Raw genomic sequence first — 56,624 nt, 5'->3', positions numbered from 1 at the left:
GAACCTTTAATACCAACCTACCACCAATAAACATGAGTTGCGGGGCAAGCCCACAATGACGAACCTTTAATACCAACCTACCACCAATAAACATGGATTGCGGGGCAAGCCCACAATTACAGGCTAAAACAACTAAGCCCGCAATGACGAACCTATAATATCAACCCATCACCAATAAAACATGGATTGCCAGGATAGATCATTATCATACAAAGTGTGCATTTAATTGCATTTATGAATCATTCCTAATAATAGGTAATACTTTAGTTACTCAAACTTTAATACTGTAAAATAAAGCCGAATGCTTTTAACACCCTATCAAAATCAATTCTTTATAACTATAAAAAGAACCAAAAACCAATCCTAATCCATTATCTCTCCATATTTTGTTGTTCTAATCCCGCCCCTCGCCACTCATGGGTAATTCTGAGTAGGCATGAAAAGGATTTAGCGCGTCGTATTTGCCTGCACCAGCTTATGGTTCTAGGTAACGCTGTTGTTATAAAACATTCAATTTTAGGCTTTTTCATGCTCGAACTCGAATCCTACTTTAAGCAATTTAGAACACACACAATTGGTACTGATCTTATTTCACCAAACGGTCACCAAGTTGTATACGCTGATTGGACAGCCAGTGGAAAGCTGTATCAACCAATAGAGTCTTTTATCACAACACAGCTTGGTCCTTACGTTGCTAATACCCATACTCATACTAGCCTTACTGGTTCAACTATGACTCTGGCATATGAAGAGGCCAGAGCCACTATCAAAAAGCATGTTAACGCCAGCGAGCAAGATATGCTTATCGCGAGGGGCTCTGGGGTCACAAGCCTCATTAATAAGCTGCAAAGAATGATGGGGTTAAGAAATCATTCTGCTAAAAAGCAAACGAGCACCTCTGAAAACGATAAACCCTTGGTCCTTGTTACCCACATGGAGCACCATTCAAACCATACTTCATGGAACGAATGCGACGTCACTGTAGAAATTATTCCGCCCAATGAACAGGGAACACCCTGCTTAAATCAACTTGCCTTATTGCTTGATAAGTACCAAGACCGAACACTAAAAATTGGCTCTTTTACCGCATGTAGCAATGTGACCGGCATATTTACGCCTTATCGAGAAATGGCCAAGTTACTCCACCGAGCCGGTGGCTACTGCTTCGTCGATTTTGCAGCATCTGCCCCTTATGTCGACATTGATATGCACCCCAAAGATGACAAACTAGCATACCTAGATGCTGTATTTATCTCTGCACATAAATTTCTGGGTGGGCCAGGAGCCTGTGGGATCATGGTCTTTAACCAATCGCTTTGTGTTCACGACATACCCGACAACCCTGGTGGGGGGACTGTAGACTGGACCACTCCATGGGGTGAGCAACGTTATGTAAAAAATATTGAATCTCGTGAAGATGGCGGTACTCCCCCCTTTTTGCAAACGATAAAAGCGGCACTTGCAATAAAGCTAAAAGAACAGATGAGCACCGAAAAAATCCATATTCGCGAACTCAGCATAGCGAATTATATTTACAGTGCGTTAGTTGAGCATAACAATGTGGTCGTACTCGAGCCAAAATCACGGTCACGACTCAGCATGATATCCTTTTATATTCCTGATTTGCATCACAACTTAGTGGTCAAATTACTATGCGACCGATTTGGTATTCAGGCAAGAGGAGGCTGTGCTTGCGCAGGCACTTACGGCCATTATTTACTCGGCATAGATAAAGCGCAGAGCAAAGTGATAACTGATAAAATTGATGCTGGCGAAGCGGCAAGCAAACCAGGCTGGGTTCGCATATCATTACACCCGATAAACACAGACCGTGAAATAAAGTTCGTTGTTAAGGCCATAAAGGACATCGCCAAGCACGGCAAAACATGGCAGTACGATTATATTTGCGATACAGAGACAGGCGAGTTTGCAAGTTACAGAGGCGATGTAGCACCAGTTTCATTGAGTTCGTTTTCAGCATTGATGAAACCAAAACCAACGTTTTGGAAAGCGATTTTTCAAAGGCTATAGCACACGCCTTTGAAATAATATTTACATTAAAAACAGGGAGATGTTTAGGCCAAACAGATTTCTAGAATTAGGCTATTAAGTCTTTCGAGTCATACTGGTTAACGGGTTTCAAATCACTAGCAAAGAAAATAACCGAAATAGACTTAATTAAACACAAAGCCGCCAATACGCCGACTAACACTGACCAAGGGTTAAAGTCATAACTCAAAGCACAGTGAAAACACTTTCTGGTTGGTAGAGACATATTAAATGTCGCGACACTTAGTAGCCAACCACATAAAAAATAGCAAATCGCCTTTATCATCATTTAATTTCTTCTCTTAAGTTCGTTTTCAGCATTGATGAAACCAAAACCCACGTTTTGGAAAACTATTTTTCAAAGGCTATAGCACTGGCCTTTGAAATAATATTTACATCAAAAACAGGGAGATGTTTAGACCAATCAAATCTCTAAAATTGGGTTATTAGGTCTTTCGAGTCATACTGGTTAATGGGTTTCAAATCGTAAACAAAGAAAATAACCGAAATCGACTTAACTAAACACAAAAAAGCCAGCAAACCCAGCAACACTGACAAAGGACTAAAAACATAGCTCCTAGAACAAGTAAAACAGCAGCAGGAGGGGTAAGACATAATGAAAGTCACAACACTCAATAGCCCACCACATAAAAAATAGCACATCGCCTTTATCATCATTTAATCTCTTTTCTTAAGTCATCCAGCTTTAAACGAAAAACCTAGGCTCTGACTGCTCGACAAAGTCCCAAGAGTCAGCCCCGTCGAAATACCGCACTGACACCTCATTGAGTAGCGCTTTATCAAACATACGTAAATTAACTGCCATACGGGTAGTATTATACTTTTCAGTGGGGGTATAGTGCGTTACACAACCACAATCTGAACAGTGATGGAACGCTAGGTATTGATCTCCATGTTGGTAAGACTTTACCTGTGAATTTGTAACAGTTAATTCTACTTCTGACAGCTCAAAGTACCCCCAAATAGCGCCATACCGATGACAGAGTGAACAATTACAGCTGGTTACCAGGTCAACCGCTTTTTTTAGCGTAATCGCGATATTTCCACAATGACAACTGCCACTAAGATCCATACGAAGCCCCTTTCCTGCATACTACTTTATTATTTTTTTCAGTTGTATTGTATTGATAAGAATAACCAAAAAGCAAGACGACTCTGGGTGCAGGCAGGGCATTCAATGAATTCATGCATTATCTCATAAACTCTTGATATTGAATGTGCAGCTGGCTCGCCAGTTGTTCGATTTCAGTTAATGATTCCACTCTATTATCAAACTCAATCAAAGAGAGCCCACCATTAAAGGCCCCCCAGATAGCGCCCGCCATTGCAGCAATGGTATCGGCGTCGCCTCCGAGTTCACAGATAACTTGTAGCATCTGAGAGTATGACTGCCTTCGATATGCCATTGCAAAATATAATGCAGTAACACAAGACTCACTCGCCAACATACCGTTGCCAAACTCAGCTTTTATAATGCGCGGGTTTTGCACTTTGGCACTGGCAATAAACTGCAAACAAAGGCTGAGTTGGCGCTTGTATTCAGGGTGTAATGCACTTGTACAAAGCACTTGCAAAATACCGATATTTTCCACATCGATTAAAGCCAAACGTGTTGCTTGCGCAATTATTTGTGCACCTTCGATGGCCAATGGGTGTGCATGTGTGATCTCCGCGCTATCGTGGATATAATCAGTTAGTGAGCCTTCACACCCTAGACTACACAGAGTGGCAATGGGCGCTCGCATCGCCGCACCATTACCCATTGACCCTGCTTTGTATTTTTTGCGATTGAGGTTTTGCCATGCTTGCCCTGCACGGACACCTTTAAGTAGTACTGCGGCACTGGATCCATACCCCCTGCTCCATTGATAGCTGCTGGCAAAAGTATGTGCTAGATGAGTCTGGTCGACATGACCACACTCCAAAAATGAATTGGCGATATCAATCGACATTTGCGTGTCGTCTGTATATCGTCTTTCGCCCTTTTTTGTTCTTCCTATAAAGCGCCAAAATAACCGCTCGACAGGTCCTCCCTCATAAGACGCTGCAAAAGCATCACCAATAGCAAGGCCTTTGAAGCACCCAACAAACTTATTTTTTTCAATCATGCCATGCCCCATCAATTACCTAAAGAGCGAACTTAATCATATGTTTAATACTAGAAACTAATACATAATATTAGCTTAATATGACATGAAGACATCCAAATATAACAATATAGTTAGTCTTTTAACTTATCGTTTTTCAAACAATAAAAGCCCCTACAAAAGGATACATCTACTCAAAGTAGAACATATAGCTACCATCACTAGATGGTAAATAAAATCATCATTTTATGTAAATTTAATATTAATTAAAGAGTCTAACTGATAGCATTGCAATTGTTTAAAAAACAAACTTAACAAACACAAGGAATGAAGATGAAAAAAACCTCTAATAAAACCACTATATTACTCGCGTCGCTTGCCGGTATGATTAGTTTAACGTCTGTCGCAGCGGACAAACCATTATATAGAGCCTATAAACACGGCAATCACTTTTATACTACTGATCTGGTTGAAATGTTAAATGCCACTGCATCTGGCGGGTTTAAATACGAAGGTATTACCGTTCATTTAGTAGAATACGGCGACAGTGATGCCAAGGACGCATTTTATCGCCTTTATAATGAAAATGCAGGGCCTGGCGGCAACCACTTTTATACCTCCGATTTATTGGAAGCATTGAATATTAAATCATTGGGCTATGTGTATGAGAGAACGGAAGGCTACACAACCAAGTCAAAAGCTAAAACGATTTATCGCGGTTACCACAGTGAACTTGATAACCATTTCTATACCGCTGATGTAGTCGAAATGCTAAATGCAACAGCTTCTGGCGGTTACACCTACCAAAAAGAAGAAGGTTACGGTAAGTAACCCGCATTGGCATCAGCTTACTAAAGCTGGTGCCTAACAGGATCAGATAATGACAAGATTTAAACCTCGTTATTTTTCAATTTTATTGCTCTGTGTTCTACTCTCTGTCGCTACTTTTGCCCAGTTTCAAATCACCATGCTTTCGAAGCGTATTGCCATGTTAGAAACACAGCTCGCTCTGGCAAAACAACCTAAATCACGGCCAAGCCTAAATTTTGAAGACACGCTTATTGATATACAAAATCGCCTACAATCTATCGAGCAGCGCACTAATAACGATAGCATTGCAGCGACTCGACAAACCAACTTGCCTGTAACCCGAAAGAACACGCAGCCCGAAACTCCTGAAGAATACGAGCAAAAGACGCTTTTAGAAGGCAGAGCCCAATGGGAAGAGAAATATTTACCGACACTTTATGAGGACTCCGATAAAAAGGCCCAATTAATGGTGGAGCACTTAACACGCCAGCACACAATACCAGATGACACAAAACGGCAAATCCACGCGATATTAAAAGATAACTTTATTAACATAGCCTATGCCATATCTGATGTTGACGGGTTCCCATCGTTTGCTGAGTTTTCACAACAAATAGACACTTTGAATAAAAGTAAGTTAGCAAAACTCGAATTACTACTAAACCCGGAGCAACTCGCGGTTCTCAACCGAACCGATTGGCATAGCCAATTCAAACAGCATGCACTGCATTAAGTTTAGGGAAATCGCTTAGTTCAGCATACTTTACAAACAAAGCGGTTAGTTAATCAGCAAAAGCGCTCTGGGTTCACACAAAAGCCATAAAAACTATTGCTAAGCCAATATATTAGGGCTACAATGCCGGAAAATAACAGCTTTACTTAGCGTTAACAGTAAAGTTTTTATGTACTGAATGAAAGATTTCAGGGGCTGATTAGGATTCGACAGGATTCATGAAGCCTGAGGTGCATGTCGAGGGGCGGTTGGCCTCGTAAAAAAGCCGCATTTAAAGTAATCGCAAACGACGATAACTACGCTCTAGCGGCATAATAAGCCCGCTAGCACTCCTCCAAGAAATGCTTGTGGTTCTGGATTTGGAGTGTCACCCTACATAAGATCGCTACGGAAACCCTGGCCGGGGTTGAAGGGCTAAATATAAGCGGCCTCGCCTTTACTTATCGTGTTCGTCCGAGATTTAAAGGTTAACCAATAGACGATACTAAACATGTAGGACCGAGGGTCGACGCTTTCTGGACGGGGGTTCAAATCCCCCCAGCTCCACCACATTAAGTGTTATAAAACAGCCAGTTAGAGAGCTTCTTTAACTGGCTTTTTTGTGTCTGCAATATAGTGTCCATATATTTTAAACTACACTACTCGCGCAAATAGATGTGGTTTTTCGGGAGAGCTTTCGCTTTTTTAGTATCGATTTTTCTCGGTCGAATCGATTGATAAGGGCTTCAAATTTTTGATTCTTCTATAGTTCGAAGTCAAAGCTTGCGACTTTAGAGCTTGACCGCTCCATTCAACTTCTTAGGGCTGTTTCCCCCATTGAACAGCATGCCTCCGAAAATGAATATTTTTATTCAAAGCGAACAGCCTCAAGTATAATTCCGAGTTAAATGTACACCCCTTGTTGTCATTTGGCCCCATAGTTGAGTGGCGCTCATGCCGTATTAAGTTATATCGGGTTCTCGTGAACCACTCCGCTCTGCCTCTAGTATGAGCACAAGTAATAAAGTGTAATATTATTTCTGCCAAAGTATCTTATCTTTCATATTCTATTGCTCAGTCCCACTACTTACTCATATGGAGATTTCAATTATGACCAGGGCTAAATACGCTGCATTAAGAAGTACTAGAACGGGATACTATTTAAATGGTTCAGGAGATTTCGTAAAAACATTTAATGTTTCTACCTGTATGGTTCGAATATACGAAAAAGAAGGAAAAAGTATCATCAGGCATGATATGCATCACAAATATCTTAGCGCGCTTAAAGGCTGGAGTGATGATATACCAAATGTTGAAGCTCAATTTTTCACTGAATATTGCGATGAAAGTCATTTAGATATTCTGCGAACTTCCTCATCTGACAACAAAAATGGCGCTAGTAACCTGCATTCAGACCGAGAACTGTTTATCGAAGAACGTGATGAACGAAAAGTTATAAGTGCACCAACAGGAAACTATCAAATTCTTTCCAATAGCCAACTTGACGAGATCAACACCTTGGCCAAAGGCGGTAGTGGTCTTACCGCGTTTGCAAACAAACGAGCATTGGCCGAAGATAAATCTGGGAACTTGGTGAAAAAAATTGGAGAAACTCCTGAAGCTGAACAAGAGCACTTATGGGTTAAAGCTCATCTAAAAGACGGTACACCAATCCAATATTCAAACCATTTCGGCGCAAGAATAACTGTAATCTATCAGAAGAAGGTTAGTAAATTCGGAGCAGGAATAGCAGAAAAGCTTAGACAGCAATCTGCACATAACGCTAACGAATTTGACGAAAATTTAGAGGAGGACTACGGCGAAACATCAGAATTAGTTTTCATGCTTCAATCAGGTGAAACAACTACTTTTCAAAACTTCGTCAATTTATCAGGAAAAATTGTACCTAATATAGTTCTGACGTCTTTACTTGTCAAAGGGCTTAATGCTTTTGCCAGAAACATGGTTCTGAAAGGCGTTCAGAGAACCATATCGAGAGCATTAGCTTTAGGATTAGAGAACTCAATGACTCAAGAATTATGGTATGTAAGACTTACTTCATATTTGACTAGAGGCCCATGGTATTCTTCAGGGCGATTAATCGCTGGAGCCTTCAACTTAGGAGCTGCGCTAGCAATTGGTTACGCCATCAGCGTAATTATTGAACTATATGTATTTGTTCCACAAAAATTGAGAGTTAGTATATTAAATATGACGAAAAGCTCTCTTAACTTAGGGGCTGCGTACTTAGATAATGTACCCGAAAACCTCGCAGCACCAACTCCTGATAGTCCATATAACTTACCCGCAATGACAACCGCAGGTGAAGTAATAACCATAGATCCAATTCTAGGACCAATAACAGCGGACCAAACTGTAGTTTATGGTGCAGACACTGTTGCAAATAATGACAATATTATTGCAGAAGGGTTAGGTATTTTATATTCCATAGTTCCTAATTCACCAAGTTCTATTCAAAATGTATTTGCATCTGTTGACATCCCATATGCCCGCTCCAACAACTTAAACATTGACTTTGACGTTAGTTCAACAAATTATAAGTCGATTTTCAATAGGTTAGAAAGCGGACATAAAGAGCTATCGTACTCAGATAAAAAAGGTGATGTTGCAGTAGAAATGTCGCTTAATGCACTCACAGGCAGTGACCACGACTATGTTGCACAAATTCTTATAAAGCCTAAAACATAAAGCGCTAATATACGGATCTTAACCCCTCTGTTAACAAGCCATCACTGAGTTTTCATTTTAGGTGTCAAGATCTGATAAGGCGTTTTCCCCTTCCAACCACCAAGTGGTCTGTGACAGTTATAAAACGCCTTCCTACCAGCTAATTTATCCTGCAGGTTAATGCCACCTTATACGTTAACCCGTTATAAAAGAGTATTTCAACTTAACTGTTTAGATTGAGGCTAACCAGCTTAATATAGCCATGCTACAAACTAAAATTTTTACAATGCCAACGAAACTCAGATTGGAATTCTTAATCACAGTAATTTGGGCTAAATTACGGCTGCATAACTCTACTAAAAAGCTGTACTAAAGCTAGGGTAGTTACACCTACTCTCCCTCTCAACTCATTCATACTCTGACGCATACGTATCTTCATAAGAGTGTGAATAGAATTCAAATAGATTGCCAAAGGGGTCTTCCAGGTAAACCATTTGCGCTTGTTTTAGCTCATCTTCTGGATGATAACGCATGATATCCATTCTTACTTTACCACCATACTCTTCAACACGGCTGATTGCAGTATCAAACTGCTCTTTTGGTAGTTGTAAACAGAAATGGAAGATCCCCAAGCGTGAAAAGTCAACAACGTGACGTTCTTCACGGTCCACCATCTCAAAAAGCTCAACACCGATACCATCACTCGTGACTAGGTGCGCAATATTAAACCCTTTAAAGCCTTCGCCAAAAACTGCAATACACATGCGACCAATTGCAGACTCTCGCTCTTCTGTCACTTTCGTGTTGTTCATTACAACTCTAAGACCAAGCGCTTTAGTGTAAAACTTAACGGCTTTATCCATATCGCCAACCATGATGCCAACGTGGTTCATTTTCATAACTTACTCCTAGATATCTCTTATACCTTCGATCTAATTGTTGAGCAAATGATATGAAAAACCTTTGATTAGATAAAATTATCAAATATTATTAAAGTGATAATTTAAAATTATTGAAGGTATTTATGCTAAACCCAATTTGGTTAGAAACTTTCATTACGCTTGTTGATACTGGGCACTTTACGCACACAGCAGACAAGCTGTATATGACTCAACCCGGAGTTAGTCAGCATATCAATAAACTCGAAGAAGCATGCGGGCATACTTTAATCAAAAGAGAGAAGAAGTCATTCGTCATTACCGAGCAAGGTCGACTCGTCTACAACTACACTAAAAAGTTGCTCAGAGGTGAAAAGTCTCTCTTTGAGCAGCTAAGCTTTGATGACCCTTTTTCTGGACAATACTCTTTAGCATGTTCAGGCTCAGTATCATTGTTGCTTTACCCAAAGTTATTAAAACTTCAAAATAAATATCCAGATATTTACATCAATATTAAAGCCGCGCCCAATCATCAAATTTTAAGTGATATTAAAAATGGCCATATTGATCAGGGGATCGTGACAGATATACCCAATAAAAGCTTTTTTGATTTTGAGGAGCTTGGTCAAGAAGAACTTTGTTTGATATTACCGCACAAGACTGACGTGAATAAAAGCTGGAAACAGCTCTTGTTAGATCTAGGATTAGTTTCTCACCCAGATGCCGAGCATTATTTATCCTTGTACTTCAGGCAATGCCAAGAACAAGAGCTAAAGTTACTTGATATCAGCAAAATCCCGGTCGTAGGTTCAATTAATCAAATTAGTCAAATATTAGAGCCTTTAGCTCAAGGGATCGGGTTTACCATACTACCTAAAAGTGCAGTGGATAGCTTTCACAGCCCAAACCTCTTAAAAGCCCTCAAACCTCAACAACCTGTAATGGAAAGTTTATATTTGGTCCGTCAGAAAAATAGAGAGCTGCCCGCTCGTTATGAAACCTTAAATTCAATTATCCGAAAGACATGGGCTTAAATCGACTATTTAGCGCTAGCGGCCCTTAAAGAAAGTCGCCACAAAACACATTTTAAATTGAATTTTACCAGCCGAGATATCACAAGGGCCTTTGTATTCACTCCGTAAAACTACAAATATAGAGCTCTTTGGCAGGAAGATTTATACTAGATTATTACACGCTCACTCTCATCATGGTAGCTCTTCCCCCGCCTTGATGATGGCAAAAATAACAAATCCTTTCAGAATAAATATCTGAGCAAGGGCAGATCCCTATGCCCCACTAAATAAAGTAAAAACAAGTAATTAAACCCTTTACTTTGTTGGTGCAGTGTATCTGTAGTGCGCACTCCCCCTAAATAATTTACATCTCAGTACATTTACATCTCTCATTTCTCCAAACAGTCCCATGCAGGGACTCTTTTCCAAATACTGAATACACAGCAAAGTAAACCCGATGAATAAGCAACAAAAAATAATACAAAAATACACATTGATTACATTATTGAAAATATGTTAGCTTTATTTTGATTTTTTAAACACAAAGGAAATAATGTGAATAACAAAAAACTACAAAAAACCATTATGACAACACTCTTTGGGCTGACTCTGGGCGCAGGTTCTTTTTCTGCAATGGCAGATAAAGTTAATTGTCGCATGGAAACCACATCACAAAAAAATATCTACAGTGGTACTGCACAATGTACAGGAACATTTTGGTATACCACCTGGGAAAATAGACGCATTGTTAGAAAACAAGGTTCCAAGTCATTACAGCAATTCTTTGAGCCCACAACTAATTCAAGTGCCATCTTGTCGGGTATCGCATACGTAACGACCAGCTCATACGGTGGCCAACCTTTGAATGAGTCATTTGTTGTAAGATGTTCAGCAAGCATTCCATTCAGTCATAAAGAAGATGTAAAAGAAGAAGTATGCGACCACACGCCAACAGCGAGTGTCGGTGTAAATCACCACGAGTTTTGGGATGTTAGTTTTTGGGCTAGCGGCCGAGATGAAGACGGTACCATTGTTTCAAAAGAACTTTGGGTCGATGGTGTAAAACAATCAAGCAGCAGTGTATGGAAAACTTCTTCACAAAATCGCACTTACAATATTCGTGTTAGGGTAACAGACAATGATGGTTATACATCAGAAGCAACGCGTACCTACCATGCAACAAACAAAGGTCCTGTTATGTGCGGCAAATACCCTTGCTAATCATTAAGTAAGTATCTATTGATACATTTTACCAGCGTCGTCTCTATGTCGACGCTTTTTTTATGCAGCATACAGCAACTAGCTAATTTGGCGCTAACGGATAAGCTGCGCTATCAAGCCCGCTCTCTTTGGACGATTTGTATCCTCGTATACCTTTACTTAGAACAGTTTCCCAGATCCATAATTTTTATAATCACATCACAGTGCCGGCTTAGTTAAATCTAAAAATACCATAACATTGCAGCCACGCATGATAAGCAAATAATGAAATATATAATAAAAACAAACACTAAAGACACAGAAAGCAAATAAAGTTATGATATTAAAAAATTTCGACTAAGGATTTAATTAATGAAAAAAGCGCTATTTCTCTCTTTGGCAGTAGGGTTATCGTCTTCGTTTTACGCTGTATCATCACCAAGTTCGGAGGCGTTGCTTTCAGAGCAGGCGTTCACAAAAGCTTATTTGAAAGAGGTAAAAAAGCACTTCAAGGATGCACAATTTAAGGTTACTGATGATTTATCTATTGAAGTTACGTACTCAACAGGCGCGACTTTTTCAACAAATCTCGTAAACGCTTATTTAAGATACTCAGAAGAAAAAGACGCACTTGAAGAGATATTTGCATATTATATAGATTCGACTAAAAGTGCTCGCCAGTTATCAGAAAAGTCAAAGTTACAAGTTAGCCAATTAAGGCCCGTTATTAAGCCAACCTCTTATATCGAACATATAACGGCTAAAATAAACCAATCAAGTGATAAAAAGGTCCCTTTCCCGTTTTATTACGAAAAAATTAACGATGAACTCGTCCTACTACTAGCAATAGATACACCTTCAAGCATTCAGTATGTCAGTAAAGAGAAGATAGATGAATTTAAGCTACCCGTTGAGCAACTCAAAGAGATTGCGAAATCTAACTTAGATACACACCTCGCTGAACTGGGTGCAAAACTCCAAAGAATTGAACAAAAAGAAGGAAGCAGTAACATACATATGTTTATTGCTGACGAGACCTACGAAGCCAGTGCTGTTTTCTCAAATTATTTTAAGCAACAGGTCAAAGCTACATTCGAAGGCCCTGTCGGATTAGTTTTCCCCAATAGAAGCAACGTGTTGGTTGTGCCGCTGAATGATGAAGCAGCACTTTATCAAATTGCGATGCTCGCTTATTCAGAGTATCCAAACCTATCTTACAACGTATCACCATTTGCTTATGAATATCATGATGGTGAACTAAAGCGTATTCAGTTTTAAGTTGTGGGCCTCCAGCCTCCTCTTGCTAGCAAGCCAAAGTTAGCATTCAGTGTTTGAAACAAGCCCCTCATCAGGCGTTTACCCTTACAATCACCATGTGGTCTAAAACGCCTGTCACACCACACCCTTTCCTGTCCAAAACTGAAGTGGGTTTAGAACATATTGGAGTTAAATAAAACGATTTGCCATTTGTTGCATAGCCGTTTTTCTCCAACGTGTTGCTCAGGATACGCTCTGATAACGGCCCCCTGTACTGACATTTTAATTGCTTTGCGTGGTTAAGAGTGGGTTGCAGGTAAGCCTCATCACTGCATATCTTTACCACGCAATTTCGTGATGTAATATCGTGTATTTACTTTCTTTCAAAATACTGGATATTCGGTAAACAAAACTCATCGCCAAAAATTAAATACATCTCGTATACCAGCTCCATGGTCATATAGGTTTTACCGGTTTCAAAATTACTGATCGTCGCTTGGTCAACGTTGAGCTTATCCCCGAGTTGCTTTTGCGTTAAGTTATTACTTTTTCTGGTGCTCCTTAAATTGTTTTGCATTTCGACCATCAATTTATTTATTACTAACCTGCGCCTGATTGCGTCATGTCTCATAAATCTACTAACCATACAATTTCCTTATAAGTAAGTGATCAAGTTATATAAACGGTATCCTTTTATACCCATTGTAGATCACCCTAAAATTATCCTATGAAAAAATAGTGTTAAGATTTTAAACCGCTGGGTGTGAAAAAATCTTCAATCGCTAAGGAGATATCAATTAAGTGCATGAATTTAATGTTATAAAGCTGCTATAGTTATCGCTTTCAAGATGATGGCATACACGTAAATAAATAACTTGAAATGTTCTCAGCCACAAATACAGAATTCGGTTCCTACAAATAACAAACAGATTTATGGTCAACTTGAACTCTGTAAAACAGCTACTAAGCGCACGTTGAATCAAACCGTTGTATATAAAAAATTTAGTCCATAGTGACTTCAACATGTTGAAGTCGGTTTAAGCAATAGTGAAAAACACGCAACTCATGAACTTAACGATTATTGTCGTGTTTTTTCATTAACCCTATTGACCCGTCTATTACTTTACAGTTTAGAGTCTCACCCATCGTAATAAAACATCGCAAGAAAATACCGATGACTATACCAGGAGCCAAAATGAACATTTGTATTCGAGACGAACAGCCCCACGACGCAGTGCACATAGAGTCGCTTACTAAAGCAGCATTTGCTGAAGTAACGCATTCTGATCAGTGCGAACACTTTATTATTCGAGCTTTGAGGCGTGCAAATGCACTGACAATTTCACTCGTGGCTGAGTATGACGGTGCTGTAGTCGGCTATGTAGCCATCTCTCCCGTTGTACTTTCGGATAATCAACAAGGCTGGTTTGGACTGGGCCCAGTGGCAGTTTCCCCTGCTCAGCAAGGCCAAGGCTTAGGCTCGCAATTGATCAATAAGGCACTTGAAATGCTCAAACATAGTCAAGCTAAAGGCTGCGTGGTGCTTGGAGAACCTGCGTATTACAGCCGCTTTGGATTTGCGGCCAATGAAAAGCTCGTGTTGGCAGGCGTTCCTCCTGAATACTTCCAAGTATGTGCATTTAACCAAGACGTACCTACTGCTAGCGTCACGTACCATAACGCCTTCGGCGCAACATCTTAAACCAAATGAGCGGGAGAGAGATTTAACACTCCCGCATTATTAATCCGCAAATACCTTCCCAGCAACACACTCACTGAGCAAACTTTTGAGGCTAGCTGATAGGCTTTTCACCACAATATAAACATGTACTGGTGCAGGCAAGATGCTGTAAATATTTAAGGTACAATTGTGTTATTTTTTTGCTTGTTTATTCGTCATAAAAATGACTTTTAATGCTAATCAATAAGGAATATACAATGAAATTAGCTTCTCTCATTTCAATGGTTGCAATCATTTGTGCCGCTTCATTTAATACACAAGCAAACGACATCGACATCAAGTCAGCAACGAGTAATACCCATTATTTAATTGAATGTTTTCCAAGGTATTCACCAACGCCTTATTGGAGCACTGTAGAGTGGCAAGAGTCGCAGATCCGAGCGGTGCTTTATGAGTGTCGCTCAGAAGGTGGGTTTCCAAAAATAACTGAGCTCTTTTAAATTAATAACTCAGTTGCCAATGTTGGGGAGTGCTTAGCCCCAACATTGGCTATAATGTCGGTATTACAATTTTAACGGGTGTTTATCTCGTTGCTTTTGCACATAACTTTTGGCCGTCATACCATATTGCTTTTTAAAGCATGCACTAAAGTAAGACGCCGAATTGAACCCAACCAATTCAGACACAACCGCCACACTTTTACCATGTAACAATGGAGTGATCGCTTGATACAAGCGGTACGTTCTCAGGTATTCATTTGCCCCCATAGAAATGACCGCAGTGAGTTTGCGATGCAACTGTCGCTCACTCAGCGCCATCTCTTTGGCAAGTTCAGCTACTGAAACATCTGGGTTTTGGTAGCGCTCGTGGATCACCCCATCTAGTTTGTCCAAAAAGTCGTAGATGTGCGGTTCATCTTTAAACTCAAATTTTGGCAACATGGGTAAACTGTCAGCTGCTTTTTTATCCCCTTGCTCAATACGCGCATGCCATCTAGCAGCATTGGCTGCATAGTGCGAAAACACGTTGCGCACTTTAAGCTCTAACGCCTGTACACTAAACGGTTTAGTTATGTAATCATCGGCTTGGCGGCTGAGGCCTTCAAGCTCTCTTTGTTCATTTAAGTTGGCCGTCAATAAAATAACCGGAATATGCGCAGTTAGAGGGTCTTGTTTAATGCGGCTCAACAATCCGAAGCCATCAAGCTTTGGCATCATCACATCGGAAATAATCAGATCGGGAAGTTGCGCTTTTGCCTTTTCAAGGCCTTGTGCGCCATCAACAGCAACCTCTACTTTATAATCCTGCTCAAAAATACTACTGAGTAAAGTCAACATATCTGGCGTATCATCTACGATTAGAACCGTCTTATCGCTTAAATCGTGCCGTGAGCTAGATACTTGTGCCTCATTGTCAGAACACGATATGGCAGGAAGTGCATTAAAGACCAAACTAAACTCACTGCCCTTACCTAACGATGACACAACGTCAATAGACCCTTTTAGCTCATCTGCAATCGCTTTCACGACACTCAACCCAATGCCCAAGCCAACATTTTGCCGTTTACCTGTGTCGGTTCGATATTCAGGTGTAAAAATGGCCTCCAATTCACTTGGCTCAATACCTACCCCTTCATCTTGAACATGCAAAATACAGCGAGGCGCTTTTTCATCACCTTGTAAACTCAAAATGAGTGACACGGTTTTACCCACAGCGCTATATTTAATTGCATTGCTTAGTAAGTTACTCACACATTGCTCGAGCTGATCTGGGCGAGCCAGAACATGGATATCGTCTTCAATATTTGTTTTCAGCATAATGTCGCTTTGCTCAGCCATTGGACCAAATGCAGCTATCTGCTCTAAACAAATTTGAGACAAATTAAAGCTGGTGAGTGACTGCGTCGGGCTGACAATCGGCAACTGAGATTCTTGATTGAGATTTGATACCCGCATCAACTGCTCTATTAACACCTTTAAACGCTTGGCATTGCTAATCACGATATTTGCCATTTTGCTGCGTTCATCAGGTTGTTGGACTCTGTTGAGTTGCTCAGCAGGCCCTTGAATTAGAGAAACTGGCGTCATCAGTTCGTGAGACAACGTTTTTAATAACAGCGTTCGCTGCGCTTGTGCTTGTGCCAATGCCTCCGACTTTTCGGTAAGCAGTTTGTTTTGTTTACTTATTTCTCGTGTTTGCTCGGCAACTTCAATCTCCAATGCGGTTTGGATACGTTTCAAAGCCGCTATACGAATTTGATAAATAATATATAAAATCAATATCGAACCGAGTGCATATGCACAATATGCCCATACAGTCGCATACCATGGGGTTTCAATGGTAAAAGAAAACTCGCTGATGTTCTGTGACCAGTTTCCGTCACTGTCAGTGCTTTGCAGTAACAACTTGTATTGGCCGTATGCCAGCTTGGGGATCATCAATACCCGGCTTTTCCCCAACTCTACCCAAGTGTTAGCGATCCCCTCTAGTTTGTACCTAAATTGCTGCTTCGAGACACTGGCAAAGTTATTGTTAGCAAGCACAAAGCGCATACTCGCGTGTTCGTAGGGAAGTGCAACCAGATTTTCTTGGTGAAAGTAACGCTTCGACTGTCCGTTTGCAAAAGTAAGCTCAAATTCACTCACCTTAGGCTGCGCGTCGGAAAAACCAAGTTTGTTAGGGCTGAATAAAGTCATTCCATCAGGTGCTATAAAAGCGAGTTGTCGCTCAAAAGCAGCACCTGCACTGCCTAAATACCCTTGTGTAAACAGGCCATCTCCTTTGTCAAAATGGCGAACGCTCAAGTCCGAGTCCTCTGGAGACCACCCCATCACGCCAAAGCTACTGGCAAACCACGCATAGCCTGCATCATCAAAAACAACACTGGTATTGGTCAACCTTTTGAGCTTATCTGGTAAGGCTTTCCATGATTGGGTTTTTAGATCCAGTACTTGTAAACCACTCTCAGTTTGAACAAATAAAAAGTCTTTTGGGCTGAGATAAAGGTCATAAACCGCATTTGAGACTCTATCGCCAAGCGCTGTTTTTGGTTCAAAACGCTGCGTGCTGACATCAAAGGTTTGCAGCCCACTTGATGTGGCCACCCACAGGAGCTCGTTATGAAGAACCAAGCTGTGTATTTCATCACTTAACAGGCCTGAGTTTTCAGTATTAAATCGCTCTACGTGTTTAGTACGCGGGTTTAATCGAGTCAAACCATCAAAGCTATGGGACAGCCAAATAGTTTGTTCGTCTTGAATAACAATGCTATAAATCGCATCGGGGATATTATATTTCTCAAAATCAAATTGTTGAACCACTGTCATTGATTGTGGTTCGACTTTCACTAAGCTTTTATAGAGGCTGATCCACACATGTTCACTCGGCGATACAGCCATTGCTTGAGCAGATAAGTCTTCGGTATCAAGGCAACGTTGAAAGTCACCCTCGAACGAGTAACGGCATACACCAGCTAGTTGATCGGCAAGCCAAATAGACTCATCCGTAATCAATACATCGTTGATTTCATACTGTCCGGTTTCACTTGGATGAGCAAACTCTCGGTTTTTAATTGCATTGTGATTGGTTGAAAGCAGCGCAACACCTTCGCTGTATGTGCCATAAGCCTTTACTTGTTGGTCTTGGTACAATGACAGTAATGGTGGCAATCCACTACTGACCTCCACCTTGCCACTGTTTAAGGTCAGTAGCCCAGTGTTCAGTGACGCTGCATAAAATTCGCTTTCACTTTCTTGAATATCAAATACATAGCCAACAGTGTCAAACTCGTTCTCGTCAATGTAGCGCATTTCTAACTTGCGCTCGCTATGCTCATAGGTAGCCAAACCATAGCCATGAATGCTTAACCAAATTGACCCATTATTTAGACGCCACACTTTGTCAGCGAAGGCTGGCTGACCATTTTCATGTAATAAGTATTCAGCTCGCAGCGTATTGGTATCAACAATCATAATACCACTATCAGTCGCGAGTATTAGTTTGGACAGTTCAACCTCGGTTATCGATAATACTTGAGGGGTAATGGAACGCCCATCAAGCATCAGCGCCAATGGGTTAAGTTGATTTTGTTCAAACTGATAAACGCCAGACTTCGCGCCAACCCATACGATACCGTCACTTGATTCAAATACACTGTATGCGTTTAGCTGTGTATGTGGCTGGGACGACGCAATTGGTTCAAAACGCTCACTTTTAGCACCGAGTACTCCAACGCCTTGATCGCCAACAGCCCACAAGCGATTTTGAGAATCAAACAATAAATCACGCACCCGAGTCGACTGGTTTGTACTGAGTGTTTTATGTGAAAAAAAGCGTACCGTGTTAACGCCATCAAATCGGGCAAGGCCTTGGCCGGTAGCTATCCACATAAACCCCCGGTGATCACGCTCGATGTCAAACACACGATTGCCCGGCAATCCATCTCCCACGCCTAAAGCTAAGTGGGTATCAGATTTACCAAAGCTTTCGCTGCTGAACAGCATACCAAATATAATTAAAAAACCGACATAAAGCGCGGTGACGAAATTCCTATGCATATTATTAAAACATTGTTTTTATTGCTTATTTTTATAATTAACGTTGGTAAAACTTGTACCTGTGCTACATAATAACAACAACTTAGCAATTATCAAACTTTGTTGTTATACGTGACTTACGGCAGATTATTGCGCATTTTTGTCTGTTTTTCGCTACCTGTAGCACCACGAGTTTCCCTATAATTACCACATTGACTTAGTCTAGGCCTTTAATAGAACCGAGCTAGTCGAACTTCTAATAACAATAGTTAAAGACACATTTAATCTAATTTTTGCAGTAACCAATAAGCCTGCGCCAATAATAAGGAACGTGCATGTATAAATCACATTTAAAGACCCTCTCACTGGCCATACTCTGTAGTACCTTATTTACAGGCTGTGGTGGCGGCGGTGGCGGTGGCCCCAAAGGACCCAGTATTGACTTGAGTAACAACAATAATACGCCTAGCCAAAATACCGGCTCGACAGCGTCAAATAATAACAATACAACCACAGGTACAGTGAATAACAATAGTGGCAATACCGTAACCAACCCACCTGTTACGGATGACCATAGCCGCTATGCACGACGTGGACGAGTGATTGACGGCTATGTGCAAGGAGCAACTGTTTGGCTTGATCTAAATAACAATGCGGTTAAAGATGATAATGAGCCATCTGTGGTTTCAACAGATAAAGGCAGCTATGAATTAGAACTCACTGAGGAGCAAGCCCAATGTGCTGCCTATGTGCCAACCTATGTCGATGTGCCGGTTGGTGCCATTGACGAAGACCTTGGTGAAGTTACTAAGGCTTATCAAATGGTTCTGCCACCTACGCTAACAAGCCTAGAAGGTGAAGATCAGCAGCACATTACACCACTAACTACGGTGCTGTGGCAGTCACTTTATAAAACTGATGCATATAAAAATAAAACATGTACCACCATACTTGCAGATGACGCGCTTCAAGAGCAGCTGAAAATTGTAATGCGCGAAACCATTGATCAGGTGATTGAGCATTACAATATTTCTGAACAGCAATTATTCAGTGACTATATCGAGAGTGGTGACGACGCGCTAAAGAAACTCGCTGAAGACATTGTTAAAGGGCTTCAAGCAAGTGTAGAGAAATATCTAAAGCTTGCAAAAGAATATGTAGACGCGCATGAAATTCGTGTTCTCCACTATCTCGATACTCCGTCAGAGCAACCAGATAGCACCGAACTTGTGTGGTATAGAAGTATTCTTATTTATGGAAAAGACGGTAGTACCCCAGTTGATGAGCGTGTACGCATGGATGACAATCTTGAGACTGTGCTATTTGTTCAATATGACCGCAAAGAAATAACCAGCCCTTGGAGCGATAACCACACCTATATTCAAACAACAGATTTGGTAAAAAATAGTGCTGACGATATCGGCCACTGCTTCCAGTTTGAGAGATTAGAAGTGAAAATTAGCGGCTTCACCTATGAGTTACGCAATTGGAAAAGTATTGACCGTACATCGCAACAGCAAGCTTGCGATGACAACATTGACTTTAGTGACGCAGAAAACCGCGTATTATCTGTATCTTACAGTAAAGATAAAGTTTCCTATCTAACCGAGTTTCACCAAAATGCGGAGTCAATTGCTGAGCTAGACGACTGGATAAATATGAGTGAAAAGTCAGAGATTTTAGATGTACTCGTATTGGTGGCATACTTCTCATTGGCAGGCTACGAGTTTGACGATAACGTCAACATCCCTTTCTCTTCTTGGCACAAGCGCATTACAGATGACTCAGGTGACAACCGAATCATCACCTCCAGAGATAGCGATGGCACATGGCAACGCCAAACATATCAAGACGATGGCACTTATGTACAGGAATGCAGTACCGATGGGCAAACTTGGGCCGAGTGTAGCAACTAATAAAGATCCTTTTTAAGGGCTGTTTATAACAAAGTAGCCCATGGTTCTCCCACAAAACGGTGTAAGCATTATTCAACTTACACCGTTTTTTGTGCCTAAGTCACTCAACAAAATTTGCCCCATGGTCTCTTGCCAGCTTTGCTTGTCCAAGCCTTCAGCATCTGGTCTTTGCTGTTGCTATGAATGGCTGAATAAGCACCTAAAACAAGCTAATAACACTATGAGCACTCAGACAGTGCCTTTTACTCAATTTAAGCCTCTGTACATGTAATTACTCAGTCAGGCCAATTCAACAGCCTCCTGAGTGCACATCACAGCATTGTATTGTCTCTGGAATAAAAACGCCCAAATTTAGCACTGACAACGGCGAACACGTTGCCCATGCTCCTCAAAGCAGACTTCTTTGTTTGATGTTTAACCACAATGAGGCATCATCACACATTTGCTTTTTCTCGTGGTGAATACAGCGGAACCTTGAACAGGCTAATACTTTTTAAAAATTGGTGAGCTTATCAAAATCACATTATTGTGTTTTTGTACTTAATATAATAGTGCAATAATGATAATATGACACTATACCAAGATTCCTTAGCTTTTATTATTAAAATTTAGCGAATAATCAAATAAAAACTATAAAAAACACTCCACACTACACTAATACTTTGTCATTAAAAACCCTGTAAGAAAAAACAATAAATTTTTTAATTTTTTGTCAATTCATGGTTTATTTCTCAAAAACACCTTGATATTATCAATCGCAACAAATGAAATATTTAATAAACATCAGGTGTAGAAAAATCGAGTAAGCGTTAAATTACTATTTAGATAACATGATAATATTCATATTAACTGTCAGATATCGATAAAAGCTTGCAATTACAAGCTTTTAAGTGATAGCTTTTGTTAAATTTGTTATCAAAAGGTAATGTTGGAACATATGAAACTTAGAATTCGACAACTAGGATTGTTTAATGGCTTATGGGGAGAAGCAGCCAAGTCGATAAGATCGATGCGTAAGGATGCAGGCCTCACACAAAGTCAATTAGGACAAAAACTTATTCCTGTAGTGGACCAAGCAACGATATCCAATTGGGAAACTGGTAAAACCCCAGTACCATTAACCAGTTATTTTTTAATATGCTTTATTTGTGGTTTTAGTCCCGAAGAAAAAACTAAGCAACTACTCGAAAGTCAACAACCAGAGAATAAGAGAAATTAAGGGATATATCTGATGTTTAGTTATGAAAAACTAGAGTTCTTTTACAACGGAGTAACTTATTTATCTATTCCAGTTTATCTTATAGCCCTTTTTATTGGATGGAAGAACCTTAATTTTAGATATATTTGCTCATTGCTATTTTTCATAGAAATAATAGATTCAGCGTTTTACGAGCCCTCTAGAAGTTGGGGACAGTACTATTACTTGTGGGGAGCATTTGTTTGTTGTTGCTTCATCATCCCTGTTTTGGGTAGAAGGTTGATTGTTGAGAAGTTATGCCATATTGATTTTTTCAGAAGAGTACACAATAGTTATAACTTTACAAAACAAGAAGGTGGCCTCCTATTCGTATTCTTTGTTAGCTTTTCACTTTACTTTATTTGTTTTTTAGAAGCTTCTTTATACGTTTTGGACATTTTCAACTCAACAATAATTATTGAATCAGCCTTTAGCCAAACGCAGCTAATTTTACATATTACAGCAATGTACTTTGTAATTTCAGCATCATTTCAACACAGAGAGCCAAATTTTGTTGGCTTCACAACTCAAAAAAATTATTAAAGGATAGATATATGAAAGAACTTAATAAGCAAGATTTATCAAAAGTAGTTGGCGGAACAGCTGGTGGAATAGGGAGACCTGTTGACTTGCCTAAGTAACATGAAGAAACTATTAATTATTATCATTTCAAGTGTAGTATATACACTTGAAATATAGCTTTATACGAATCTAATGATACTTTCACTCTCTAAGTTGAGAAATGCATGTATTTAAGTATGTCTACTTAGCCATTATTAAATAAAAATTTCTCATCCCATTATAAAGAAATAAATTATAAAACCAACGTAACACCACTTCAATATTACAAATAAGTAGTAATATAAAGTATTAACATTTACAAACTTCTCGTAGTACACGACTCAGTAATTGAAATGTAACTGTGGTGTTTGCTTTAATAAAATGGCAACTTTTTTGGCCCAAGGTATTCTTGTAGATGGTAGATAGGACTAGTAAATCTCTAATTACTACATCTATCCTATTTAACGGAAGTTAGGCATATAATGAAAGATCGAGAGCATGGAATAGGAACATTTAAAACTCTTTGGAAAGAGCTTGCTGTTGCAGTCAAATTAATAAGGGAAGACTCTGGGTTTTCTAGAAGCAACCTCGGTAAAAAGCTAATACCTTCAGTTAGTGAAGAGACCATCTCTGCTTGGGAAGAAGGGCATGAGCTAATTCCAATTTATCAATTTTTACTAGTTTGCTTTGTATGTGGCTTTACTTCGGAAAAAAAAGCCAAACAACAAGTTGAAAATCAACAAACTGATAAAGAATAAGAGTAATAGGTGCCCAATGTTTAGCTACGAAAACTATAAAGCATTCTATGATAGTGTTGCTTTTTTTATCACTCCTATCTACTTTATCTCCTTAATTGTTGGTTGGAGAAGTATCAACACGAGAATGCTGATAATTTCTTTACTGACGCTCGAAGCCATAGATAACTTATTAACTGACTGGTCCTATACACTAGGGAGCAATTATGGTTTTTACGCCATATTTGTGTGTGCTGTCTTTTCATTTGCTATTATTGGCAGGCGTTTACTGGCAAAATGGTTAGGCAATTACATAAGATTCTGTAATGATGTTTACCAAAACTACTACTTTAGCAAGCAAGAAGCTGCGCTGTTTTTCATGTCCGTTTTACTAATGCTATTTCACATAATCGCTTTGGTTGAAGTAAAACTCTATCAATACCAATTGATCGCTAGTTACCCTTATAGAATTAACCTTTTTCCTCTTTTGCTTACAGTATCGCATTTGCTCGCAGCACTCACCATATTGAGGCTAGCAATCCGACGAGTCCCCGTAGATATATATGTAAAACAGAGAAGAACAAGAGCCAAACTTAATGAGGGGCTCGAGAGTTCTAGCCGTCAAGATGCAGCGCAAGACAAGAACCAAAACTCTCAATAACAAACGCTTTAAGTAATGTAGACGATTAGATGACTAAATCGCGAAACTGCACATAGACAGGTAATTTAAATGCATAAAAATCACCATTTAATGTCTATATGCTTGCTCACTTAAAGTAACACGTGCACAGGATTGATAACTTGCTTAATAGCGACTCTCTCAATTACATTTATTATGTAATTGGTCAAATTTCAACACCAGTGTTTTTTATTGCGCTTATTGCTGGCTGGAAAAGTGTTAACACCCGGAGTTTGTTGTTAATCCTGCTCGTTGTAGAGGCCATCGACACCTTGGTATCAAATATCGCGCTGTCTTGGCAATACAACTTCTACCTCTGGATCTTTTTTTATAGTCTTGTCTATATCTATGTTGTATTTGCCAGAAGATTGATAGCAATAAAATTGAGCCCCCACTTTAAATTCTTTGATGAGGTTCGTAAAAACTACTACTTTAGCAAGCAAGAAGGCGGGCTTATTTTTGTATATGCCTGTGCAAGCCTCTTTTTGTTTATTAATTTGATTGAAATTAAACTGTATCAATATGGCGTGCTGGGCAGTTTATTTATTGTGGAGCAACTTTTCAGCCCCGCCCTCACCCTACTCTACTTAGTCGAAGCCCTATTGCTGCTTAGGTTATCCATTCGGACCCTACCGGTTGATAATGACTAAGCGCACCTATAACACAGCTGTATATTTTCATAATGCGTTAGCTATCACATTTTCCCACTGTATTTAAAGTAAAACTTTGTATGAATAGAAAAAACTAAGTTACAAATAAAAGGCCAACGGTGCATCAAAAAGTATTATATTAAACGCCCATTTTAGGGGGATTGTCACTTTGCATCATTTTATAGCGGATTCATCTTATTAGAGGTCCATTAAAAATAAGAACACTATAAACTAAGTAAATACATGTACTCGCACGTAATTTTTAAAGGCCAACACACTTGCTAGAAGCGTTTTCAATAAATTCTATTTATCATGCAATTAGCTTTGTTAGCTTGCCAGTAATGATCATTGCTTTATTTGTTGGCTGGAAGAGTATCAATACTCGCTGCTTACTATTGATGTTGGTTGCACTTGAGTTAATGGATACTATCTTTACTGAAATAGCCATCAGCTGGGGAAATTATTACTACCTATGTGTGTTTATAATTAGTTGGGCATATGTCTATGTTGTTTTTGCTCGAAGATTGATAGTTGCTAAACTTAAAAGTCGCAGCAGACTTTGCAAAGACGTTTACGACCACTTCTATTTCACAAGACAAGAAGGAGCATTGCTTTTTGTCTATATATCCTATGTATTTGTTACTTTTATCGCGCTAGTCGAGCTTGGTCTCTTCGTGTTGTACGTAATAGATTCATTTCCATACATTAGATATCTGTTTAGCCCCTTACTCACCTTCTTCTGCCTAATGGAAGCGATAGTGATCCTTTGGTTGGCCACGCGTACAGCACCGGTTGACGAGCATGTACTGGCAATGAAACATGCTCGAAAAATGCGTAGAAACAGCCATTCCGATAGACGCAAATAACACTTGAAGACTTTAGTCTACGCCATAGCGCTGCTTATATTTTTGAATAATCTCTTCAATGCGTTGTCTGTTTTTTATAATGGCTAAATTGAGCTGCCTCAGTTGCGGCTCGCTCAGCATGCCAGGCCTGAGCATATAGTGAATGGGATTGTCGTAAATTTTTATGGTAGTAGCTCGAATCACCCCTTTATAATCTGCTTCTTGTGTTAAATGAGCGCCTGTTAAAATGTCTTCTACGGCATATTCAACCCGCTTGTGTTTTATTAGATTAAAGCGTTCGTGGGCAAAGTTGGTTTCTACCACACAATCCTCACAAGCCTTTCTAAAGCCCTCAAAACCTTGTCCGTAAACGCTACCTCGACTAATTGCAATCAAGTTGTTTTTTAGGTGTCGTAAAAGCGCAATGCTTGTTATTAAGCCGTCGTGCATCATGGTATCTGTATTGTCTTGATGTGCAAACAGCAACATGACTTCTTGTCGATACGGCAAACTGAACTCGGCGTATTTTCGTCGGGATTGTGTAAAACTAGCCGCAGGGATCAGGTCAACTTTGTTTTCTTGAAATTGCTTAAATGCGCGGCTTGAGGAAGGGAGCTCAACGTACTGCCAGCAAAACCCAGCCTCTTTTAATACCAGCTCAACAACTTCAACTTCTAACCCCTCATAATGCCCGTTTACACGCTGTGAATATGGCGGCCAATTACCGCTGGTACTTACACGCAAGGTCTTTTCACAACTGTATGCGGCTCTGCTTAATGTTAAAGTTACTAACATCAGAGTAAGCACACACAAATTAATCATAAGTGCGCAGTAAAGTTTGCTCGTTGCCTTTATCAATCTACCTGGTGCCTTGTTATTTATAAGCTTTTATCTAATCCTATCCTGTTTCGTAGCAACTAGGCTGTCTCGGGCACGCTGTCCCTCTGGTGCAAATGACTCGTACATCATTGTTGATCCCTCTGTCTATCCAATTGATGTTAAGAATTTTTGCCACGCTCATGAGCTGCTTTTTCAGATGCCATGGTACAACACTTGCGCCGCCTTGTTTAATACAAAGTGCCTGTAACTCTTGCACCACTTCATCGGCGCTTATCCCCTGTGCGTCAATTGCTGGATTTAGGTCTATGCCAGCACACAGTACATGGGCATTCTCTACAAGATCATTCACTTTAAGTGACTCACAACAGTATAGATGAGGTTTACCATTTACATTGAGAATGGAGAGTTGTGCACTTGACTGCTGAGACTGGGCTACAAACTTTCTAAACACCGCCCAGTGCTGGCAGGGATCTTCAACGCTTCGCATATTCCCCCAAGGTAGAGGTATACCATTGCCACGATATACGGCTTTTAGTTTTCCGGGTAGATAGGCATCAAAGTAATGCCAATGCGGATATGGCGACACAACAGTCATACGGCGCATCGCAACAGACGGTGAAATATTTAAATGCTGGTGAATGTCTATTTCATAACCATATGAGTCGAGCAACTGCCGATAGGCAACTTTTGGACACAGTAAAGCGCCTGCAAAAAAGCTTGACTCAAAATCATGCCAAGCCGTTAGAATATCCTGCGCGTTGGGTGTAGTGTCTGAAGCTGGTAGCACTGCGGTATTAAAGCCACCTGTTCGCAACACGCAGCGCAGTCCTTTGAGTTCGTGCAACACACTATGGCCAATGTGCACAGCTAAGTCATATTTTAGTCTTGCAGGGTTTTTCTCAAGCAGGCGGTTTACATGTACCACGTTGGGCTCTTCGAAATAAGAGGTGATCAAGTGATTAAAGACATGCCCACTGTCATCCATCACTTCATTTGGGACTTCATCATACCAGCTCAGTTTCAGACCGTGCTTTTTTATCAACGCCATGAGGTCTTCAACACTTAAATAGAGATTTTTGTCACCAACTTCGTCGGCGGCGCGCTCCAGATCAGGAAAGTGGTTTTGATGGTGCTCTTGATGAGCTCGTATCAAAAGGTGGGCAAACTGTCTACCACTGATCCCCGTTTGCGAAAGCATCTCTGGTATCGCAATTTGTAGTATGTCGTTAGAAAATAAAAAATTTGGCTCTAGTGCCATCCCCTCAATCCCACCAGAGCGGCCTTTTTGTGGGGTGATGGCATCGGGCTCGGGATCTGTGTCTAAAAACCACGATAGTGGCTTTTGAAACACTTCAGCAAAGTTCTCTAACATGTCACTACTTGGCGTGCGTTTACCGCGCTCAATCATGGACAAATATGACACTGAAGGCGCTGTGTGCGGATCTACTCGGATACACCGAGCAGACAAATCTTCTAGCGTTAAATGGTTACGTTTTCGGAGGTTGCGGATCTTGGTACCGAGAAAGTGAGACTTACGCATCAGCTCTGAGCTTTTTTTCATTTTAATACCAATCCTTCTCATTTAAGCGACTTTAATCAATTTTATCGACATTTTTACTACATATTCATGATATAAAAGAGCATAAATTCGACCATTTTACAACAAGAGGTCTGACCAGATTTTGTAAAATTTACACTGTAAAATTCTTTTTGTGAAATTTATTGATAATTTTTTATACACTGAAATTGTAGTCAATTAATCAGCACACGTTATGTGACAACCGTAACGTTTCACAACAATTTAATTTCGGTAACTGGGGATACATCAATGAAAGCACAACTTCAAACTACACCACCACTAAGTGAAGAATGTCAGAAGCTCGTTATTGCAAAACAATTTTTAGATCAACACTGCCCGCTCGAATTTGGCTCTCATACTCAAGTCAGTGCTTACGTTGTTTATTACAACCACTTAATGGTGTTTTTTGCGGATGGACAGCACTGCGGACTGAAAAACACCAAACAATTTGTTGCCCTTTGTGGTCACAAAGAAGCACCGTCTACCATCTTATTGCAAAAAGACGATGGCTTGCACATTGAACTAAGTTTTAACATCGCTGGTGATACCGGAAAATATGACAAAGCCCATATTAATGATGTGCAATACGAAACACCTTTTAGCGCCATCGACACGCAAAACCGCAAGCATACTAAATTGTGGATGAGCTTTATTGACGGTGTTCAACACACTTTGCTCGAAGAGTCGCGTTGCAAATGCTACCGCAGCAAAAATGGTGAAGATTACGAAATCTAAGCCTCAACTTTAAAATTTCTTGCTTTTATTCGCTGTGAATTTTTATCTTGGCCACAATACAACTTGTGGCCAAATGTGAATACTTACTCGCATCAAATCCATATTTTTTCAATGCTTACACCCGTATCGCACTATTTCATTTCATGCATTCAGATTAATTTCAGCTAATCTCAATATAATCGCGCACCAATTTAACTGCGACGGGTGATCATGAATAAACTATTCAACTGGATAAAAAGTATGAACTGGATGCTATGGGCATTGATCCTTGGCATAGCAACAGGACTTATTTTTGGTGAGCGAGTTGCGTTTTTAAAACCAATTGGCGAAGGCTTTGTCAGCCTTATGCAAATCACTATCTTTCCTTACATCGTGGTCAGTCTGGTTGTGGGGTTAGGTAAATTCAGCCCAGATCAGGTTAAAACCGTGCTGGCCAAAGCCGCCATTACCATGGTTGCACTTTGGGTGATTGGCCTTGCGGTGATCTGGTGCTTTACCCTGACCTTGCCAAGCCATGACGCTGGGACTTTTTTCTCACCTGCGCTGGTAGCACAAGCGCCTGATGTCAATTTCGTCCAACAGTATATCCCGTCAAACCCTTTCGCTTCTATGGCTGACGGAAATGTACCTGCGCTGGTTATATTTTGTATTGCACTGGGTTTGGCACTGATCTCCAATGGCCGAAAAAACCAATTACTCGATGTGCTTGAAGTCGTCGGGCAAGGCTTAACTGTGATGTCGAAAAAAGTGATTAAATTCTTCCCTATAGGTATCTTTTCGATGACTGCCAGTACAGCAGGTACTATAGGCCAAGAAGAGCTCAGTAATTTACAAATTTACTTAGTTTTGGTCATTTGCTTAGGCTTTTACCTCATGTTTGCCTTATTGCCAATGCTTGTTGCGGCGCTTACGCCTGTTAAATATCGAGACTTAATCAAAGTCATGCGCAATGCGTGGATCACCGCATTTAGTACAGGAAATGTCTTCATCGTGCTACCCGTTATCACCGAGGGCATTAAATCGCACTTACAAAAAATTAAACGCAGTGATGAAGAGTCTGATCACATTGCTGAAGTGTTAGTTCCCATCGCTTATACGTTCCCAAGCTTGGGCAAGCTTACAACCCTGATGTTTGTTACATTTGCAGCTTGGCTGACGGGTAATCCCATTACCCTAGAGCAGATCCCCAATGTCACGCTTTCAGCCATGCTCAGTTATTTTGCCAATGTACACATAGCTATTCCCTATATGCTGGATAGCCTAAAAATTCCAGCCGACAGTTATCAGCTTTATTTGTCGATGTCGGTGTTAACTGCCAAAGTGGTATCACCAACAACCGTTGTTTATATCTTTGCGGTCACACTATTGTGCATCTTTTACAATAAACAGCAGCTGCATTTAAAGCGTATCCGCTCGCTGTACTACCTCACTCTATTGTCAGCATTTTTACCTGCTTTTATGGTGCTTAGCTTCACTACCAACAACTACTTGGCACAAAGCACAAAAGGTGCTGATGACGTGATTGCTAACATGATAGTGTCTGATCAAGTGCCTAATGACGTGCTCAATCACGTGCCAAAAGCTTATCAAAGCGGCGAGCTGTCATTAACCAATATCGACATCATCAAAAAACGTAATGTATTGCGTGTCGGTTACTTAGTCGACAACGTACCCTTTAGTTATTTCAACCAAAAAGATGAGCTGGTAGGTTTTGACATAGGCCTTGCCCATAAATTAGCGGCCGACTTACAAGTAAAGGTGGAGTTTATTCCATTTAAAAAACATCAACTGGCAGAATACCTGAGTAAGGGGTACTTTGACATCGCCATGTCGGGATTAGAAATGAGCGTTATCGACTTAAGTACTGTTCGCTTTACTAACCCGGTTTTAGAGCTACAGCTGGCTTTGGTTGCCAAAGATCACCGGCTCAAAGAGTTTGCTACTAAAGAGCTGGTATTAACAAAAGACAATCTTAGCCTAGCCCATGTGGAGTATCAGCCGCTGATGCGCGATGTGGCCAACAAGTATAAGCAGATCCGCGTCAAACAACTTGGCAATCACCAAGCATTCTTTGAGAAAAGCAGTGACTTCGATGCGCTGGTTATCAGTGCAGAGGCAGGGTTTGCGTGGAGTATGTTTTACCCAGAATATGGTGTGGTGGTACCAAAAGGTGCTGAGCTTAAGTACCCGGTTGGGTTTGCCGTCGCTAAGCGCAATGTGGATATTCTCAATTACGTCAACACATGGCTGGCAATTCAGCAAAGCAAAGGGACTATTCAAAGCAGCTATGATTACTGGATTTTGGGCAAAGGAACTCAAAATAAAGCGCATAGATGGTCGCTATTAGATGAATTTGCTGAACAAAATTAAACACATCGAATAAGCGCCAGTCATTGCTGGCGCTTTTTTATTTTGACTCAGGCGTGTTAATCAACGTAATTGACTAAACGTACACTTGGACAAACCAAAATACGCTCAACGATAATTGTAAAGTGATCGCGGCCAACAACTTAAGTTGAAAAGACCACTTGCTGGTTTTATGTTGCGTAAAATGCATCGTCAAATGCGTGGTACAATGCAGTGCCAACATGGACAGTACAATCAGTGTTTTTTCAGAGATCCTACGCGCATCTTTTTTAGCGTTGTGCTTGTCTTTATAAAACCCTAAATACATCACAATATTTGCAATAACCAACCCGGCAACAAGTGCCATCAATAATACTGGGTCGCCACTCACCATAGGTACTACCAACATACCCAATGCACACAAAGAGATAGCAACCCCACACTTACTAATAAACATAATCAAAGTATTAAAAAGCACGGTGTCTCCCAGTAATAACTCTATCTAGTTGTGAATTCATAGCTATTGTGTGTCCTCTTGCTGCTTATCCTTGGTATTATCGCTCGCTTCTATACGCCGCTGATTAATTAAATTAAATAGCTCAACGGTTGCCAATGCATCATTGAGTGCTCTGTGATGCCCATTCAATTCTATGTTCAATGCTTGGCAAATTTTACCCAATGAATAGGAAGCGTGACCCGGCAACCACTTTCTACCCAATTGCACAGTACACAGTTTCGCTCTTTTAAACGGCCGCTCTAAGCGTGCAAATTCGGCTTTGATAAAGCCATAATCAAAGTTGACATTGTGTGCTACAAAAATGGCTTCTCGACCAAACGTGTCAATATCATCAACAACTTCACTAAACACAGGTGCATCACTGACCATTTCATTATCAATACCAGTAAGCTCTGTTATGTATCTTGGGATCCGCCTCTGAGGGTTAATTAAGCTATGCCACTGCCCCACTATTTTGCCATTTACCACCTTCACCATGGCGATTTCGGTGATCTTATCATGCTCCTTTTTGCCGCCAGTGGTTTCAATATCAACAATGACGTAGGGTTGCTCTGGCTGAACTTGCCACTGGACGGTTTGCACGCTCACGTCAAACCCTGACTCAATCAGCTTTTTAATCGTGATCAATTGATTACGACGCAAACTATCCCCAGGAGCTTTGACTTCAACGAATTTGACGCCTTGCTGGCACAGCATTAAATCAGGATAGCCATCTTTTAACCCATTGAAATCTTTACTCATCGCACGCAAATGCGCACGCACGGCGTCGATAGGTGCATGTTTTGCAAATTCAAACAATTGAGCGAGGCAATCAGGGTGCCAGAACATCAATCTGCTGTGTTGGTTGAATTTGTCAGCAGCTTGTTTTATTAGCCAGTTTAATAAATGGGTATTGTCGATAAATGTGGTGAGCCGCTGTTCAATTTCAGTTTCAAATACGCTATAAAACGAGTTGTCTTTGAGGCACTTTGGGGTGTGCTCAAATTCATTGGAAAACGCATTTCGCTCATCTTCGAATAATTCGTGCCAAAAGCTTAAACAAAATAAGGCGCGCCAAAGCATATTTTCACAGTGAAAAGCACTTACATTGGCCCGTCCATAGTGTTCGATTAGCCCTTGCTCTACATAACCAACAAATGCTTCATCAAGACAAATGGGGGGACCACTTGCACGCAGCATATCGGTTAGCAGCGAAGTTCGCTTTTCAGTAAACTTGAGCCGATAAAAATCCTCCGCAAAAAACAGCAGTTGCTCGTCGCCCGGCGCATCTAATAGCTGCTCTATCAGCTCTTTGCATTTTTCATGTTCACCTTTAGCATACAATGATCTAATGTATTTCTCTTGCGCCTTGGGGTGTGCACTTAATGTCAATAATGAATCACTCAGAACAGCATCGTGATCAATCACCAAATTGGCCAATTTATAGCACAGATGATCGTATTTAAGCTTTGCCAATGACCCTATCGGACTGGTGTAACTTTGTTTAATGATGTTGTCTGCTAACTCCAAAAGCGATTGCTGTGGCAAGATTTTTAAATCGTTGTATAGGTTGCAATACAAAAATGCACTTTGTGCTTCTTCTCTCGACTCAAAATGCGCATTGCCTTGCACTCGTTGTCGATGGGTTTGCATTACGCCCAAATCCCGCATTGAAAACTGCGACAATGCGCCTCCTAACTTACCAAAAAAAATAAACAGAAAATAAGCTAAGTCAGATTTAAACGTAGAGGTAAAGTAGCCAGATAATATGGCAGAGGAAGCAACTTTAATGCTCGCAAGTTGGCCGCATATATACTCGTGCCAAATAGCTTTTTTGGCAGACTTAATTGGCAGTTCTTGAAGCTCAAGCTCCTTCGCCAGCGCCATTAGTTGAGATTTATTTAGCTCAGATATCAACGTACTTAACATGGCTGGGTCTTGTGCCCGAGTGAGCCAACTCTGCTCATTTAATAGCTGATAGGCGCCAGGATAGTCGTCTATTTCGTCATAAACTAACTCTTCACTGCAAACAAAATGACGTTTTCGATTAACAACCCGAATCAGTAAACACTGCGCATCTTGCGGCAATAACTTAAAGGCATTCAGTTTAGTACGCTGCGCGTCACTTATTAGATGCCAACTGGTTTGCTCTAAGTAATCTAACAGTTCAAAAAAATGTGTTAGATAGTATTTCTCGGGCAGCGTTTTCAAAACATAAACCTGTATATTTAGACAGTGTTTAAATATGCCAAAATTAAGGTCAATTAGCTATCTATTTTTACTCTGTTACATTAGACCGTACACTTTGCGTACTCAAATGTGCTTTCAAACATTGCATTAAAGTGGTGGGTTGAATTGGCTTAGTGAGATAATCATCCATACCTGCATCTCGGCATTTTTTTTCGTCGCCACTCATTGCGTTTGCGGTTAGCGCTATGATTGTAATATCTTGATTGCCATTACCAGCTTGCCCTTTTCGAATATTCCCTGTTGCTTCATAACCATCCATTTCAGGCATTTGACAGTCCATAAGCACCAAATCATAGGGATTCGAATGCTGACAGTGGCGCAGCGCATTGATTGCCTCTTGACCATTGGTAACCACATCTACAAACTCGATACCCAATTTTTTCAACATACTTGTTGTGACAATTTGATTTACATGGTTGTCTTCAGCCAGTAGCAGCCTAGGTTGAGGATCCCATACTAGGTTCTCTGTGTCTTCGTTCTCTCTAAACGATTTGAGGTAATGTGACGTAACAATTGGTTTGGCATTGGCCAATGCCTCCCCATCTTCCCCTACTACCGATAAAGCATTGTACAAATCGGTCGTCGTCGCGGGTTTTGGAAAATACCCAGAAAAACCACGCTTAGCAAAGTAGGCAGCATCGCCTTGATGGCCCATTGAAGTCATCATAATAAGTTTAATACTGTTGAGCCTCGGATCACTTTGCATCTCCTCCCCCAGTTGAGCACCATCCATAACCGGCATTTGCATATCTAGTAATGCAATATCAAACAAGGTTTTATTGGGATCTTTCAAACGTGCTTCACACTGAGAAAGCGCCTCAATCGCAGATGAAGCCTCTGTGACTTTAGCGCCCCAAATCTCTAACTGGTCTCGTAATACCGTGCGATTTGTACGATTATCATCAACAATTAGCAGCTCAAGTTTACTAATATCAAATTTTGGCATCGAGCGGTTATTTTGCTCACCTGCCTCTAACATAATTGAAAAGTAAAACTCGCTACCATGACCTTCATCACTTTTAACGCCAATGCTGCCGCCCATCAATTCGCATAACTTTTTAACAATGGATAAGCCAAGACCCGTACCACCATATTTGCGTGTGGTTGACGAGTCTACTTGTGAGAATGTTTCGAATAGCTTGTGCTGTTTAGAAAGTGGAATGCCAATGCCAGAATCAATAATAGAGCAATCTAACCGTAAATTCCCCTGAACCTCAGTTAGCTCTGCACGTATGATGATCTCTCCTTCATCAGTAAATTTAATGGCATTACCAACTAGGTTTGACAAGATCTGACGCAAACGACTCGGATCACCTTTTACCACAGAACTGTCTACTTTCACTATATCCAGAACTAGCTCTATACCCTTGCTCTGAGCTTGCAATGCCGCAGACTCTGAAAAGTCGCCAAACAGTTCCCTTAGATCAAAGTCCAATAGTTCTAATTCAAGCTTGCCCGCATCAACTTTAGAAAAGTCCAAAATATCGTTAATTAGATTGAGTAACGAATTGGCACTGTTCATTGCCAATCTAGCTCGGTGTTTTTGCTCATCATCGAGCGGGCTATTCATCATTAAATTCAGCATGCCCAAAACCCCGTTCATAGGCGTGCGAATTTCATGACTCATTGAAGCCAAGAAGGCGCTTTTAGCTTCGCTGGCTTGCTCAGCTTGTACCTTGGCATCAGCCAAAGCTTTTTGTTGCTTAATTTGCTCCGTTACATCCTGTAAAATCCCAACGTATGCGATCAGCTTTTTGTTTTCATCCAATACCGGGCCAATGTGCATGTTATTCCAAAAAGGCTCTCCATTTTTGCGATAATTCAGGATTTTTTCTCGGTGTGGCTGCTGCATTTTGATGGCTTCGCGAATGGACTCCAGAGCAGACTCTGAGGTTTGTTCACCTTGCAAAAACCGGCAATTTTTTCCAATCACACCGTCGTCATAGCCAGTGATACGTTTAAACGCTGAGTTTATAAAACTCAAAGGCATATCCTTTTTATAGGCATCGGTGATCACAATTCCAACATCGCAAGACTCAATTGCATATGCCAATAAATCATTGTGTTCTTTAGCTTTTTTCAGCGCCTCTTGATACATTTTTTGGTCGGTGATATCCGTCAGGGACCCGGACATTCGCACAGCTCTGTTTACACTATTTCTCAGTGCCAAGCCTTTTGAACGATAAAAGCGATACTCACCGTCTCGGTTCCTCATTCTGAACTCGACATCAAACACATCGTTGTTTTCTAAATGCGCGTTGAGCGCGCCAAATGTGTGAGTTTTGTCTTTTGGATGCATGCCTTTTTCAAGGCTTTCAAATACATCAGGGAAACCGTTTGTGTCGTTGCTATCATACCCCAATAGTTCGCGAAAACGCGGAGAGTAAAACATGCTGCCTTTCTCAATATCCCAATCCCATATCCCATCGTTACTACCTTTAATGGCCAGTTTAAATCGCTCCTCGCTTTTTTCAGTCTCTCTTTGCGATAACTGCAGTTGCTTAAATGGATTGAGTAGTAGCTGACGCCCAAAGAAAAACAGCAGTAAAAATGACAACAGCAAGCTGATCACAACGGCTTTTGCGATGGCTAAAATAAAGATATTTACATTATCTTGGATCATTTGTTGATCGATTAAAAATGTAACGTCGACATCAGTATCAGTCAAACGGCTGGCAAACAGTTGCAGATAATCATGGCCTGACGCCGTATTACTGTATTTTACCCACTGACCGGTTAACTCTACGGCTAGCTCAGTTTGCGCTGTGTCAATGGCTAATAAAGACCCAATATCTGTCATAAACTCTGAGATCAAAACGCCTTCTGTGAAACCGTTATATTCAATTGGCACTGCTAAAATAAATTTAAATTGTTGGTCTTCATGTTTTAGCACCACAGCTTGGCCCAGCTCTCCTAGCAACATCTGATCTAACCAGGGCTCTTTGCTGAATTTACCACTGTATAAAGGCGAGTTTGTAAAAACCGGTTCAGATAACACATTGTACAAATGCAGCGGCACATTTTGCCCCAACACTTTGTAGTCTTTCAAAAAGTCTGATAAGGATGCGCGAGAAATGTCACTGCCCATGACCGCGTTAGACAGCATCGGGATTTTGGCCAAATCTCTTAGCAATATTAGTCTGGTCGAAATAAATTGGCCAAGGTTGCTTACCGCAAGCTTGGCTTCAGTCTGTCTAGCTTGTAATTGCAATTCTTTTACTGAGCTATCGGCTCGACTACCAACTAAAGACAAGCTAATAACAATAGACAACACCAAGCTACACAATAAAAATGCGTAAAAAGCTCTGTCAGAGGACATGCTAAAAACCTGATTCAGCCAACGCTTCATGAATTGTCCACCAGTACTTTGGTACTGCCATTGGATTCAAAGTATGCCATGCACAAATCGTCAATTCCCAATGCTTCATGCGCATCTGGGTTTTGTGCACTCCATTTAGAATAGGGTTTTTGATAAGTTTTGATTAAGCCAGCAACTGGCTTATTGAGTGACTCTAAAGACTGTCGAAATGCCGCTCTATCTTTGGACATATCTCCTGTAAGCTCAATTTGTGCGAGCGCCGCTAATGCCACCTTTGCTATGTCATAACCATGTATAAAACCTGTCGGTGCAAATAGAAAGTCCCGTTGGGAAAACTCATCGGGGAATAACGTTTTTGCCCTGTTCCACACTTTCGTGGCTTCGCTTGATAATGGACGTCTTTGGAAAGAAAAACAGCTTTGGATAAAGTGCAAATCAATACCAGAGGCGAGATCAACCTTTGCTTGATTGAAAAAGTCACCGCCCGTGATCCCCCAATGACTGATGATCGGGATGCGTTGCGCCTGCGGGTAATCAGCCATTGCGGAGACCAGCTGTTTGCCTTCTATGGCATTACCGACAAATAATAAACAATCACTGCCCTTTGCAAGCATTTCCCTAATATGTATTTTGGCGCTACTGGCTTTCATTCCCCAATCAAACCAAGTCACACTCGGCTCAAGTTTGCCTAGCGCCTGACCGATTGATTTATAGTTTGATTTACCCCATGGAGTTCTTTCTAAAAATAGATGTGGATTTTTACATGCTCTTTGATTGGCAAACTGAACTAAAGTAACGCCGGCCTTAGTGTCATCAACAGATAGTCGATATACCCAGTTTTCGCCTTTGTCATAACGGGTGATAGGTCCACCAGCAGCCCAAGGAACAAGTAGTGGAATTTGGTTTTTATTAATAAACTCTCGATATTTGATATAAGGTGGAGAGTGCAGCCCACCCAACACAAATAGCCCGGAAGGGTCTTTTAAAAAGCGCTTAAAGTTCAGAAAACTGCGATTACTGTTACCGCGATGGTCGCGAGACAAAAACTTCAGCTTAAAGCCTTGAGTCTGGCTATCCACTTCGCTCAAGGCTGTGAGAAATCCCATTTTAATCGCAATAGCAGACTCTCTGTGTGTACTGTAGTCTGAGTCATGATAGATATGTAATTCAGGCAAATCTCTATCATTGGCAAATAAAAAGCTCGACAAAAACACACAGAGCACGGCGCAGCAATATTTGAACATAAGCACTAATCTATTTATTTTGGCTAAATATAAAGTTAGTCTATCTTCGCTGTTAATTACAATTCACTCAAAGTATTAAATATCAATTAATTGTCTAATCGCCTGCCAAGTTTGAGGGCTATTAATAACTCTGCCGTGTCCTTGACCTTGCGTGCTCAACAAACTCGCGTGCTCATGCTGAGCAACTTGTTGTAATGTATGCTGATATGGCGCGAACTTATCTTCTTTATCGTGCACCATCAGGATATGCTCTTGTTTGCCTAAATGAAACTCAGCCTGTAGTGACTTAAACACCATATCATGCTCTGTTTCCACTTCATTTAGTAATTTTTCAACCAGCTGATTGGCAATGCCAGTGGCGTAAATCCGCTCTTGAAACGAATTATAAAAATCAAATGTTGGGGCAATCATCACGTGACGGCCTCGATCAATTGCATTAACAGCACTGATGGTGCCCATTGAGTGACTCACAATGCCTTTAATTTGGTCATCTTTATGCTCAGCTAGTACGTGCTTAAGGCCCTTAATAAACAATGGCAGGTTCGCTATCTTTCCGTCGCTCTGTCCATGACCATAGTGATCAAAACCAACCACTGAAAACCCTTGCTCCATCACTTTTTCCATCAAAGGGTAAAACTGGCTTACGCCACCGGACCACCCATGGGTGAAAATAACCTTTGGGCCGCTGCCGCCTTCAACAAGATTTAACCCACCATAAGGTGTCGTAAGTTTGCGGCTTTGCATATTTTTTGGCAGTGCAACCTCTTTTCGCCCTGCCGCAGGGGTTAGCAGTAATTTGCGTGTTGCTTTTAAACTCGTTTTAGGTGCAACTTTTGCCATCAAACTAGATACACTGCGGGTTAGGTGATAACTCATGGACTTTTTACCACTGTCCGAAAAGTATATTTTGCTACTCATATTAATTTGCTCCGTGTTTTGCCAGCAATGCATTAAAACCAGCTTGAAAGCGACTGCGATTATCATCTTCAAGTGCCAACCAGCGTAAATTTTGGCTACCGAGATAAAGAGAATAAAGTTCAAAAACAAACTGTTGAGGACAGGTATCTGGGGCGAAGTCGCCATCTTGGACTGCTTGGGTCACAATATGCTGCAAATAACTTAACCAGTTTTTTAACGTTGCTTGAATATGGTCTCGCAGCGCACCTGGTTGGTCGTCAAATTCGGCTGCGGCATTGATGAATATGCAAGTCGCTGCATCTGGTTTGTACCAATTTAGCCAGTTTTGACATAACTGGTTTAGCTTTACCAAGCCTCTAATGTCTTTATCACAAGCCAAGATCACATGCTCTTTGAATAGCTCAGACGCGTATTCGAGCACATTTAGCTGCATGGTCTCTTTAGAATTGAAGTGCCCAAACAAACCTGACTTGGACATGCCAGCAGCCGTCGCCAACATGCCTATGGTCAGGTCATTTAAACCAGTTTCAGAAGCCAGCGCCAAACCCTTGGCCAAAATTTGCTGCTTCGTTTGTTTACCTTTTCCCATTACCCACCAAAAAAGTACGAACGTTCGTTTTATGTTAGCGAATAATAAGCATGGATCAAGGTTTATTTTCAATGCAAAGTACAAGCACATTGAGAACAGCTCTTGAAAGGTGCTAAAAAATAATGACTTACCGGATAAAAAAATTTACTTTTTGCCAAAAGGACATAAAAAAAGAGCGCTTGGTGCGCTCTTTTACTTTGCTTAACATGCTAACTCTCGTTAGCTGCCAGATCCTGAATCACCATTCATTTGGCTTTGAATGTAATTTTGGATGCCGATTAAATCAATGAGTCCGAGATGCTGTTCAAGCCAATAAATATGGTCCATTTCAGTGTCATCCAGTAGCTCTTCAAGGATCTCTCTTGTCACGTAATCTTGCTCTTCTTCACACACTGCAATGACCTTTTTCAAATGGTCTTTAACAACAACTTCTGCAGCTAAGTCATTTTCGAGCATCTCTTTGACGTTACTACCTACGTTGATAGGCGCGCGCGAAGCGGTATCTGGCGTGCCTTCTAAGAATAAGATCCGCTCGGTAATGCGTTTTGCGTGATCTAATTCTTCCTCATATTCGTGAGACAACTTTTCGTGAAGTCGCCCCATACCCCAATCTTCATACATTTTAGAATGGGCTAAATATTGATCCATTGAACTAAGTTCAAGGGTAAGTTGCTTGTTGAGCAAATCGATAACTTTTTTTACGCCTTGCATAATTTAGTCCTCCATCTGTGACTGAAGATAATTTTCAATGCCAGTGTTTTTGATTAGGAAGTCTTGTGTTTCTAACCAGTCTACGTATTCCTCTTCGTACTCTAAAATGTCTTCGAGTAACTCTCTGCTAACGTAGTCCTGCTCTTTTTCACATAAATCAATGGCTTCGCGCAGTGCCGGTAACTGCTCATGCTCAAATGCTAAGTCACAACTGAGCATTTCTTCGGTGTGTTCACCAATGCGTAGTTTCTCGAGATGCTGTAAGTTAGGTAAGCCTTCTAAAAATAAAATACGCTCAATCAAATCATCGGCTTGCTTCATATCTTTGATCGATTTTTTGTAGGCTTTTTCGTTGAGCTCTTCCAATCCCCAATTTTTATACATACGAGCATGTAAAAAATACTGGTTAATAGACGTGAGTTCGAGTGTCAAAATTTTATTCAAAGTGACGATTACTTGCTTGCTACCCTTCATAGGCCCCCCTAGTAACAAATTCAGTTAGACGCCATTTAACACTAGTCCAATATTTGTACTTGGCAAGACTAAATAAAAATAACAAATAAGTTTTAATATCCTTTTAAAATAAATAACTTATAAAAGAATTAAGAACAATTTTCATTGCCAATTACACTTGAATTTAAGTCACGATTAACACTTTAAACTCACTATTGCGTTTACCGAAGTTGACTACTTAACTTTCTTCACAGTTTCGACGCCTAAACGTTTAGCTAAACGCACTAAATTCGCTCTGTCGACGCCAAGTTCGCGCGCAGCTGCTGCCCAATTAAGTTGATGTGTTTTGAGGGCATACAAGATCTGATTCTTTTGAAATTGCTCAGTGGCTTCTTTTAATGGCAGTACAAAGCCTTCCTGGCTTTTGACCTCACTCATTTCTAGATTGGCTTGTGGCGATTCAAAACTTAGCTCACAGTGGGTCGACATAATCTTTACAATGTCCTTTTGCCAATTAGAATGTTTGGCCTTGAGCGCTGCACGACTGAGCACATGTTCAAGCTCTCGCACATTACCAGGCCAATCGTGTGCTTTTAAACAATCAAGTAAACCATCATCGAGTAAAAGCTGCGACACCCCTAACTTTTTGCGTAACTGTTCGGTAAAGTAACCAGCTAAAGGGACAATATCTGACGTGCGATTTCTGAGCGCGGGCACCTGCAGAGGAAACACCTGCAAACGGTGAAACAAATCCGAGCGAAATCGACCTTCTTCGACCTCTTTTTGCAAATCACGGTTGGTGGCTGCGACAATTCTCACATTAACAAAATGGGGCGTATCACTGCCTACAGGTTGAATTTCTCCACTTTGCAGCGCCCTAAGTAGCTTGCTTTGAATATGTAACGGCAACTCCCCAATTTCATCCAAAAACAGGGTTCCTTGATCAGCAACCAAAAACTTTCCTTCTCGATGGGCATCCGCCCCGGTAAACGCGCCTTTGCGATGACCAAAAAACTCACTCTCGGCCAAATTGTCTGGTAGCGATGCACAATTCACCTGTACAAATGGCGCATTGCAACGACTAGATTGTGCATGTACCTGCCTAGCGACGAGCTCTTTACCCGTGCCTGTTTCTCCTTGGATCAACACACTCAAATCTGAATTGGCCACTAAATTGATATCCGCTTTGAGCTGTTTCATCGGCGCTGAGTCACCAACCATGGTGTACTGCTGATGGCTCAACTCGTGTAACATGGCGATGCCAGAGCGAGCTCGCTTGCAGAGTTGATGCATATTGTCGACGGCACTAAAGTGACTCGATACCGAAGCTTGCACCATAGTCAGTAGCGACTGGCTGTAACTATCGAATGCATTAGGGCTCAAACTATCAAAGGTAATTACCCCCAAAAGTGCATCCTCTTCATACATCGCAAACCCCATGCAAGCATGAACCGGAATGTCACCAGTTTCAGCAAGCAACATACCGTCATAGGGGTCGCTCAACGTGCAATCAGAAGGAAATATAACGGGCTTTTTAGCGCTTTGTGCGATCTGCGCTAGCCTTGGATGTTCAGAAAGTTGAAATCGCCTACCCATTACTTCAGGTGCCAGCCCTGTGGCTGCAAGAGGTACCAACGCACCTTGCTGATGACTCAATACAGCAATTGCATCAGCACCAATAAAAGCTTTGAGTGCGCTGGTAATTGCTCTGCAATAAGGGAGTAGCTCTACCTCATTGGTTTTTGGCAGTGCTTCTGCAAGGGATTGATTCAAAGTGAGTAGTTGAGATAGTGCACGCTGATCCATGTCATTATGACCTATATGATTTAATTTGACCCACACCAGTGTAGGTCAAAATGACCTAACAATACAATGATAAACTTTTAAATCATTGATTTTTAATAAAAATAAAATTGGCATACCTTGTGTATTAAGTAAGGCATCGAATACTGTTAGATGAGTGTAATTATGCAAACTCAGCAAGGCAATTTTAATCAAGCTTTTACCTTATTACTAAGCGCTGCAAATTGGCTGCTTATTGTTAGTGTAGCGGGCTTTGGTATCGCAGTTATGGCGAGTTACCCCCTTGCTCACACCCTATCTATACCAGTACAAATAACTGCACATATCAGCAGCTTACTTTTCGCTACTTTGTTAAAAATCGGCTATGTCGTGCGCTGTTTATGTCAATACAACTTAGGCTTAGAGGTACGTTAATGAACATACTACCTATTGAAGAGCCCCTCCCGAAGGTGAGCCTATTTAAACCTAATACATGGCCATTTTTAATGCTCGGATTTCGCCCTTTATTTTTACTCAGCGGGATCTGGGCAATTGTAAGTATGTTGATTTGGGCAGGCGTGCTGTCGGGCACTTTATCTTGGCAAGGTAACGCACCTGCAACCTTGTGGCATGCACATGAAATGCTGTTTGGCTTTGCCAGCGCCATAGCGGTTGGGTTTTTATTTACTGCTTCAAAGAATTGGACGGGCGTTAACACCATCAATGGCATCCACTTATTGGCATTATGCAGCCTCTGGGCTGTTGCTAGATGGGTGTTTATCTCATTAGAAGAGCCGTATTTCTGGTTGGCAATATCACAAGGTCTGTTCTGGCTAGTCAGTATTTGTCACCTCGCCACAACACTCATCCAAGCTAATAGTAAAAACAACTACCAGTTTATAGTCATTTTATCGCTGATGGCGAGTCTAAATTTAACCTTCATCTGGCTTTTAGCGACTGAGAACTACATGTTTGCACTGACATTTTCTCACTTAGCTGTATTGGGGTTTACGTTTTTGATTAGTGTGATCGCAGGACGTGTTACGCCGTTTTTTATCGCCAGAGGACTTGGACTAAAAGATCAAGTTACCACGGTAAGACTAAACCGAGCTTTATTTTGGTGCTCACTAATCGGCATGAGCGGGTTCTTTGCCCACCATGTTTTGATGAGTCCATTAAATCCAGGATATGTACTCATACTTACGGCCGTTTTGCACCTCATTCGCAGTGTTTACTGGTTCAATGTTGGCGTCGTTAAAGTGCCTCTACTGTGGTCTTTGTACGGTGCATATATTTGTATGAGCCTTGGACTTCTGGGCTTTGGCGGCGCTTATCTAGGATTACCGTGGCAGGCGAAAGATGCCTTGCACTTAATCACAATTGGTGCAATGGGTCTGATGATTCTATCGATTATGTCTCGTGTATCGCTAGGTCATACCGCAAGACCGCTTAAAGCTCACCCTTTGATGAGCATGGCATTCATTTTATGTCTACTCGCAGCCGCCGTTAGAAGCTTGCTGCCGTTATTTATCAACCCGCACGATACATGGCTCGCCAGCGCAATTTTATGGTCGCTCGCTTTTGCCATTTTCGTTGCGATTTACACCCCTATTTTAATGAAAAAACGCCTTGATGGGCGTCGTGGTTAATTGGAGATTATCTATGCTATCAACTCAAACAATTAAACTGGTCAAGGATACCATTCCTCTGCTCGCTAACGCAGGTCCCGCAGTTACGGACCATTTTTATAAGCGTATGTTTAGTCACAACCCTGAACTGTTAGATATATTCAATATCAGTAATCAAAAATCAGGCAAGCAACAATTTGCCCTATTCAGTGCGCTGGCTGCATACGCAACACATATTGATAACCCAACAGTGCTCGCACATGCCATTGACCGAATAAACCACAAACATGCTAGCTTAAATATTTTGCCTGAGCACTACCCTATTGTTGGCACACATTTACTTGCTACATTACAAGAAATGTTTCCTAATGAATGTACGCCAGAAATCATTGACGCGTGGGCCGAAGCATATGGCTTTTTAGCTGACTTATTTATCACGCAAGAAGAAGGCATTTATCAAAATAACGAGAACAAGACAGGTGGATGGCGAGGTCGACGTCGTTTTACGATCTCAAAAATAGTCAAAGAATCAGATGTTATTAAGAGCTTTTATCTAACACCGTCTGATGAGCGCCCTGTTGCAAGCTATCAAGCTGGGCAATACCTTGCTGTGGATTGCAAAGTAAATGCCAGTGATAATCGCCAGATCCGCCAATATTCATTGTCACAAAGCAGCCAACCGGATCACTATCGAATTTCTGTAAAAACCGACGGTTTGGTGTCCGGTTATTTACACACACTCAACGAAGGTGATGAAATTGACGCATACCCACCAGCGGGTGACTTTGTACTGCAAAATACACCAGCGCCTAAAGTGTTCATCAGTGCAGGAGTTGGGATCACACCTATGATGGCTATGCTCGAAACAACCAAGTTACATTCAAGTGAGACTCCTTGTTGGTTCTTACATGCCGCACGCACCCACAACGAGCATGCATTCTATGATGTGGTTGAATCTTACAAGAGCCAAATGTCATCACTGCAAACTCACTATTGGATTGAAAAAGATGCAGATACACACACACAAGGCCTCATGCAGCTGGCACCACTTGAAACACAATTACCTTTGCTACAAGGTGAGTTTTATCTTTGTGGGCCAAGTGCGTTTATGTCTTTTGTGAAGCAACAACTACTCGACTTAGGCGTACAAGACACGCAAATCTTTTATGAAGTCTTTGGCCCTCACCAAGATGTCTAAAAGTAGCTGTTAAAAGAGCCGCAAGGCTCTTTTTATCTTATTCTAAAGATTATGGAATATTGCTTGCTTGATAAATAAACAACACAAATCAAGGAACGAGCATGTATATTACCAATATCCCTAACAGCTACCAGCCATACTCGGGTGTTACTCGAACCCAGCAGGCTGCCACAACCTCTGATGATCACCACCGAGACTCAACCCAGCCCTTAGATCGCCAGTACGACTTTACCAACATGACCTTAAAGGAGCAGTCTAAAGCCGCGAATGATCTCTACCAACAAGGGTTTCTGAACATGGGTGAAATGGCATTTTTAACCGGAAGATACGGCCTTATTGAGCATGATGGGCAATTAGGCGGCACGACCTTGCATGATGCCAACACCCGCCCTTATAACGTGATCGCGGCAATGCACGAAGACTTGTCCACTTTTAAGTCACAACACGGCGCACATTCCGATGTGGTTAGCAACCACCAAGCACTTCTCCAAAAACTTGAGAGCTATCAATCCGGCATTAACACTAGCGCCTAACCAGTTAATTGCTGTCTCCGTAGGCAAGTTATTACTTTATCGACTTGCCCATAAATTATTTTCATTACTTTCATATATGTAGCTCAATACATAGCAGATAAAAGCAATCGTATTTATTGCAAAAATAGCCCCAATTACAGCGTTTAGTTTATTTATCTAAATCACCTTTATGTTTATTTTTTACACAAAAAGGCTTGACCTCTGACCACTCTGAACTAGCATCTTGTTACTCAACTGTAAATATTGGAGCAAATACATGAAAAAAATAGCACTGACTATCCTACTCGGTATTATGTCACTCTTTGCACATATGGCGCATAGCAATGACAAGCTTGAATACCCGGTTGTATTGGTACATGGCCTGTTTGGTTTTGATAATTTATTGGGGGTAGATTATTTTTATCGCGTGCCTTCTGTCATTGAACAAGAAGGCGGCACCGTCTATGTCGCAGAGGTTTCGTCCGCTCATAACTCAGAACTAAGGGGTGAGCAGCTACTCGAACAAATAGCACTTGTTAGAGCACTTACTGGAAAAGATAAAGTCAATTTAATTGGTCACAGTCAAGGGGCGCAAACCATTCGATACGCCGCTTCTGTCAAACCACAATGGGTTGCATCTGTCACCAGTATTGGGGGTGTAAACTGGGGGAGCCGCTTTGCTGATGTGGTGCGAAATGGTGTAGATAGAGACTCTTTTTCTGAGCAGTTTTTGGCGTCTTTAGCAAACGCGCTTGCTGGCCTAATCGACTTACTATCAGGAAAAGCCACCGCCCCTAAAGATGCGTTGCAAGCCCTTGACGCACTGACCACCGAGGGCACACTCGTGTTTAATCAAAAGTATCCTGAAGGCGTACCAGCTACCTATTGTGGCCAAGGCCGGATGCGAGATGACAACGGTGTGTATTATTTCTCATGGAGTGGTAACAAAGCGTGGACCAACGTATTTGATCCAGCCGATAGTCCTCTGGCTTTAATTTCTCAGGTATTTGATGAGGCCAATGATGGACTCGTTTCAGCCTGCTCTAGTAACTTGGGCTATGTCATCGGTAATCAATTCAAAATGAATCACTTGGATCAAGTAAATCAAACCATTGGTATACACCACTTATTTGAAACAGATCCCCTTACTCTGTACCGACAACACGTTCGCCGTCTGAAAGGGTTAAATTTATGACGCGTACACACCTTTTCATCCTCAGTTGTGCAAGTCTTGGTGGGATTTTACTGTACTTAACTTTAGATACTGTCAAGCCGACGTCATCTTATCATTTTGCGATAGAGCAAACTGGCACGACGTCCAAACCTGCTAAGTATGAGGTGACACACACGCCACCTCCCCCATCCGCGCCCTGTGGCGCGGTCAGCAAAGCACATAAGCATTTGTTAGATGATTGGATTTTAGCACTACAAAGCCAGCAGCAACTTGACAACTGGCGACAATCGCTAAAAGCGCTACCTCACTGCCTGCAAGACATTGCGCATAGTTACATGCTATACAAACAAGCGCTTGCCCATGTCGACGAGAACCTGACGATTGCAGAGCGCTTTGATGTGTTGAGCTCGTTGCAAACCCAGTATTTCCCCCAACCCGTAGCCACAGCTTGGTTTAGTGAGGAAAATAACTGGCACGCTCATGCCTTGACGCGATGGCATATCCTGTCAGACAAATCTCTGAGCAAAAATGATCGCGACGCTCTGCTTAGTGCGCACATTAGTCAGCTACCTCAAAAACAACGACACACTATTGAAGCTGCTCAAGCCTTTTTGCAATTGCGACAGCACTGGCAATCAATGGACTACAACGACTTTAGTGCAAGCTTTGGCAATGACGCAGCGCAGCGACTTGTGCAAGCTCAGCAAGACCAAAAAAAATGGCAGCTGCGAGTCGACAATTACATACTCAAATATAAATCAATCAAAGAAACGACACCTGTGGCATTGCAATCACACAGATTAGATACACTTAAACAGTCGCTATTTAATGTACATGAGCAAAAGAGGCTTAATGTCGTGATGGCAAAAGAGTCATTGTATTGACTTGTTATGGTCACGGGACAAAAAGTCAGCCTGACAGCGGTATTTTAGCTTGCGCTAAAATACCTTTGCATATTGTTGCTTTGGAGTAAGCTCAAACCCTTGCTTTAAACCAAGTCGCTTATATTTTGCCGTCATCTCTAGTTTTGTATGGACGCCATTACCGTACAAGGTATTGTGAAAAGACAGGCCCTGTGTATGGTCTATATTGATAAATTTCCCCATGACAACAATCTGATCTATGTCCGTGCCATCTCCATGATGTGAGGCCTGTGGAGACAACATTAGGCCGTCTATTTGCTTTATTTTATCCGCTTGTTGCATATAGACGCCACCAAGTGTTTTGGTAAAGATAGAGTCTTTAGCCTGCTTAAACTCGTGAAAAGACAAATGACCATTATTGTCTAAATCCGCTTCGGGAAAGTTTGATGATGCAAGGGAAATTACTAAGTATGCGCCTGTTTCATCAAAATTCAGAGTGCCATGATCTGCAACCATCAGATGCGCATTCGTTGGCATACTAAGTATAAAACAACCATACATAACGTATTTTTTTATCGTGTTAAACATACAAACCTCGTTATCTAATCACACTGAATCTTATAGCGCGCCTTTCACACAGCGTTGAAAGTAGGGGTAGCTATCAGTTGCATAGTAGTGGTAAATACCTTGCGGAAACTCGGGAGTCACGCCATAGCGGCCATTGCATTCATCAAGGTCCCCGCTGCCAGCGACATACTCCCAATCTTGCGCAAACGTGCCCAATGCATACACTGACGTTGAAGGTCTACTATTACTGACATTTTCAACCAATTGATAACTGCCTGCCATAACCTTGAGCGCTGACTGTGCATTTTCAGCGTCGCTGTAGCCGTAACGTGCATATATTGGAAAACCATCTGCCGCCCACCCTATCAACGTCATGGTGGAGTCAGAGCCGCCTCGAAGTGCAATAAACCCTTCGGGCATACCATGATAGTGATAAGAGCCGTCAGGCTGTACATGGGCATTGTTATCATCTGTTCCAAAATCAAAACTCGTTTGACCCAAAGCTTCAATACTCCAACTGCCAGTATTACCAACTAGGGTGCAATTATCGCCCGAGTCATCGCATGACCCTGCTGTGTTGGCATCAATTTTAACCCCATTTAAAACGTAACCTGTTGCCCCTCTCGGTCCTCCTAAAGTTGAGCTGTTATCAGTTTTAGTCGGCGTTAGGGTGTAGCTAATCGAAACAGACGTTTCACTGATTGTATTGGGATTACCTGGATTAGGAAATGTGCCAGTTTGATGATCAGGGATCCCATTTGCAGTTAAAGTCCGCGCAGCACCTGTACAGCTCCAATCCGCATTGCTCGTCGCTTGTACAGAGGCTGAGTCATTAAATTCATTGTAAAAATAATCGCACAACACGCCATCTGTTGAATTAGCGACAGACGCTGTTCCATTATCCGTCTCCGCTGTATTTTGCGCAGTGCTTGAATCACTGTCGGATGTTGTGGTGTTACTACTGGCATTATTATTCGCAGTACTGGTGCTTGTTGCGGTGGTGGTGGTGCTTGCTGTATTTTGCGTCTGTGCTGTTACTTGGGTTTGTGTACTGTCACCATCACTTGAACTAGAACCACAACCAGACAACATCATCAAAGTAATACTGGCTGTGATCATTGAAATAGGTGTTATGCTCAAACTTTGCTTCATATCGCTTGCTCCCATAAAAATTAACAACTGACGCAACCGTTATGCACGGTACTATTGCTTTTTTTCACTATAGGAGCGGATTGTGCAAACACTGTGCAACAAGTAAATAATTTTATATTTAACGAAAAAGTGAAAGGTTATTCGCTCAATTATCTCAACACACTTGCCTGTTCTTTAAGAAAGTTAGCCATGGGAATAAACAGCGGCTTAGGTAATTCATCAAGGCTAAACCAGCGCCATTGTTTACATTTATTTGGTTCAAGTACTTTTGCATCACCATCACGACACTCGGCCATTACAAATATCGTAATGTAATGCTTACTCTCGCTGATAAAAATATCATTGGTAAAACCGACTTCTTTTACACCTGTAACGCAGAGCCCTGTTTCTTCAAGGACCTCTCTTTTGGCACAGCACTCGATGCGTTCCCCAAACTCTAAGTGCCCCCCAGGCGTTGCCCAAGTATTAGCACCATGCGCACCAATGCGCTCACCAAGCAAAATTTTGTCACCTCTTTTTATGATGACGCCAACACCAACACGTACTGCTTTACTCATGGAAGTTCCTTTCAACAGAATGAATCAGCACGGGATTTTATACTTCAAACAAGGATAAACAAGACAAATTTAGTTATCACGACATTGTCAATTGACCCAACCGCCTATAAAAACACATCTCGATTGGGTACACAGTGATTAACCTAGAGAGTTAAATAACAAACATATCCATAAACCGATTAACTGGTGTCTTTAACAGCTTTTCTTTATCTTCAAATAAATCAATAATTTGCTCGCAGCGGTATTTAGGGAAACGTGTCGCTAAGTTATGTTCAAACTTCGCTTTTAATACCGGATCACCTTCACTGCGACGGCGGCGATGTCCAATGGGGTATTCTACTTCTACTTTTTCTGTGCTGCTGTCATCGTTGAAGAAAACCTGAATCGCATTGGCAATCGAACGCTTCTGTGGATCGTGATATTCCTCGCTGTAGCGCTTATTTTCAATGATAGTCATCTTGCTTCTCAGCTCGTCAATTTCTGGATGCGCTAGATGGAATTGGTCTTCATAGTGTTCTGCGTTTAATGTGCCAAATAGAAGTGGCACCGCTACCATGTATTGCAAACAGTGGTCCCTATCTGCAGGGTTTGCCAATTCCCCCTCTTTTGAAATGATGCGGATCGCTGATTCATGGGTTGTGATCTCAATACGTTTTATATCACTCAGTCTATGTTTTATTTGATCATGTAAGGTTACGGCTGCTTCACAAGCCGTTTGAGAATGAAACTCAGCAGGGAAACTGAGTTTAAAGAGAATGTTTTCCATTACATAAGTGCCGTATTCCCTTTGAAAACTAAACTTTCTTTGTGCTGCAGGTTTCAAAGCTAGATCTTTATTGGTTTGGCTAAATGATACGTCGTAAAACCCCCATTGTGGCGCAGTCAATACGCCCGGTATGCCCATCTCACCTCTCATTGACATGTCAGCTAGTCTCACACCACGAGATGTTGCATCCCCGGCCGCCCATGACTTGCGAGAACCGGCGTTAGGTGCGTGACGGTACGTTCGCAGCGCAGATCCATCCACCCATGCCTGTGAAATCGCAGCCATGATCTGCTCTTTATCACCGCCCATCATATGAGTAACCACTGCGGTAGTTGCAACACGCACCAATAACACGTGGCACAGCCCAACGCGGTTAAAGCTGTTTTCTAATGCCAATACGCCTTGAATTTCGTGTGCTTTTATCATTGCAGTAACAATATCTTCGAGTGTTAAAGGCTCACCTCCAGATACGGCTTGCTGTTGAGCAATGTGATCCGCCACCGCCAAAATTCCACCTAAGTTATCCGATGGATGACCCCACTCAGCAGCAAGCCAAGTATCATTAAAATCCAACCATCGAATGATACACCCAATGTCCCAAGCCGCCTTTACAGGGTCCATGGCAAATTGTGTACCCGGTACACGAGCGCCAAAAGGCACCACAGTGCCTGTCACAAGGGGGCCTAAATGCTTGCTACATTCAGGAAAACCTAGCGCTAGTAATCCACATCCCAAAGTATCCATTAAACAGTTAATTGCTGTATCAAGCGCTTCTTGAGATTCAACTCTATAATTAATCACATAATCGGCAATACCTTGAATTTCCTGATCGTAATTTGGGCGATTTGCTAAATCGACATTCGCACTCATAGTGCCACTCCTGTAGTTTCGCTGTTAGATGATTTTTATGTGAGGAAGTCATGTATTGCATAACTCATCCTCGAAAAGATAGCTGGGGCCGTTTTTAATTTAATTAGGATATTACCACAACACTTTGCAAATGATATTTATTTTCATTATCATTTGCAACTATAGGTTTTACGGCAATAAATGAAATGCCATCACTTTATTTCACTAAGCGAAAGGATAAAAATGTCAGCTCATTTACTAACATTGGTTTCATCCACAGACACAAATTCACCTGCCATGGAATACAATCGACTAATCGATCGTGCGCAGTCAGCCTACTTGTTTGGTCATCAAGAAAAAGCTGCAAACTGTTATACGGATGCGTTTAAAATCAGCCTTAAAATATTAAAACAACCAAACGCTAACAAGGTTTCGATAAACCGAATGGTCGAAATTTGTAATTTTTGTTTTGATTACTGCCCGATTTTTGAGGACACCGAGGAGTACTTCTTTTTGGAAGAAGCAGCCTATGTATTAAGTCAAATTGTACAAAGTCAAAAAGCGCTCAAGTTAAGAAAAAAAGCGCTTGAAGGGTATAAAAATATTGCCTGTTTAGCATGTGAACTGGTGCGTTTTAATCAAAGTATTCGCTGCCAAATTATCATTGACCAATATGTTCAAATTGAGTCCAAACTCGCGCGATATTTGTCACACTAAATATTCGCATGAAGTAGACCTAGGCTGTGTCACGCATCGACACAGCGCCAGTAGCTACATTTAATTGAAATTGGTTGTATAGGCACCTAAGTATGTTTGATGATTACCTACTTTTTTGCTTAGACGACACTCGAACGCATATGCTGTTCCTACATTACTGCTAATGCTATTGATGGGGCTTGCAGAAACAGACTGTAGCAAATATCCAGGGTAACTTGATAAGGTAAAATCTTTTACCAATACAGTTGGCTTGGTGTTGTAATGTGACCACTGACGGCGGATCAAACTACAAGACACTGTACGGTGCGGTTGATGCCAAATATCTATTCCTTGAAACTTTAAGCCGACTTGACTACGGATCGGGCATCGAATCGTTAGCTCACCCGTTGCTGATAAATTTGTCACACCCGCTTCTTCAAATGCAATTTCTCCTGTGACACTGACTTGTTTGCACTCCAAAGGGTCCATTACTGTGCGCACTTGTGCACCAGCTGCAAAAGACAATAATAATCCTGATAGTAGTAATGTATATTTCATGATGTTTCCTTCATTTGAACCTTTACAAGAAACACAATATTACACATTTATTACAATTTGTTAATGTTTATTTCAAATAAAATAAGCATTGCTCATATTGCCCGGCTATGAATGCTTGCCAGTGAATTCTTCGTTATTTTTCAAAAAAGGAAAGCTGCACCTACTTTCCTTACGTTGAATAAAAAGCGGAACATTAAAAAGCATTTTAAAACCTGCTATCAAAGTCTATCCAAATTTACTCAACAACAAACATAGATTCTTAGTGCTCTGTGATGCACTGCATATTGACTCTTGCGCTCGAATATCACCACAACTGGGAAAAACCGCCATTGCTGCATTTGCTTTAGCAGCCTATATGGTTTTTTAGACAATTTAAGAACCAGCCCTCGCCAGTATCACGGCTTTATTTTCAACGACGCCTTGGTCTTGGCATTGTTTAAATACCGCCACGGTCTTCGGCTTTTGGAGTTTAAAGTGGTGTACAGCGATGACACTGCCAGGGCCCATACCGGTGTGCCCAACGGTGTCCAAAATTGCATCCTGATTACACATAAGGCCCAGCCCCACAGCGGGACTTGTCCATGGTCGCTCGCCAACATCTACATTTAATTTGTAGAGTTTTTGCATTTCAATTAGGGCATTCTGACTGACTAAATTACCATTCATCAAATAGTGTAAAAACAGCGCAGCATCTTCTAGGTTACCGGCCAATAAACCGTGATAGCACCAATTAGGGTCGTAGTCTTTGGGGCCTACTTGCAGCGCATTGAAAGCAGCGAGATCTTCGACCAAAGAAACGCTGGTCAAACTAAGCTCTTTAACTAAAAAAGCAGTTATGATTTCTGACAACGTCATATCGTAGATACGTTCAACCTCAAGACGCAGCAACAGGTAACCCACATTTGAATAACACCAGCCACAACCAGGTTCAAAGCGCAAATCATCAACCTTGACTTTGTTCATCAGAGTGTCAACAGACCACGAAGGTTTGTTTTCTGCGACGGCTTGGTGATATTCACTTAAAAAACTGTAATCATTCAGACCTGAAGTATGTTGTAGCAATTGCCGATAGGTAAAGGGCTTTTCAGGCAGTTTCGAATCTAAATTTAATTTACCATTATCACAAAGCCGCATGGCGATAGTTGCAAGTACCGTTTTGGTAAAGCTCCACCATGGAACCGGGCGATGTGCATGTATGCTTATACTACCCAACTCATCAACCACACTGTATATCATTAATTGCTCCCGTTAAAATCGATGTTTGCTACATAACAAGACTCTTTGTGGACAGTTAAATTAAGAGAGTTAGATTCACTTTTGTGCAAGGATAGATCTTTTTCGTGCCAAGTTAATCGCAAAATTTTAATGCAAACTCGCAATGATATTAAAAACTTAGCATGTACATGAATTTATCTCACGAACACTTTTATTGCCCTGTTGAGAATGTTAGTTTATTCATCTCTTTAAAGTTATAACTCAATCTTTTAGGGCTTGCTAACATGGTTCAAAATCACAAGTTAAGTAAAATATTGGTTGTTTGTATGGGTAACATTTGCCGCTCCCCGACAATGGAAGCCGTTTTAAAAGCCAAAGCTCAAGACAATAATCTAACTTTAAACATTGATTCCGCAGGAACGATTAACTACCACGAGGGAAACACACCAGACAAAAGGAGTGTCAAAGCGGGTCAAAAGCGCGGTTATAGCTTCTCAGGTATATATTCGAGGCAAGTTTGCCAAAACGATTTTGCTTCCTTTGACCTTATTTTATGCGCCGACAAGCATAACATGGCCGATTTACGTGCCACTTGCCCAACCGAATACCATCATAAATTACATCTGTTCTTAGACTACGCAAACTTAACTGAGCAAGAAGTTCCTGATCCATATTATGGTGAAGGAGATGGGTTTGAGTTGGTGCTTGACCTTATTGAGCAGGCCAGTGACAACATCATTAAGCGTCTATTAACACTATAATAGGTACACATTACCTTACAGATCTAAGCGCAATAGCACTAGACGACAATTTTTGAATTACCCATAATAAAAACACATTAGTAATAAGCCAAAGCTTAAGGAAAAGAGATGAAAGAACTCGCCATCGCCTTAGTCGGGGATTTTGACAATACAGTACCCGCTCACCAAGGGATCCCACCTTCCATAGATCTCGCAGCAGAAGATCTAAAAATAAAAGTAACGGCTACTTGGTTGAGCACGGATAAAGTCAAAGACACTGATCTGTCACTATTTGATGGTATTTGGTGTGTACCAAAAACCCCTTATGCAGACCCGGAGGGCGCCTTAACAGCCATTCGATTTGCTCGAGAAAATTTACTTCCATTTCTTGGTACTTGTGGTGGCTTTCAGCATGTTGTTGTTGAATATGCACGAAACGTGATTGGCTGGTCGGATGCCGCGCATGGGGAATCTTCTCCAAACGCTAATAGACAGGTCATTTCAGAGCTCAGTTGTGCATTGATAGAAACAACTGAAACCATTAATTTATTTCCAAAGAGCCAGCTTGCTCGCATTTACGATGCCCAGTCTATTCAAGAAGGTTATCGCTGCCGTTACGGACTAAATACCCATTTTCGAGAGGCACTTCTAGCAGGCCCTTTGGTCGCAGCCGCAGATGACGATACAACAGAAGTGCGCGCCGTAGAGCTAACGATTCACCCATTTTTTATCGCGACGCTATTTCAACCAGAGCGAGCAGCGTTGAGTGGAAAACGCTCACCACTTATCAACGCATTTATAAATGCCTGTGCGCAAAATCAAGGTTTATCCAGTAAGTAACAAGATGCACTTGCCTTTTAGCACGTGATTCGGTAAAAAGCCTGCACATTATCTGGAGGTGTGACTTGTCTGACTTTGACACTGAAAACGTATATGAGCAAATTGCCAATGATTTGCGTGCGACTGGCTTAAGCATTATAGAAAACGCTATTGACCCAAACATTATTCAAGCACTCAATGAACGAATTGCGAGTTTAGAAGCGGATACATTTCAAACCGCAGGCATTGGTCGACAAAGTGACCATGAAAAAAACGCAGAGATCCGCCGCGATAAAATCCGCTGGCTTGACAAAAACAGTCACCAAGAAGCGGGTTATCTAAATGCCATGGACGATTTAAAAGACTACTTAAATCGTCGCTTATTCATGGGCTTGTTTAGCTATGAAAGCCACTTCGCACATTATGAGGCTGGTGCTTTTTATAAAAAACACTTAGATGCATTTAAAGGCAAAGCGAACCGAGTATTGACCACTGTCTTTTATCTCAATGATGAG

Annotated in this window: 50 protein-coding genes and 1 other RNA gene (1 of these 51 running past the window's edge); 28 read left to right on the top strand and 23 right to left on the bottom strand. The window is 41.3% G+C overall.

From position 1 onward, the window contains the following. Window positions 1-528: 528 nt before the first annotated feature. Complete coding sequence (locus MHN81_RS09675) at window positions 529-2,031, top strand: aminotransferase class V-fold PLP-dependent enzyme (protein ID WP_239425636.1); 1,503 nt, start codon at window positions 529-531, stop codon at window positions 2,029-2,031. Window positions 2,032-2,098: 67 nt separating this feature from the next. Here MHN81_RS09675 and MHN81_RS09670 read toward each other — a convergent pair whose 3' ends face one another. From MHN81_RS09670 to MHN81_RS09660, 3 genes are all read right to left on the bottom strand, one after another. Next, window positions 2,099-2,338: a hypothetical protein gene (locus tag MHN81_RS09670; RefSeq protein WP_239425635.1), complete on the bottom strand. Its 240-nt coding sequence runs from the start codon at window positions 2,336-2,338 to the stop codon at window positions 2,099-2,101. 417 nt (window positions 2,339-2,755) lie between these two features. Next, the gene (locus MHN81_RS09665; RefSeq protein WP_023402167.1) at window positions 2,756-3,142 is read right to left on the bottom strand and encodes a GFA family protein; all 387 of its coding nucleotides are present in this window, start codon (window positions 3,140-3,142) and stop codon (window positions 2,756-2,758) included. A 118-nt stretch (window positions 3,143-3,260) separates the two neighbouring features. Beyond that, entirely contained in the window at window positions 3,261-4,178 is a 918-nt protein-coding gene (locus MHN81_RS09660; RefSeq protein ID WP_239425634.1) for an ADP-ribosylglycohydrolase family protein, read from the bottom strand. Window positions 4,179-4,490: 312 nt separating this feature from the next. On the opposite strand from MHN81_RS09660, the gene MHN81_RS09655 reads away from it, so the two are divergent. The 4 genes from MHN81_RS09655 to MHN81_RS09640 all read left to right on the top strand — a co-directional run bounded on the left by MHN81_RS09655 (window position 4,491) and on the right by MHN81_RS09640 (window position 8,388). Further along, on the top strand, window positions 4,491-4,988 hold the full coding sequence (locus tag MHN81_RS09655; protein WP_239425633.1) for a hypothetical protein: 498 nt from the start codon (window positions 4,491-4,493) through the stop codon (window positions 4,986-4,988). Between the two features lie 49 nt (window positions 4,989-5,037). Beyond that, window positions 5,038-5,700 (top strand): hypothetical protein, encoded by a 663-nt coding sequence (locus MHN81_RS09650; RefSeq protein ID WP_239425632.1) that lies wholly within the window; start codon window positions 5,038-5,040, stop codon window positions 5,698-5,700. 191 nt (window positions 5,701-5,891) lie between these two features. After that, window positions 5,892-6,249: a transfer-messenger RNA gene (gene ssrA / locus MHN81_RS09645) on the top strand. Window positions 6,250-6,789: 540 nt separating this feature from the next. Beyond that, window positions 6,790-8,388 (top strand): hypothetical protein, encoded by a 1,599-nt coding sequence (locus tag MHN81_RS09640; RefSeq protein ID WP_239425631.1) that lies wholly within the window; start codon window positions 6,790-6,792, stop codon window positions 8,386-8,388. Between the two features lie 386 nt (window positions 8,389-8,774). Here MHN81_RS09640 and MHN81_RS09635 read toward each other — a convergent pair whose 3' ends face one another. Then, entirely contained in the window at window positions 8,775-9,266 is a 492-nt protein-coding gene (locus MHN81_RS09635; protein WP_239425630.1) for a VOC family protein, read from the bottom strand. 125 nt (window positions 9,267-9,391) lie between these two features. On the opposite strand from MHN81_RS09635, the gene MHN81_RS09630 reads away from it, so the two are divergent. The 3 genes from MHN81_RS09630 to MHN81_RS09620 all read left to right on the top strand — a co-directional run bounded on the left by MHN81_RS09630 (window position 9,392) and on the right by MHN81_RS09620 (window position 12,736). After that, the gene (locus tag MHN81_RS09630; RefSeq protein ID WP_239425629.1) at window positions 9,392-10,279 is read left to right on the top strand and encodes a LysR family transcriptional regulator; all 888 of its coding nucleotides are present in this window, start codon (window positions 9,392-9,394) and stop codon (window positions 10,277-10,279) included. Between the two features lie 534 nt (window positions 10,280-10,813). Then, entirely contained in the window at window positions 10,814-11,479 is a 666-nt protein-coding gene (locus MHN81_RS09625; RefSeq protein ID WP_023402160.1) for a hypothetical protein, read from the top strand. Between the two features lie 351 nt (window positions 11,480-11,830). Further along, entirely contained in the window at window positions 11,831-12,736 is a 906-nt protein-coding gene (locus MHN81_RS09620; RefSeq protein WP_023402159.1) for a DUF1444 family protein, read from the top strand. A gap of 352 nt (window positions 12,737-13,088) precedes the next feature. Here the strand turns inward: MHN81_RS09620 and MHN81_RS09615 are convergent, their stop codons facing one another. Continuing rightward, window positions 13,089-13,361 (bottom strand): helix-turn-helix transcriptional regulator, encoded by a 273-nt coding sequence (locus MHN81_RS09615; RefSeq protein WP_023402158.1) that lies wholly within the window; start codon window positions 13,359-13,361, stop codon window positions 13,089-13,091. A gap of 549 nt (window positions 13,362-13,910) precedes the next feature. Here MHN81_RS09615 and MHN81_RS09610 point away from each other — a divergent pair. Together MHN81_RS09610 and MHN81_RS09605 are read left to right on the top strand one after the other, a co-directional pair. Beyond that, the gene (locus MHN81_RS09610) at window positions 13,911-14,417 is read left to right on the top strand and encodes an N-acetyltransferase (RefSeq protein ID WP_239425628.1); all 507 of its coding nucleotides are present in this window, start codon (window positions 13,911-13,913) and stop codon (window positions 14,415-14,417) included. 236 nt (window positions 14,418-14,653) lie between these two features. Beyond that, on the top strand, window positions 14,654-14,896 hold the full coding sequence (locus MHN81_RS09605) for a hypothetical protein (protein ID WP_023402156.1): 243 nt from the start codon (window positions 14,654-14,656) through the stop codon (window positions 14,894-14,896). Window positions 14,897-14,959: 63 nt separating this feature from the next. On the opposite strand, the gene MHN81_RS09600 is transcribed toward MHN81_RS09605, so the two are convergent. Continuing rightward, window positions 14,960-18,952: a response regulator gene (locus tag MHN81_RS09600; RefSeq protein ID WP_239425627.1), complete on the bottom strand. Its 3,993-nt coding sequence runs from the start codon at window positions 18,950-18,952 to the stop codon at window positions 14,960-14,962. Between the two features lie 314 nt (window positions 18,953-19,266). Between MHN81_RS09600 and MHN81_RS09595 the strand changes: the two genes are divergently transcribed. The 6 genes from MHN81_RS09595 (at window position 19,267) to MHN81_RS09570 (ending at window position 25,574) form a co-directional block, all read left to right on the top strand. Beyond that, entirely contained in the window at window positions 19,267-20,847 is a 1,581-nt protein-coding gene (locus tag MHN81_RS09595) for a hypothetical protein (protein ID WP_239425626.1), read from the top strand. A 937-nt stretch (window positions 20,848-21,784) separates the two neighbouring features. Continuing rightward, window positions 21,785-22,066: a helix-turn-helix transcriptional regulator gene (locus tag MHN81_RS09590; protein ID WP_023402153.1), complete on the top strand. Its 282-nt coding sequence runs from the start codon at window positions 21,785-21,787 to the stop codon at window positions 22,064-22,066. Between the two features lie 1,061 nt (window positions 22,067-23,127). Then, complete coding sequence (locus MHN81_RS09585) at window positions 23,128-23,403, top strand: hypothetical protein (protein WP_239425625.1); 276 nt, start codon at window positions 23,128-23,130, stop codon at window positions 23,401-23,403. A 16-nt stretch (window positions 23,404-23,419) separates the two neighbouring features. Then, window positions 23,420-24,040, top strand: coding sequence for a hypothetical protein (locus tag MHN81_RS09580; RefSeq protein WP_239425624.1), 621 nt, complete (start codon window positions 23,420-23,422; stop codon window positions 24,038-24,040). 140 nt (window positions 24,041-24,180) lie between these two features. Beyond that, window positions 24,181-24,708, top strand: a complete 528-nt coding sequence (locus MHN81_RS09575) for a hypothetical protein (RefSeq protein WP_023402148.1) — start codon at window positions 24,181-24,183, stop codon at window positions 24,706-24,708. Window positions 24,709-24,986: 278 nt separating this feature from the next. Further along, the gene (locus MHN81_RS09570) at window positions 24,987-25,574 is read left to right on the top strand and encodes a hypothetical protein (RefSeq protein WP_239425623.1); all 588 of its coding nucleotides are present in this window, start codon (window positions 24,987-24,989) and stop codon (window positions 25,572-25,574) included. 12 nt (window positions 25,575-25,586) lie between these two features. On the opposite strand, the gene MHN81_RS09565 is transcribed toward MHN81_RS09570, so the two are convergent. Both MHN81_RS09565 and MHN81_RS09560 read right to left on the bottom strand, forming a co-directional pair. Then, window positions 25,587-26,348, bottom strand: a complete 762-nt coding sequence (locus tag MHN81_RS09565; RefSeq protein WP_239425622.1) for a transporter substrate-binding domain-containing protein — start codon at window positions 26,346-26,348, stop codon at window positions 25,587-25,589. A gap of 103 nt (window positions 26,349-26,451) precedes the next feature. Further along, window positions 26,452-27,954: a DUF3612 domain-containing protein gene (locus tag MHN81_RS09560; protein WP_239425621.1), complete on the bottom strand. Its 1,503-nt coding sequence runs from the start codon at window positions 27,952-27,954 to the stop codon at window positions 26,452-26,454. Window positions 27,955-28,221: 267 nt separating this feature from the next. Between MHN81_RS09560 and MHN81_RS09555 the strand changes: the two genes are divergently transcribed. Further along, on the top strand, window positions 28,222-28,707 hold the full coding sequence (locus tag MHN81_RS09555; RefSeq protein ID WP_023402144.1) for a hypothetical protein: 486 nt from the start codon (window positions 28,222-28,224) through the stop codon (window positions 28,705-28,707). Between the two features lie 210 nt (window positions 28,708-28,917). Then, window positions 28,918-31,077, top strand: a complete 2,160-nt coding sequence (locus tag MHN81_RS09550) for a cation:dicarboxylase symporter family transporter (RefSeq protein WP_239425620.1) — start codon at window positions 28,918-28,920, stop codon at window positions 31,075-31,077. Between the two features lie 73 nt (window positions 31,078-31,150). On the opposite strand, the gene MHN81_RS28230 is transcribed toward MHN81_RS09550, so the two are convergent. The 9 genes from MHN81_RS28230 to norR form a co-directional block, all read right to left on the bottom strand. Beyond that, a complete protein-coding gene (locus MHN81_RS28230) occupies window positions 31,151-31,531 on the bottom strand; it encodes a DUF1294 domain-containing protein (protein WP_239425619.1) in 381 nt (126 codons plus the stop codon). Between the two features lie 42 nt (window positions 31,532-31,573). Further along, window positions 31,574-33,760: an exonuclease domain-containing protein gene (locus tag MHN81_RS09540; RefSeq protein WP_239425618.1), complete on the bottom strand. Its 2,187-nt coding sequence runs from the start codon at window positions 33,758-33,760 to the stop codon at window positions 31,574-31,576. Window positions 33,761-33,827: 67 nt separating this feature from the next. Beyond that, complete coding sequence (locus tag MHN81_RS09535) at window positions 33,828-37,148, bottom strand: PAS domain-containing hybrid sensor histidine kinase/response regulator (RefSeq protein WP_023402140.1); 3,321 nt, start codon at window positions 37,146-37,148, stop codon at window positions 33,828-33,830. Next, window positions 37,145-38,362 carry an ABC transporter substrate-binding protein gene (locus tag MHN81_RS09530; protein ID WP_239425617.1) on the bottom strand — a complete coding sequence of 406 codons (1,218 nt, stop codon included), beginning with the start codon at window positions 38,360-38,362 and terminating at the stop codon, window positions 37,145-37,147. The genes MHN81_RS09535 and MHN81_RS09530 overlap by 4 nt, the downstream gene beginning before the upstream one ends. 75 nt (window positions 38,363-38,437) lie before the next feature. After that, the gene (locus MHN81_RS09525) at window positions 38,438-39,280 is read right to left on the bottom strand and encodes an alpha/beta hydrolase (RefSeq protein ID WP_023402138.1); all 843 of its coding nucleotides are present in this window, start codon (window positions 39,278-39,280) and stop codon (window positions 38,438-38,440) included. 1 nt (window position 39,281) lies between these two features. Further along, window positions 39,282-39,869, bottom strand: coding sequence for a TetR/AcrR family transcriptional regulator (locus tag MHN81_RS09520; RefSeq protein ID WP_023402137.1), 588 nt, complete (start codon window positions 39,867-39,869; stop codon window positions 39,282-39,284). A 219-nt stretch (window positions 39,870-40,088) separates the two neighbouring features. Further along, complete coding sequence (gene bfr, locus MHN81_RS09515; protein ID WP_239425616.1) at window positions 40,089-40,580, bottom strand: bacterioferritin; 492 nt, start codon at window positions 40,578-40,580, stop codon at window positions 40,089-40,091. 3 nt (window positions 40,581-40,583) lie between these two features. Continuing rightward, on the bottom strand, window positions 40,584-41,054 hold the full coding sequence (bfr, locus tag MHN81_RS09510) for a bacterioferritin (protein ID WP_023402135.1): 471 nt from the start codon (window positions 41,052-41,054) through the stop codon (window positions 40,584-40,586). A 213-nt stretch (window positions 41,055-41,267) separates the two neighbouring features. After that, window positions 41,268-42,839 (bottom strand): nitric oxide reductase transcriptional regulator NorR, encoded by a 1,572-nt coding sequence (gene norR / locus MHN81_RS09505; RefSeq protein WP_023402134.1) that lies wholly within the window; start codon window positions 42,837-42,839, stop codon window positions 41,268-41,270. A gap of 162 nt (window positions 42,840-43,001) precedes the next feature. Here norR and MHN81_RS09500 point away from each other — a divergent pair, with 162 nt between their 5' ends. The 6 genes from MHN81_RS09500 to MHN81_RS09475 all read left to right on the top strand — a co-directional run bounded on the left by MHN81_RS09500 (window position 43,002) and on the right by MHN81_RS09475 (window position 48,211). Next, window positions 43,002-43,250 carry a hypothetical protein gene (locus MHN81_RS09500; protein ID WP_239425615.1) on the top strand — a complete coding sequence of 83 codons (249 nt, stop codon included), beginning with the start codon at window positions 43,002-43,004 and terminating at the stop codon, window positions 43,248-43,250. Further along, window positions 43,250-44,464, top strand: coding sequence for an NnrS family protein (locus MHN81_RS09495; RefSeq protein WP_239425614.1), 1,215 nt, complete (start codon window positions 43,250-43,252; stop codon window positions 44,462-44,464). Before MHN81_RS09500 ends, MHN81_RS09495 begins: the two co-directional genes overlap by 1 nt. A gap of 13 nt (window positions 44,465-44,477) precedes the next feature. After that, window positions 44,478-45,641 (top strand): NO-inducible flavohemoprotein, encoded by a 1,164-nt coding sequence (hmpA, locus tag MHN81_RS09490; protein ID WP_239425613.1) that lies wholly within the window; start codon window positions 44,478-44,480, stop codon window positions 45,639-45,641. Between the two features lie 101 nt (window positions 45,642-45,742). After that, window positions 45,743-46,174: a hypothetical protein gene (locus tag MHN81_RS09485; RefSeq protein WP_239425612.1), complete on the top strand. Its 432-nt coding sequence runs from the start codon at window positions 45,743-45,745 to the stop codon at window positions 46,172-46,174. A gap of 256 nt (window positions 46,175-46,430) precedes the next feature. Continuing rightward, on the top strand, window positions 46,431-47,348 hold the full coding sequence (locus MHN81_RS09480) for a triacylglycerol lipase (RefSeq protein ID WP_239425611.1): 918 nt from the start codon (window positions 46,431-46,433) through the stop codon (window positions 47,346-47,348). Beyond that, complete coding sequence (locus MHN81_RS09475; protein WP_239425610.1) at window positions 47,345-48,211, top strand: lipase chaperone; 867 nt, start codon at window positions 47,345-47,347, stop codon at window positions 48,209-48,211. The genes MHN81_RS09480 and MHN81_RS09475 overlap by 4 nt, the downstream gene beginning before the upstream one ends. Window positions 48,212-48,265: 54 nt before the next feature. Here the strand turns inward: MHN81_RS09475 and MHN81_RS09470 are convergent, their stop codons facing one another. The 4 genes from MHN81_RS09470 to MHN81_RS09455 all read right to left on the bottom strand — a co-directional run bounded on the left by MHN81_RS09470 (window position 48,266) and on the right by MHN81_RS09455 (window position 52,102). After that, the gene (locus MHN81_RS09470; RefSeq protein ID WP_239425609.1) at window positions 48,266-48,778 is read right to left on the bottom strand and encodes a hypothetical protein; all 513 of its coding nucleotides are present in this window, start codon (window positions 48,776-48,778) and stop codon (window positions 48,266-48,268) included. Window positions 48,779-48,808: 30 nt separating this feature from the next. Continuing rightward, a complete protein-coding gene (locus MHN81_RS09465; RefSeq protein ID WP_023402125.1) occupies window positions 48,809-49,909 on the bottom strand; it encodes a YHYH protein in 1,101 nt (366 codons plus the stop codon). 149 nt (window positions 49,910-50,058) lie between these two features. After that, on the bottom strand, window positions 50,059-50,466 hold the full coding sequence (locus MHN81_RS09460) for an NUDIX hydrolase (RefSeq protein ID WP_023402124.1): 408 nt from the start codon (window positions 50,464-50,466) through the stop codon (window positions 50,059-50,061). A 151-nt stretch (window positions 50,467-50,617) separates the two neighbouring features. Beyond that, window positions 50,618-52,102 carry a bifunctional 2-methylcitrate dehydratase/aconitate hydratase gene (locus MHN81_RS09455; RefSeq protein WP_023402123.1) on the bottom strand — a complete coding sequence of 495 codons (1,485 nt, stop codon included), beginning with the start codon at window positions 52,100-52,102 and terminating at the stop codon, window positions 50,618-50,620. 222 nt (window positions 52,103-52,324) lie between these two features. Between MHN81_RS09455 and MHN81_RS09450 the strand changes: the two genes are divergently transcribed. Next, window positions 52,325-52,798, top strand: coding sequence for a hypothetical protein (locus MHN81_RS09450; RefSeq protein ID WP_239425608.1), 474 nt, complete (start codon window positions 52,325-52,327; stop codon window positions 52,796-52,798). A 60-nt stretch (window positions 52,799-52,858) separates the two neighbouring features. On the opposite strand, the gene MHN81_RS09445 is transcribed toward MHN81_RS09450, so the two are convergent. Together MHN81_RS09445 and MHN81_RS09440 are read right to left on the bottom strand one after the other, a co-directional pair. Continuing rightward, window positions 52,859-53,335 carry a hypothetical protein gene (locus MHN81_RS09445; protein ID WP_239425607.1) on the bottom strand — a complete coding sequence of 159 codons (477 nt, stop codon included), beginning with the start codon at window positions 53,333-53,335 and terminating at the stop codon, window positions 52,859-52,861. A 372-nt stretch (window positions 53,336-53,707) separates the two neighbouring features. Further along, complete coding sequence (locus MHN81_RS09440) at window positions 53,708-54,571, bottom strand: serine hydrolase domain-containing protein (protein ID WP_239425606.1); 864 nt, start codon at window positions 54,569-54,571, stop codon at window positions 53,708-53,710. Window positions 54,572-54,834: 263 nt separating this feature from the next. On the opposite strand from MHN81_RS09440, the gene MHN81_RS09435 reads away from it, so the two are divergent. The 3 genes from MHN81_RS09435 to MHN81_RS09425 all read left to right on the top strand — a co-directional run. Further along, window positions 54,835-55,311: a low molecular weight protein-tyrosine-phosphatase gene (locus tag MHN81_RS09435; RefSeq protein WP_023402119.1), complete on the top strand. Its 477-nt coding sequence runs from the start codon at window positions 54,835-54,837 to the stop codon at window positions 55,309-55,311. Between the two features lie 108 nt (window positions 55,312-55,419). Next, window positions 55,420-56,130 (top strand): CTP synthase, encoded by a 711-nt coding sequence (locus MHN81_RS09430; protein ID WP_023402118.1) that lies wholly within the window; start codon window positions 55,420-55,422, stop codon window positions 56,128-56,130. Window positions 56,131-56,195: 65 nt separating this feature from the next. Further along, window positions 56,196-56,624: the 5' portion of a 2OG-Fe(II) oxygenase gene (locus tag MHN81_RS09425; protein WP_023402117.1), read on the top strand. Its footprint extends 216 nt past the window's final position; only the first 429 of its 645 coding nucleotides appear in the window; the start codon lies at window positions 56,196-56,198; its stop codon lies off the right edge, out of view.

The organism is Pseudoalteromonas sp. Of7M-16, assembly GCF_022347805.1.
Taxonomy (GTDB): Bacteria; Pseudomonadota; Gammaproteobacteria; order Enterobacterales; family Alteromonadaceae; genus Pseudoalteromonas; species Pseudoalteromonas luteoviolacea_F.
This window is presented reverse-complemented; position numbering and strand designations above follow the sequence as displayed.

What these genes read in the sequence shown, in the direction of transcription:
- MHN81_RS09580 (WP_239425624.1), top strand. Translation starts at nt 23,420, where the DNA reads ATGTTTAGCTACGAAAACTATAAAGCATTCTATGATAGTGTTGCTTTT.
- MHN81_RS09525 (WP_023402138.1), bottom strand. Translation starts at nt 39,280, where the DNA reads ATGAGTAGCAAAATATACTTTTCGGACAGTGGTAAAAAGTCCATGAGT.
- MHN81_RS09485 (WP_239425612.1), top strand. Translation starts at nt 45,743, where the DNA reads ATGTATATTACCAATATCCCTAACAGCTACCAGCCATACTCGGGTGTT.
- MHN81_RS09550 (WP_239425620.1), top strand. Translation starts at nt 28,918, where the DNA reads ATGAATAAACTATTCAACTGGATAAAAAGTATGAACTGGATGCTATGG.
- MHN81_RS09610 (WP_239425628.1), top strand. Translation starts at nt 13,911, where the DNA reads ATGAACATTTGTATTCGAGACGAACAGCCCCACGACGCAGTGCACATA.
- MHN81_RS09480 (WP_239425611.1), top strand. Translation starts at nt 46,431, where the DNA reads ATGAAAAAAATAGCACTGACTATCCTACTCGGTATTATGTCACTCTTT.
- MHN81_RS09560 (WP_239425621.1), bottom strand. Translation starts at nt 27,954, where the DNA reads ATGAAAAAAAGCTCAGAGCTGATGCGTAAGTCTCACTTTCTCGGTACC.
- MHN81_RS09500 (WP_239425615.1), top strand. Translation starts at nt 43,002, where the DNA reads ATGCAAACTCAGCAAGGCAATTTTAATCAAGCTTTTACCTTATTACTA.
- MHN81_RS09455 (WP_023402123.1), bottom strand. Translation starts at nt 52,102, where the DNA reads ATGAGTGCGAATGTCGATTTAGCAAATCGCCCAAATTACGATCAGGAA.
- MHN81_RS09555 (WP_023402144.1), top strand. Translation starts at nt 28,222, where the DNA reads ATGAAAGCACAACTTCAAACTACACCACCACTAAGTGAAGAATGTCAG.
- MHN81_RS09565 (WP_239425622.1), bottom strand. Translation starts at nt 26,348, where the DNA reads ATGTTAGTAACTTTAACATTAAGCAGAGCCGCATACAGTTGTGAAAAG.
- MHN81_RS09460 (WP_023402124.1), bottom strand. Translation starts at nt 50,466, where the DNA reads ATGAGTAAAGCAGTACGTGTTGGTGTTGGCGTCATCATAAAAAGAGGT.
- MHN81_RS09635 (WP_239425630.1), bottom strand. Translation starts at nt 9,266, where the DNA reads ATGAAAATGAACCACGTTGGCATCATGGTTGGCGATATGGATAAAGCC.
- MHN81_RS09670 (WP_239425635.1), bottom strand. Translation starts at nt 2,338, where the DNA reads ATGATGATAAAGGCGATTTGCTATTTTTTATGTGGTTGGCTACTAAGT.
- MHN81_RS09440 (WP_239425606.1), bottom strand. Translation starts at nt 54,571, where the DNA reads ATGATATACAGTGTGGTTGATGAGTTGGGTAGTATAAGCATACATGCA.
- MHN81_RS09615 (WP_023402158.1), bottom strand. Translation starts at nt 13,361, where the DNA reads ATGGTTAGTAGATTTATGAGACATGACGCAATCAGGCGCAGGTTAGTA.
- MHN81_RS09465 (WP_023402125.1), bottom strand. Translation starts at nt 49,909, where the DNA reads ATGAAGCAAAGTTTGAGCATAACACCTATTTCAATGATCACAGCCAGT.
- MHN81_RS09530 (WP_239425617.1), bottom strand. Translation starts at nt 38,362, where the DNA reads ATGTTCAAATATTGCTGCGCCGTGCTCTGTGTGTTTTTGTCGAGCTTT.
- norR (WP_023402134.1), bottom strand. Translation starts at nt 42,839, where the DNA reads ATGGATCAGCGTGCACTATCTCAACTACTCACTTTGAATCAATCCCTT.
- MHN81_RS09640 (WP_239425631.1), top strand. Translation starts at nt 6,790, where the DNA reads ATGACCAGGGCTAAATACGCTGCATTAAGAAGTACTAGAACGGGATAC.
- bfr (WP_239425616.1), bottom strand. Translation starts at nt 40,580, where the DNA reads ATGCAAGGCGTAAAAAAAGTTATCGATTTGCTCAACAAGCAACTTACC.
- MHN81_RS09470 (WP_239425609.1), bottom strand. Translation starts at nt 48,778, where the DNA reads ATGTTTAACACGATAAAAAAATACGTTATGTATGGTTGTTTTATACTT.
- MHN81_RS09535 (WP_023402140.1), bottom strand. Translation starts at nt 37,148, where the DNA reads ATGAAGCGTTGGCTGAATCAGGTTTTTAGCATGTCCTCTGACAGAGCT.
- MHN81_RS09650 (WP_239425632.1), top strand. Translation starts at nt 5,038, where the DNA reads ATGACAAGATTTAAACCTCGTTATTTTTCAATTTTATTGCTCTGTGTT.
- hmpA (WP_239425613.1), top strand. Translation starts at nt 44,478, where the DNA reads ATGCTATCAACTCAAACAATTAAACTGGTCAAGGATACCATTCCTCTG.
- MHN81_RS09605 (WP_023402156.1), top strand. Translation starts at nt 14,654, where the DNA reads ATGAAATTAGCTTCTCTCATTTCAATGGTTGCAATCATTTGTGCCGCT.
- MHN81_RS09495 (WP_239425614.1), top strand. Translation starts at nt 43,250, where the DNA reads ATGAACATACTACCTATTGAAGAGCCCCTCCCGAAGGTGAGCCTATTT.
- MHN81_RS09595 (WP_239425626.1), top strand. Translation starts at nt 19,267, where the DNA reads ATGTATAAATCACATTTAAAGACCCTCTCACTGGCCATACTCTGTAGT.
- MHN81_RS09600 (WP_239425627.1), bottom strand. Translation starts at nt 18,952, where the DNA reads ATGCATAGGAATTTCGTCACCGCGCTTTATGTCGGTTTTTTAATTATA.
- MHN81_RS09475 (WP_239425610.1), top strand. Translation starts at nt 47,345, where the DNA reads ATGACGCGTACACACCTTTTCATCCTCAGTTGTGCAAGTCTTGGTGGG.
- MHN81_RS09585 (WP_239425625.1), top strand. Translation starts at nt 23,128, where the DNA reads ATGAAAGATCGAGAGCATGGAATAGGAACATTTAAAACTCTTTGGAAA.
- MHN81_RS09620 (WP_023402159.1), top strand. Translation starts at nt 11,831, where the DNA reads ATGAAAAAAGCGCTATTTCTCTCTTTGGCAGTAGGGTTATCGTCTTCG.
- MHN81_RS09520 (WP_023402137.1), bottom strand. Translation starts at nt 39,869, where the DNA reads ATGGGAAAAGGTAAACAAACGAAGCAGCAAATTTTGGCCAAGGGTTTG.
- MHN81_RS09450 (WP_239425608.1), top strand. Translation starts at nt 52,325, where the DNA reads ATGTCAGCTCATTTACTAACATTGGTTTCATCCACAGACACAAATTCA.
- MHN81_RS09665 (WP_023402167.1), bottom strand. Translation starts at nt 3,142, where the DNA reads ATGGATCTTAGTGGCAGTTGTCATTGTGGAAATATCGCGATTACGCTA.
- MHN81_RS09660 (WP_239425634.1), bottom strand. Translation starts at nt 4,178, where the DNA reads ATGATTGAAAAAAATAAGTTTGTTGGGTGCTTCAAAGGCCTTGCTATT.
- MHN81_RS09590 (WP_023402153.1), top strand. Translation starts at nt 21,785, where the DNA reads ATGAAACTTAGAATTCGACAACTAGGATTGTTTAATGGCTTATGGGGA.
- MHN81_RS09655 (WP_239425633.1), top strand. Translation starts at nt 4,491, where the DNA reads ATGAAAAAAACCTCTAATAAAACCACTATATTACTCGCGTCGCTTGCC.
- MHN81_RS09435 (WP_023402119.1), top strand. Translation starts at nt 54,835, where the DNA reads ATGGTTCAAAATCACAAGTTAAGTAAAATATTGGTTGTTTGTATGGGT.
- MHN81_RS09630 (WP_239425629.1), top strand. Translation starts at nt 9,392, where the DNA reads ATGCTAAACCCAATTTGGTTAGAAACTTTCATTACGCTTGTTGATACT.
- MHN81_RS09430 (WP_023402118.1), top strand. Translation starts at nt 55,420, where the DNA reads ATGAAAGAACTCGCCATCGCCTTAGTCGGGGATTTTGACAATACAGTA.
- MHN81_RS09675 (WP_239425636.1), top strand. Translation starts at nt 529, where the DNA reads ATGCTCGAACTCGAATCCTACTTTAAGCAATTTAGAACACACACAATT.
- MHN81_RS09445 (WP_239425607.1), bottom strand. Translation starts at nt 53,335, where the DNA reads ATGAAATATACATTACTACTATCAGGATTATTATTGTCTTTTGCAGCT.
- bfr (WP_023402135.1), bottom strand. Translation starts at nt 41,054, where the DNA reads ATGAAGGGTAGCAAGCAAGTAATCGTCACTTTGAATAAAATTTTGACA.